Annotated in this window: 34 protein-coding genes and 1 pseudogene; 28 read left to right on the top strand and 7 right to left on the bottom strand. The window is 49.8% G+C overall.

Features of this window, described 5'->3' with window-relative positions; translation table 11 throughout:
* The first annotated feature begins 112 nt into the window (after positions 1–112).
* The 11 genes and pseudogenes from ettA (at position 113) to HY879_14185 (ending at position 16,250) form a co-directional block, all read left to right on the top strand.
* Complete coding sequence (ettA, locus tag HY879_14235; protein ID MBI5604501.1) at positions 113–1,798, top strand: energy-dependent translational throttle protein EttA; 1,686 nt, start codon at positions 113–115, stop codon at positions 1,796–1,798.
* A gap of 74 nt (positions 1,799–1,872) precedes the next feature.
* Complete coding sequence (locus tag HY879_14230) at positions 1,873–3,561, top strand: PAS domain S-box protein (protein ID MBI5604500.1); 1,689 nt, start codon at positions 1,873–1,875, stop codon at positions 3,559–3,561.
* Between the two features lie 218 nt (positions 3,562–3,779).
* Complete coding sequence (locus tag HY879_14225; protein MBI5604499.1) at positions 3,780–5,363, top strand: GAF domain-containing protein; 1,584 nt, start codon at positions 3,780–3,782, stop codon at positions 5,361–5,363.
* A gap of 118 nt (positions 5,364–5,481) precedes the next feature.
* Positions 5,482–6,804, top strand: coding sequence for a sigma-54-dependent Fis family transcriptional regulator (locus tag HY879_14220; GenBank protein MBI5604498.1), 1,323 nt, complete (start codon positions 5,482–5,484; stop codon positions 6,802–6,804).
* A 338-nt stretch (positions 6,805–7,142) separates the two neighbouring features.
* Entirely contained in the window at positions 7,143–7,523 is a 381-nt protein-coding gene (locus HY879_14215; protein MBI5604497.1) for a response regulator, read from the top strand.
* A 79-nt stretch (positions 7,524–7,602) separates the two neighbouring features.
* A pseudogene (locus HY879_14210) lies at positions 7,603–7,695 on the top strand (response regulator).
* A 94-nt stretch (positions 7,696–7,789) separates the two neighbouring features.
* Positions 7,790–10,108 (top strand): PAS domain S-box protein, encoded by a 2,319-nt coding sequence (locus HY879_14205; GenBank protein MBI5604496.1) that lies wholly within the window; start codon positions 7,790–7,792, stop codon positions 10,106–10,108.
* On the top strand, positions 10,101–11,513 hold the full coding sequence (locus HY879_14200; GenBank protein MBI5604495.1) for a sigma-54-dependent Fis family transcriptional regulator: 1,413 nt from the start codon (positions 10,101–10,103) through the stop codon (positions 11,511–11,513). The genes HY879_14205 and HY879_14200 overlap by 8 nt, the downstream gene beginning before the upstream one ends.
* Before the next feature lie 355 nt (positions 11,514–11,868).
* Positions 11,869–13,512 carry an MCP four helix bundle domain-containing protein gene (locus tag HY879_14195; GenBank protein MBI5604494.1) on the top strand — a complete coding sequence of 548 codons (1,644 nt, stop codon included), beginning with the start codon at positions 11,869–11,871 and terminating at the stop codon, positions 13,510–13,512.
* Positions 13,513–13,708: 196 nt separating this feature from the next.
* A complete protein-coding gene (locus HY879_14190) occupies positions 13,709–14,881 on the top strand; it encodes a methionine adenosyltransferase (protein MBI5604493.1) in 1,173 nt (390 codons plus the stop codon).
* A 112-nt stretch (positions 14,882–14,993) separates the two neighbouring features.
* A complete protein-coding gene (locus HY879_14185; protein ID MBI5604492.1) occupies positions 14,994–16,250 on the top strand; it encodes an adenosylhomocysteinase in 1,257 nt (418 codons plus the stop codon).
* Positions 16,251–16,533: 283 nt separating this feature from the next.
* On the opposite strand, the gene HY879_14180 is transcribed toward HY879_14185, so the two are convergent.
* The 3 genes from HY879_14180 to HY879_14170 all read right to left on the bottom strand — a co-directional run bounded on the left by HY879_14180 (position 16,534) and on the right by HY879_14170 (position 21,814).
* Positions 16,534–19,335, bottom strand: coding sequence for a pyruvate, phosphate dikinase (locus HY879_14180; GenBank protein ID MBI5604491.1), 2,802 nt, complete (start codon positions 19,333–19,335; stop codon positions 16,534–16,536).
* Positions 19,336–19,485: 150 nt separating this feature from the next.
* The gene (locus tag HY879_14175) at positions 19,486–20,469 is read right to left on the bottom strand and encodes a ketoacyl-ACP synthase III (protein MBI5604490.1); all 984 of its coding nucleotides are present in this window, start codon (positions 20,467–20,469) and stop codon (positions 19,486–19,488) included.
* A 112-nt stretch (positions 20,470–20,581) separates the two neighbouring features.
* A complete protein-coding gene (locus tag HY879_14170; GenBank protein ID MBI5604489.1) occupies positions 20,582–21,814 on the bottom strand; it encodes a hypothetical protein in 1,233 nt (410 codons plus the stop codon).
* A 305-nt stretch (positions 21,815–22,119) separates the two neighbouring features.
* On the opposite strand from HY879_14170, the gene HY879_14165 reads away from it, so the two are divergent.
* The 9 genes from HY879_14165 to HY879_14125 all read left to right on the top strand — a co-directional run bounded on the left by HY879_14165 (position 22,120) and on the right by HY879_14125 (position 27,362).
* Entirely contained in the window at positions 22,120–22,359 is a 240-nt protein-coding gene (locus tag HY879_14165) for a CopG family transcriptional regulator (GenBank protein MBI5604488.1), read from the top strand.
* Positions 22,344–22,733 carry a PIN domain-containing protein gene (locus tag HY879_14160; GenBank protein MBI5604487.1) on the top strand — a complete coding sequence of 130 codons (390 nt, stop codon included), beginning with the start codon at positions 22,344–22,346 and terminating at the stop codon, positions 22,731–22,733. The genes HY879_14165 and HY879_14160 overlap by 16 nt, the downstream gene beginning before the upstream one ends.
* Entirely contained in the window at positions 22,708–23,343 is a 636-nt protein-coding gene (locus tag HY879_14155) for a prepilin-type N-terminal cleavage/methylation domain-containing protein (GenBank protein ID MBI5604486.1), read from the top strand. The genes HY879_14160 and HY879_14155 overlap by 26 nt, the downstream gene beginning before the upstream one ends.
* The gene (locus HY879_14150) at positions 23,334–23,753 is read left to right on the top strand and encodes a prepilin-type N-terminal cleavage/methylation domain-containing protein (GenBank protein ID MBI5604485.1); all 420 of its coding nucleotides are present in this window, start codon (positions 23,334–23,336) and stop codon (positions 23,751–23,753) included. Before HY879_14155 ends, HY879_14150 begins: the two co-directional genes overlap by 10 nt.
* A 47-nt stretch (positions 23,754–23,800) precedes the next feature.
* A complete protein-coding gene (locus HY879_14145) occupies positions 23,801–24,286 on the top strand; it encodes a hypothetical protein (protein MBI5604484.1) in 486 nt (161 codons plus the stop codon).
* Positions 24,283–25,284: a hypothetical protein gene (locus tag HY879_14140; GenBank protein ID MBI5604483.1), complete on the top strand. Its 1,002-nt coding sequence runs from the start codon at positions 24,283–24,285 to the stop codon at positions 25,282–25,284. Before HY879_14145 ends, HY879_14140 begins: the two co-directional genes overlap by 4 nt.
* A 239-nt stretch (positions 25,285–25,523) precedes the next feature.
* Positions 25,524–26,405: a peptidylprolyl isomerase gene (locus tag HY879_14135; GenBank protein MBI5604482.1), complete on the top strand. Its 882-nt coding sequence runs from the start codon at positions 25,524–25,526 to the stop codon at positions 26,403–26,405.
* An 85-nt stretch (positions 26,406–26,490) separates the two neighbouring features.
* Complete coding sequence (gene gspG, locus HY879_14130) at positions 26,491–26,922, top strand: type II secretion system major pseudopilin GspG (protein MBI5604481.1); 432 nt, start codon at positions 26,491–26,493, stop codon at positions 26,920–26,922.
* Positions 26,913–27,362: a hypothetical protein gene (locus tag HY879_14125; GenBank protein ID MBI5604480.1), complete on the top strand. Its 450-nt coding sequence runs from the start codon at positions 26,913–26,915 to the stop codon at positions 27,360–27,362. Before gspG ends, HY879_14125 begins: the two co-directional genes overlap by 10 nt.
* Positions 27,363–27,652: 290 nt before the next feature.
* Here the strand turns inward: HY879_14125 and HY879_14120 are convergent, their stop codons facing one another.
* Positions 27,653–28,951, bottom strand: a complete 1,299-nt coding sequence (locus HY879_14120; protein ID MBI5604479.1) for a CBS domain-containing protein — start codon at positions 28,949–28,951, stop codon at positions 27,653–27,655.
* Positions 28,952–29,340: 389 nt separating this feature from the next.
* On the opposite strand from HY879_14120, the gene HY879_14115 reads away from it, so the two are divergent.
* Both HY879_14115 and HY879_14110 read left to right on the top strand, forming a co-directional pair.
* On the top strand, positions 29,341–30,489 hold the full coding sequence (locus HY879_14115; GenBank protein MBI5604478.1) for a radical SAM protein: 1,149 nt from the start codon (positions 29,341–29,343) through the stop codon (positions 30,487–30,489).
* A gap of 271 nt (positions 30,490–30,760) precedes the next feature.
* On the top strand, positions 30,761–31,165 hold the full coding sequence (locus HY879_14110) for a C_GCAxxG_C_C family protein (protein MBI5604477.1): 405 nt from the start codon (positions 30,761–30,763) through the stop codon (positions 31,163–31,165).
* 294 nt (positions 31,166–31,459) lie between these two features.
* Here the strand turns inward: HY879_14110 and HY879_14105 are convergent, their stop codons facing one another.
* From HY879_14105 to HY879_14095, 3 genes are all read right to left on the bottom strand, one after another.
* Positions 31,460–33,229: an adenine deaminase gene (locus tag HY879_14105; GenBank protein MBI5604476.1), complete on the bottom strand. Its 1,770-nt coding sequence runs from the start codon at positions 33,227–33,229 to the stop codon at positions 31,460–31,462.
* A complete protein-coding gene (locus HY879_14100; protein ID MBI5604475.1) occupies positions 33,229–34,962 on the bottom strand; it encodes an FAD-dependent oxidoreductase in 1,734 nt (577 codons plus the stop codon). The genes HY879_14105 and HY879_14100 overlap by 1 nt, the downstream gene beginning before the upstream one ends.
* 109 nt (positions 34,963–35,071) lie before the next feature.
* Positions 35,072–36,373 carry an aminopeptidase P family protein gene (locus tag HY879_14095; GenBank protein ID MBI5604474.1) on the bottom strand — a complete coding sequence of 434 codons (1,302 nt, stop codon included), beginning with the start codon at positions 36,371–36,373 and terminating at the stop codon, positions 35,072–35,074.
* Between the two features lie 186 nt (positions 36,374–36,559).
* Between HY879_14095 and HY879_14090 the strand changes: the two genes are divergently transcribed.
* The 6 genes from HY879_14090 (at position 36,560) to frr (ending at position 41,498) form a co-directional block, all read left to right on the top strand.
* The gene (locus HY879_14090) at positions 36,560–37,504 is read left to right on the top strand and encodes a TIGR01212 family radical SAM protein (GenBank protein ID MBI5604473.1); all 945 of its coding nucleotides are present in this window, start codon (positions 36,560–36,562) and stop codon (positions 37,502–37,504) included.
* A 174-nt stretch (positions 37,505–37,678) separates the two neighbouring features.
* Positions 37,679–38,209 (top strand): methylated-DNA--[protein]-cysteine S-methyltransferase, encoded by a 531-nt coding sequence (locus tag HY879_14085; protein ID MBI5604472.1) that lies wholly within the window; start codon positions 37,679–37,681, stop codon positions 38,207–38,209.
* A 297-nt stretch (positions 38,210–38,506) separates the two neighbouring features.
* On the top strand, positions 38,507–39,364 hold the full coding sequence (rpsB, locus tag HY879_14080; protein ID MBI5604471.1) for a 30S ribosomal protein S2: 858 nt from the start codon (positions 38,507–38,509) through the stop codon (positions 39,362–39,364).
* Positions 39,361–39,957, top strand: a complete 597-nt coding sequence (gene tsf, locus HY879_14075; GenBank protein MBI5604470.1) for a translation elongation factor Ts — start codon at positions 39,361–39,363, stop codon at positions 39,955–39,957. The genes rpsB and tsf overlap by 4 nt, the downstream gene beginning before the upstream one ends.
* A gap of 257 nt (positions 39,958–40,214) precedes the next feature.
* A complete protein-coding gene (locus HY879_14070) occupies positions 40,215–40,937 on the top strand; it encodes a UMP kinase (protein ID MBI5604469.1) in 723 nt (240 codons plus the stop codon).
* A 3-nt stretch (positions 40,938–40,940) separates the two neighbouring features.
* Complete coding sequence (frr, locus tag HY879_14065) at positions 40,941–41,498, top strand: ribosome recycling factor (protein ID MBI5604468.1); 558 nt, start codon at positions 40,941–40,943, stop codon at positions 41,496–41,498.
* Positions 41,499–41,504 lie beyond the last annotated feature (6 nt).

The following is a 41,504-nucleotide window of genomic DNA, read 5'->3' as shown; positions in this document are numbered from 1 at the left end:
GCTGCAATTTTTTGCGTCCTTACGTCCTTGCGTCTTTGCGTGAGATGTTTTTAGAGTCCGCCCGAAGGGCGCTAAGTACAAATTTTTTTCCACAGAGAGGATATCAAACCCTATGGCTGTCGAACCGAATAAAGTCATCTATACGATGATTCAGGTCAGCAAATATTATGATAAGAAACCGGTGTTGAAGAACATATCCCTTTCGTATTTTTACGGGGCCAAAATCGGGGTCCTGGGGCTCAATGGTTCGGGCAAGAGTTCACTCCTTCGGATCCTGGCCGGCGTCGACCAGGAGTTTAACGGGCAGACCATTCTTTCCCCCGGCCATTCGGTAGGGTTTCTGGAACAGGAACCCGTGTTGGATGACAGCAAGACCGTAAAGGAAATGGTGGAGCAGGGGGTCCAGACCATAGTGGATTTGTTGAATGAATTTAACCGGATCAATGAACAGTTCGCCGAGCCCATGACCGACGCCGAAATGGATAAACTCATCGAACGACAGGGCCGGGTCCAGGAAAAACTGGATGCCCTGGATGCCTGGGACCTGGATTCCCGGCTGGAAATGGCCATGGAGGCCTTGCGTTGTCCTCCCGGTGATACATCGGTCAAAATATTATCCGGAGGCGAAAGAAGGCGGGTGGCCCTTTGTCGGCTCCTGCTTCAAAACCCGGACATCCTCCTTTTGGATGAGCCCACCAATCATTTGGACGCCGAAACCGTGGCCTGGCTGGAAAGGCATTTGCAGCGCTATGCCGGGACGGTCATCGCCGTAACCCATGACCGCTACTTCCTGGACAATGTGGCCGGTTGGATCCTGGAACTGGACAAGGGGGAAGGAATCCCCTGGAAGGGGAATTATTCTTCCTGGCTGGAACAAAAACAAAACCGGCTGCGTCTGGAAGAAAAGACGGAGAGCAAGCGTCAAAAGACCCTTCAGCATGAGCTGGAATGGATCCGCATGTCTCCGAAGGGCCGCCATGCCAAGGCCAAGGCCCGTATCCATTCCTATGAAGCCCTGGTCGACCAGGAGATGGAAAAAAGAGAGAAAGACCTGGAGATCTATATTCCTCCTGGTCCCCGTTTGGGGAATCTGGTGATTCAGGCGGAAAATCTGAGCAAGGCTTATGGCGACAACCTGCTGATGGACCAGGTTTCTTTTATGGTTCCTCCGGGCGGGATCGTAGGCGTCATCGGACCCAATGGGGCCGGCAAGACCACCCTTTTTCGTTTGATCACCGGCCAGGAGAAACCGGATGGCGGTGTTCTTAAAATCGGGGAAACGGTCAAGCTGGCCTATGTCGATCAGAGCCGTGATGTTCTTGATCCGGAGAAGACCATCTGGGAAATGATCACCGAGGGCCAGGATCCCATCAATTTGGGAAAGCGGGAGGTCAATTCCAGGGCCTATGTGGCCCGGTTCAATTTTTCCGGCAGCGATCAGCAGAAAAAGGTGGGGCTTCTTTCCGGGGGAGAACGCAACCGGGTCCATCTGGCCCGCATGTTGAAAGAAGAGGCCAATGTGCTTCTTTTGGATGAGCCGACCAATGACCTGGATGTCAATACCATGAGGGCCCTGGAGGAGGCCCTGGAAAATTTCGGGGGTTGTGCCATGGTCATCAGCCATGACCGCTGGTTCCTGGATCGGATCGTCACCCATATCCTGGCCTTTGAAGGGGAAAGCAAGGTCCAGTGGTTCGACGGCAATTATTCGGAATATGAGGCCGACCGAAAGGCCAGACTGGGTGCGGCCGCCGATCAGCCCCATCGTATCAAATACCGGCATTTGACCAGGGGGTAGGGGGTATTGACACCCTTGGTGGAAATTTTCTCTATTTTCTGCCTGTTGAGAGTACCGTATCCGGAGGTCGCGTTATGCAGATTGATTCAGAAGCTTCCGATAGGTCGAAGGCTGCTCTTCCCACTGTTTTGGCCGTAGATGATGACCCTTTTAATCTGGATGTCCTATCGAAACATTTAAAAGGGGCCGGGTTTCGCCTGATTGTGGCCCGAGATGGTGAGAGTGCCCTGGACAAGGCTCGATACGGTCGCCCCGACTTGATTCTCCTGGACCTGCTGATGCCTGCCATGGACGGGTTTGAAACCTGCCACAGATTGAAGGCCGATGAGGCCCTGCGGGATATTCCGATTATCTTTATGACGGCCTTGACCGATATAGAAGCTAAGGTGAAGGGGTTTCAGGCCGGTGGGGTGGATTACATCACCAAACCCTTTCAGTTTGAAGAAGTTTTGTCACGGATTAAAACCCACCTGTCCCTGCATAGGATGCAAAAACAACTGGAGGCGCAAAAAGCACAGTTACAACAGGAAGTCGTCGAGCGCCGGCTGGTGGAAGAATCCCTTAAGGCCTCAGAGGAAAAATACCGGACCCTGGTGGAGCATTCCACCGATGCCATCCTGATGCTGAATCCGGAGAGAAAGATCGTCTCTTTCAATCAGGCCTTTCTGACTCTATTTGGCTTTGAACGAAATGAAATCGAAGGGAAATCGGCGAGGATTATTCACCCCTCCGATGATAGTTTTAAGTCCTTTGGAGACGTAGCCTATCCCATTATTAAGCGGATTGGGTTTTTCAGAACCGAGTGGAATTTTATTCGCAGGGACGGTACGGCTGTTCCGGTTGAAACGGTCACCTCAGCCATTAAATCCCCTGAGGGGGCTTCAACAGGATTCGTGGCTGTCATCAGGGACATTACCGAACGCCGGCGGGTCGAAGAGGAATTAAGGAGGCACCGGGAACACCTTGAAGAGTTGGTTGCCGAGCGTACGGCCGAGCTTACCCAAGCCAACAATCAATTGCAAAAGGAGATTGCCGATCGTTTACTCATGGAGGAGGCTCTGCAAAGGAGTGCGGAAAAAATCAAGCTGTTTGCCTACTCGGTTTCCCATGATCTCAAGAGCCCGGCCATCGGTATCTTTGGATTAACCAAGCTGCTTTCCCGGCAGTATAGAGCTATCCTGGATGAAAGGGGACAAAGGTGCTGTGATCAAATACTGAAAACCGCCGAACAGATTACCTTGCTGGTCGAAAAGATCAATCTGTATATGTCCACCAAGCATGCCCCTTTAAAGGTCGAAAGGGTAAACCCCAAAGAGATCTTTCAGACCGTGAAGGAAGAATTTTCGAATCGACTTAAAAATTTTCAGATTCGCTGGTTGGAACCTGATTGTGTTCCGGAAATCAGTGCAGACCCATCCGGCATCTTGAGGATCCTGAGGAACCTTGTGGATAATGCCCTGAAATATGGCGGTGATCAACTGAGTGAGATCAGGATTGGGTACCAGGCCTCTGAGAGATTTCATATCCTATCCGTCACCAATGATGGAATCTGTATCAGAAGGGAGAGTTCCGAAAGGATCTTTGACCCCTTTCAGCGCGAGGAAACAACCGCCGATGTCGAAGGGACGGGTTTGGGACTGGCTATTGTAAAAGAATTAGCCGATCATCATGGGGGCAGGGTATGGGTGGAGTCCGGAGCCGGGAAAGGGACGACATTCTATGTGTCCATTTCTAAAAAATTAGCCTCTTCAATAGTTATCTGAAAGTGAAGGGGGACAGGGGATATTATTACCTTGCCAAAAATGCAGGGGGGATTATACTAAAAAATTAATTTTTAGTATAATCAATAAGTTATCTATGAAAAGCCAAGAACCATTCCTGTTGAAATGACCATCTTGGGTGGGTAACCCGATTCCCACCAGTGTTTGAAATGATCGATAGAAGGGTCCAGAACAAAAGATTGAATGGGACAGGAAAAGAGATGGGCCACCTGAAAGAGTTGATGCGGGAGAAGATCCTTCTTGAGCTTTACGAGAAAGCCTTCCAGCTAAGCGATAACGAACTCTATGACTATGCTCTGGAACAAGCGGTACTGCTTACCAGTAGCACCATCGGGTTTTTTCACCTGGTCTCGGATGATCAGAAGACTATTATTTTAACCACCTGGAATAGCGAGGCCCTGAAGAACTGCACGGTCGCCTATGAGAACCATTATCCGATTGATCAGGCCGGTATCTGGGTCGATTGTGTCCGATTCAAAAAGCCGGTAGTCTGCAATGACTATCAAACTGCTCCCAACAGGAAAGGGATCCCGGAAGGACATACTCCGATACAGCGATTCATCAGTATTCCTGTAATGGAAGAAGGGAAGGCCCGGATTATTTTTGGTGTGGGCAATAAGGCGGAGAACTATGATGAACAGGATGTCCTTCAGGTCCAATTGGTGGCCAATGAACTGTACAAGATTATCAGGCAGCGTCGTGCCAACGAAGCCTTGCGGGCCAGCGAGGAACGTTTCCGCCTGATATTGGATTTTACCTATGACTGGGAATTCTGGAAAGACGAAGATGGAACGATTTTATACTGTTCCCCTTCCTGTCAACGCATTACAGGTTATTCTGCGGCGGATTTTATAAATGATCCGGCGTTATTGTTGAAAATTGTCCATCCGGACGATCGGCACCTGATGGAAAAGCACCGGGATAGGGTCAACAACACCAGGGGGGTGGATTCATTAGAATACCGGGTCATCACCCGCACCGGAGAGCTCCGGTGGATCGGGCATGTCTGCCAGCCTGTTTCGATTTCCGGTGGGAAACCATACGGCAGAAGGGCCAGCAACCGGGATATTACCGAAAACAAACAAATGGAAGAACAATTGACCCATTCCCGAGAGATGAAACTCCTTGGCCAAATGGCCGCCGGGGTGGCCCACGAGGTGCGTAATCCCCTTAATGCCATTTTGGCCATCACGGAAGCCCTTTTCAAAGATATCGGGCCTAATAGCGCCTATCAGCCTTACCTGGAACATATCCGGAGTCAGGTTACCCGCCTTTCCAATTTAATGAAAGACCTGTTGGAGTTGGGAAAACCGATTCATTCTGAAAGTTTCGATGTTGAAGTGTTCAGGGAAATCTTATCCAATATCCATAACCTCTGGCAGGAAACGAAATTTGGCAAAACCCACAAATTATCCCTTATTGTACCATCCGAAGTAGAAAAAATACTTATTAAAACCGATTCGCTGAAACTCCAGCAAATTATCCTTAACCTATTGGAAAACGCCGCTCAAAATAGTCCTAATGGCAGTGCCATTGAATTTCGGGTTGAGGCGTTAAACCGGGAGTCGTGCCTAATAAAGATCGGCGATCAGGGAACCGGCATCCCTGAAGAGTGCCTGAATCGCGTTTTCGACCCTTTCTTTACAACACGGGCAGGAGGAACCGGTTTAGGATTAAGTCTGGTAAAAAATTTTGTCGAGTCTATAGGTGGGAAGGTGGCTATTTGGAACAATGATCCGCCTCCTGGATGTACGGTAAAGGTGACGCTGCCGATCGTGTCCTGATAGGCTCAAAGCGCAAAGCCGGAAGCTCAGAGTTTCGACATGAATGGCCTCTAAGGAAGATTTTGGAAAAGCAAGAATCTAAATTTGTGGACTCAAAAAATAGGTCAGGCATCCCTTTATGAAACCCCAAATCCTCTTAGTCGATGATGACCTCCCCACCCGTTTTGGTTTTAATAAGTACCTGACCAAGGTCGGCTATGAAGTGCGGGAAGCCTCCACGCTACACCAGGCTCAGGAAGCCGTCTCTTCTCAACGGTTTGACGCCCTTCTGCTGGACCTGTTAATGCCTGACGGCAACGGGCTGGATTGGGTCCCGGTGCTTCGCGCGAACTATCCGGACCTGCCCATCATTATTATAACCGGGGCGGGAGATCTGCCCATGGCCGTAGAAGCTATGCGCAAGGGGGCGGATAATTTCTTGACCAAACCGGTGGATATGGCCGGTTTGGAGGTCTTTCTGCAGAAAATACTGGAAGTGGGGACTATCCGTCGCCGGCACTATTCCGAACAACGGTTGTTTAAAAAGGAAGAGCTCTATTTCGGGCAAAGCCAGACGATTCAAAAGGTTCGAGAATTGGCCATTCTGGCGGCAGAAACCGATTCGGCCGTGCTGCTCCAGGGAGAATCGGGTGTCGGAAAAGGGATGTTGGCCCAATGGATTCACTATCACAGCCGGCGGAGTTCCAACCCTTTTGTGGAAATCAATTGTTCCGGCCTTAGAGGAGATCTTCTGTCCAGTGAATTGTTCGGTGCAGTACGCGGGGCCTTCACCTCAGCGGTCCAGGATCGGTCGGGTTTAATCGAGGTGGCCGACAGGGGTTCTCTTTTCCTGGATGAAGTGGGGGACATGGAACTGAACGTTCAGGCCCAATTTTTAAAGGTTATTGAGGAAAAAACGTTTCGCCGCCTCGGTGATGTGAAACCGCGAAGAAGTGATTTCCGTCTCATTTGCGCCACACACAAAGATCTCCAGGAGGAGATAGCCCATGACCGCTTTAGAAAAGAATTATATTTTCGTATCCACGTCTTTCCTATAATGCTGCCTCCTTTGAGGGAACGACCTGAGGATATTCCGGATCTGGTAAGCCATATCCTGGCAACCTTCGGGGCCTCCGGCACCAGGGTCTCCCCGGAAGTCTTGGGATTACTGATAACCTATCCCTGGCCGGGTAATATCCGGGAGTTGCGGAACGTCCTGGAAAGGGCCTGTCTCCTGGCTAAAGGAAAACCTCTCGAGCCGATCCATTTTCCCGGGTTGGAGATTCCAGCCTCCGGTCCGGAATCCCGGAAAAAAGATCAAAGCGCAAATCAATTGAGAATCTCCCAGATACGGTCTCTGCTGAAGGAATTCAGCGGGGATAAAAATAAGACGGCCCAGGCCCTGGGGGTTTCCCGGGCCACCTTGTATCGCAGGTTGAAGCAGTTCGACGAAGGGGCTTAAGACAGAAGGGTAACAGAGAAATTTCTGGCTTTTCCCATTTTATCATCTTTGCAACAACCGATCTCAATATGAGAAATTTGAGACCGGTCCCCTTACCTTTCCCTTCCGAATCACCGGCCAAATGACCTCCTTTCCGGTATAACTCGATTTGGCATCTTTTTTGATGTAGCAGATAGGAATTCAAGCAGGCGATGGGCTATAGGCTATAGGATTTTTGTATTACTTTAACCTTATCGTTTTTCAAGACCAATTAGATTTTTTTCATATTGTTTTTTTTAAAGAACGGTTCAGTACCTGGTCTTCTCTGAAGAATAAAGAAAATTTGAAAGGGATAGCCCATGGAAAATGGAATCCATCGATTGCTGATCGTCGATAATGAACCGACATTTTTACTGGCCTTAAAAAAACTGTTATCCGCACCTGGAATGGCCATCGATACGGCCGAGACGCTGGAAGAGGCCATGGCTTTGATCGAAGAGAAAAATTATCAAGTCATTATCGCCGATCTCAGATTGACCGGGGTATTGGGGGAGGAGGGGTTGAAAATTATACAATATGTCAAAAAAGAAAGGACTCAAACCAGGCTGATTTTGATTACCGGATACGGGAGCCCGGAAGTCAAGGAAAAAGTCCTGGCCGAGGGAGCGGATTTTTACTTTGAAAAACCGATTTCCTTTTCGACCCTTCAGGAAGCCTTGGTTGTATTAGGCGTGAGGTAGGAGGACATGATTCTAAACCGCTATATAAAAGCCCTGGAGTCCGGCGAGGATTTTAGGAGGAATGCGAATGACAACGATTGTGATGAAAAAGATACTGTTGGTCGAAGACAATCCCAATGATATAGAATTGACTCTTGAAGCCCTGGCGGAGTATAATATCGCCAATACCGTTTCATGAATTTATCGATAACGGCCAGGGAATTGGGATTATTTTGGGTGATGATCAACGAGCCGCCGCCCAGAACCTTGAGGGTATAGGAGAAGCGATGAAAGGAAAACTGCGCATCCTGAATCTTGAGGACAACCCGAATGATGCCGAACTGAACAGGAAAACGCTCGAAAGAGAAGGGGTTGGCTGTGAGATGGTCTGCGTTGAAACCCGGAGGGCTTTTCTGGAAGCCATTGAACAGGGAGGATTTGATATTATTCTGGCGGACTATTCCCTTCCGGCCTTTGACGGTTTTTCGGCCCTGGAACTGGCCCGGGAGCGTTGTCCCGAGGTACCTTTCCTGTTTGTCACCGGCACCCTGGGGGAAGAGATCGCCATTGAAGCCCTGAAAAGCGGGGCCACGGATTATGTGCTCAAAGACCACCTTTCGCGCCTGGGACCGGCCGTTTTACGGGCCATGAAAGAAAAGGAAGAAATCATAGAGCTCCGGAAGGCGGAAGAGGCGCTGCGCTTCAGTGAAGAAAAGTACCGGCGGTTTATCGATGATGCGCCTATCGGTATGTTTGCGGTCGATTTAAAGGGGGACTTTACCTATGGGAACCGGAAGGTGGATGCCATCACCGGGTACAGACTGGCTGAGCAGGTAGGCAAAAATTTCCAATCTATAGTCTATCCGGAAGATCTGCCTGTCATCCTGGACAGGATTCAGAAAAGGCTCTCCGGCCAGGCTATTTCAGATCCCTACGAAGTCAGAATGTTCCATGCTTCCGGCAAAATAATCTGGGTTCGAATCACACCTGAGTCCATTTATGAGAAGGATGGTGAAGGTCAAGAGCGATTGACTGGAATGCAGGCTTTTTTGGAAGATGTGACGGACAGGAAATCGGCCGAAGAGGCCTTGCGCCGGAGTGAGGAGAGGCAAAGTAAATTACTACAACAGACTTTCGACATTATCTATGAGACCGATGCCTTCGGATTTATTAAAAAGATTTCGCCTCAAACCGAAAAGGTCTTTGGCCTGAAGCCGGAAGCCTTGATGGGCCGCCATTTTCAGGTATTATTAAAAGAATCCGAGCGAGAGCGGATTGCAGGACAAATGCAAAAAGCGATCGAAGAGGAAGGATTCGGTACGGTTGAATTCACCGGTAAGAAAGTCGATGGGAGTGAGGTCTATTGTGAACTGCGGCATGTTATTGAAAAGACTGATGATAAAATGATCGGGACCTTCGGGGTTATCCGGGATATGACGGAATGGCACAAGATGCAGGCCCATCTGCAACAATCTCAAAAAATGGAGGCCATCGGGACCCTGGCCGGCGGGATTGCCCATGATTTTAACAACATTTTAGGGGCTATTATGGGCTTTACCCAGTTAGCCCTGTATGATCTTCCCCCGGAATCACCCACGCGATACAACCTGGATCAAGTGCTTAAGGCCAGCGACCGGGCCAGGGACCTGGTCAAACAAATCCTGGCCTTCAGCCGCCAGGGGGAGCAGGAAAAGGGACCTATCCATGTTCTGCCGGTGGTCAAAGAGGTCCTTAAATTGCTTCGGGCTTCCTTGCCGAAGAGTATAGAGATTCAACAAAAGCTGAGTGTCTCGGAAGACCTGATCCTGATGGATTCGACCCATTTACATCAGGTGATGATGAATTTGTGTACCAATGCCTCCCAAGCCATTCAAGACCGGAAAGGGGTTATAGAGGTCAGTCTGGATGAGGTCCATCTTGAGGATGGAGACAAGCCGTTTTTTCAAGAATTGAATCCAGGCCCTTTTTTGAGGATAAGCGTCAGGGATACAGGCGGGGGCATGGAGCCGGCCATATTGAGTAGGATCTTTGACCCCTTTTTTACCACCAAAAAACCCGGACAGGGCACCGGCATGGGGCTTTCGGTAGTCCATGGGATTGTCAGGAGTCATGGGGGGCAGATCACGGTTTATAGTGAACCGGATAAAGGGAGCACCTTTAAGGTCTACCTCCCCAAGATGGAGATGGCGACAGATCTAAGCGAGGCGGTCAAGGCCCCTTTACCCCTGGGCCATGAGCGGATCCTTTTTGTTGACGATGAAGCGGGATTGGTGGAAACCTGGGTTAAAATCCTGAAACGTTTGGGCTATCAAGTGTCCGGCCTGGTCAGCAGTATCGATGCCCTGCAGGTCTTTCGGACCCGAGCCGGGCAGTTCGATTTGCTTATTACCGACCAGACCATGCCGAAAATGAGCGGTACGGAATTGGCCCGGGAGATTTTATCCTTCCGTCCTGATTTCCCGATTATCCTTTGCAGCGGATTCAGTGAAACCGTTACGCCGGAAGAGGCCGATGCCATGGGGATTCGAAGCTTTTTAATGAAACCGGTTCTCCTGGGAGAAATCGCCGTGGCCATTCGAAGGGCCCTGGATGGGAGAGATGGCTAAGGTTCTGATTATTGACGATGATCAAATGATGTGCCAGGTATTGGCCGATATGGTCAGAAAAATAGGCCATGATGCGCACTGCGCCTTTTCCCTTACGGACGGGCTTAAGGCCGCCGCTTCTTCAGACTATGATATCATATTTCTCGATGTTTTTTTACCGGATGGCAACGGCCTTGAGGCCTTGCCGGCCTTGCGCTCCAGTAAATCTTTTCCCGAGGTGATTATTATCACCGGCTCGGGGGATGTCTCCGGGGCGGCCTTGGCCATTAAGAACGGGGCCTGGGATTATATTCAAAAACCATCGACCCTTGATGGAATGACTTTGACCTTTATTCGGGCACTGGAATACCGGGAGGCCAAGCAAGCCCCCAAACCCATCAGGGCTTTAAAGCGGCAAGGCATTATCGGTAATAGTCCGCCGATCTTGAATTGCCTGGATCAGGTGGCCCAGGTGGCCGGCAGTGACATTAATGTACTCATAACCGGGGAAACCGGTACCGGCAAAGAGCTCTTCGCCTGGGCAATCCATAATAACAGCCCCCGGGCAGCCAAGAATTTTGTGGTCGTCGACTGCGCCGCCATTCCGGAAAACCTGGTGGAAAGCACCCTTTTCGGTTATGAAAAAGGGGCCTTTACCGGGGCCGATAAAGCCTTCGATGGTTTGGTCAGACAGGCCGATGGCGGAACGCTCTTTCTGGATGAGGTCGGTGAATTACCCCTTTCCATGCAAAAGGTCTTTCTCCGGGTATTGCAGGATCACCGTTTTCGACCTTTACGCAGTGAAAAAGAAATCCAAAGCGATTTTCGATTGGTGGCGGCGACCAACCGGGATTTAACTAAGATGATCGAAAAGGATTTTTTCCGGAAGGATCTCCTTTTTCGCCTCCAGTCCTTTACCCTTGAACTGCCTCCCCTGAAGGACCGCTCTAAAGATATTCCGGAGCTGACCATGTATTATATCACCGATCTTTGCCGTCGATATGGGACGGAGATAAAGGGTTTTTCGGCTGATTTTTTTGAGTCTTTGGCCTTTCATGACTGGCCGGGAAATGTCCGGGAATTATTTCATGCCCTGGAAGGGGCTTTTACGGCCGCCCATCGTGATCCGATCCTTTATCCCAAGCACCTGCCGGATAGTTTTCGTATCCGGATCCTGCAATCGGCGGTGAAAGACAAGACAACATTAGAAGGAGAAATTCCTAAGGGAAAAAATTCTCATTCCACGATCCTGCCGCCACTCCAAACCGTTCGGGAGGAAGCCGTTAACCGGGCGGAAAAACAATACTTGCAGGAGCTGCTTTCTACCACCGGAGGGGATATCACCAAGGCCTGCCCGATCTGCGGTCTTTCCCGGGCCCGTTTATATGGCTTGGTTAAGAAATACGGCCTGTCTTTCAAGGCCTGACTTCTTTTGCCTTCACGCTCTCTGGCCGGAAGATACTTGATCCAGTATCCAGACATCACTTCAAAAGTCGTAGGGGAGGGTTTATCCCCTCCCGGTTATCGGGCGGGCATAAAGCCCGCCACTGCAATAGATACCTTCCCCTGTCTTGTCTCATAAGACTTTCTCACATCCCATAAGACTTTCTCTTGTTGAATTAGACGAATTCAGGACCTTACCCTGGGTTGTTGCGGGTCATAAATTAATATCCTGTTGAATTAACAGATAAAAAATAAACAATCGTTAATGGCATGTTTTTTGTAATCTTTCCCTAAAGAAAAGCAAAATCGACTGATGGAATATTTTTGGAGGGAAAACCATGAAGAACATGAAATTGAGCGTCAAATTAATCGGGAGTTTCTTAATCGTGGCTGCTATTGCCGCCGTCATTGGGGTAACGGGTTTCTGGGGAATGAGAGAGGCCCAGATTGCCCAAGACGAGGTATCCGTTGTTCGTCTGCCCAGTGTTTACGGTTTGGAGATCATGAATCAGGCCCGGACGGACATCCGTAGTATGGAGAGAATCCTGGTCTATGAAAAAGATCCTGGTATCATTAAACGTCAATTGACCCAGTTGGATGAGGCCTGGAAGAAGGCGGATAAAGGCTGGAAGATTTATGAGCCCCTTCCCCAGACCGAAGAAGAGGCCCGGATATGGAAGGACTTTGTCCCCAAATGGGAAACCTGGAAGAAGGTCCACCAGGAGGTTATTGAGTTGACTAAAAAAGGGGATGATGCTTCACGCAATAGCGCCTATATGGTGACCTACGGTAAAGCCCGGGAGGCCTTCAAAGAGGTAGAAAAAAGTCTGAATGAACTGATTGAATTGAACATGCGGGTGGCCAAGGAGGCCGATGCGGCCTTTGACAAATCGTCTACCAGAGCCAAAATCATCCTGATTGTCCTGATTCTCGGAGGGGTGGGAGCGGCTATAGCCTTTGGAACGTCCATCTCCTTATCCATCTCCAGGTCTTTGAAAAAGGTGGTGGATGGTCTCAGGGAAGGGGCCGATCAGGTGGCCTCGGCCTCATTTCAGGTATCCTCGGCCAGTCAATCTTTAGCCGAAGGGGCTTCGGAGCAGGCCGCCGGATTGGAAGAGACCTCTTCTTCCATAGAAGAGATGACCTCCATGACCAGGCAGAATGCCGAAAATGCCACCCAGGCCAATACCCTGATGCAGGATACCACCAGGGTGGTGGATGAGGCCAATCAGGCCATGAAAGAGTTGACCCAATCCATGCAGGATATTACTTCCGCCAGCGAGGAGACCGGCAAGATCATCAAGACCATCGATGAGATCGCTTTTCAAACCAACCTGCTGGCCCTCAATGCCGCTGTGGAGGCGGCCCGGGCCGGAGAGGCCGGGGCCGGATTCGCCGTGGTCGCCGATGAGGTTCGGAATCTGGCCATGCGGGCAGCCGAGGCAGCCAAGAACACCTCCAACTTGATTGAAGGGACGGTCAAGAAGATCAAAAATGGTTCGGATATTGTGAGCCGGACCAACGAGGCCTTTGTGAAGGTAGCCGGTGGCTCCAAAAAGGTGAGCGAACTGGTAGGAGAGATTGCCGCGGCCTCTAATGAGCAGGCCCAGGGGACCGAGCAGATCAATAAAGCGGTCGGTGAAATGGACCGGGTGGTACAGCAGAATGCGGCCAATGCCGAGGAGTCGGCCTCGGCTTCCGAAGAAATGAATGGCCAAGCGGAACAGATGAAAAAATTTGTGGAAGCGCTGGTAACGATTATTGGAGGACATACCAATGGGCATGACAGCATCTCCCTGGAGCAGAAAAGAGAAAAGATAATCGGGAGGGCCAATGCCCACCAGATAAGAACCGGGTTACAAAAGGCCCTACCGCGACCTGACCGGAAGGGGAATGGTAAAGGACTTCTATCAGGCAAAACCAGGGAAATAAATCCGGAACAAATAATCCCTCTGGAGGAAGGTGATTTTAAAGAGTTTTAATCAATAATAATTTCTCCGAATTGTCCCAGGTTTTAAAGAAGATGCGAAAAACGGCTTTCCCGTAGCGCAGTGGACAAATGAATTCACGTAAGGAACGGGCAGGAAAATTTATGGGTCCTAACTATTGGACATTATTCACTTGACAAAAATGTCTGGAGGTTTATGATAAAAAAATTTTCCAAAGGAGGGCCTGTATATGAGCAGCTCGAATTATTTTTTTACTTCGGAATCGGTAACGGAAGGTCATCCCGATAAGGTGGCTGATCAGGTTTCCGATGCCATCTTGGATGCCATCTTGAGGGATGATCCTAAAGGACGGGTAGCCTGTGAAACCCTGGTTACAACAGGCCTGGCCATGATCGCCGGAGAGATCACCACGACCTGTTATGTGGATATGCCCCAAATCGTCCGGCAAACCATTAAAGAAATCGGTTATAACGATTCTTCCATGGGTTTTGACTGGGAAACCTGTGCCGTCCTGACCACCATCGACAAACAATCCCCGGACATCGCCCAGGGGGTCAATGCCCTGGGAGAGAAAAAAGAACAAGGGGCCGGGGACCAGGGCATGATGTTCGGTTATGCCTGCAACGAGACCAAAGACCTTATGCCCATGCCCATCTGGTATGCCCACCGGTTGGCCAAACGGCTGGCCGAGGTTCGAAAGAAAAAGATTCTGAATTTCCTCCGGCCCGACGGCAAGACCCAGGTGACGGTGGAATATAAAGATGGGAAGCCGGTTTCCATACCTGCCGTGGTTATAGCCGCCCAACACAATCCGGATGTGAGCTATAAAAAATTACAGGAAGGTATTATTGAAACGGTCGTTAAAAAGGTCATCCCGGCCAAGTTTCTGACCAATAAGACCCAGTATTTTATCAACACGACCGGCCGCTTTGTGGTTGGCGGGCCTATGGGGGATTGCGGAATGACCGGCCGAAAGATCATCGCCGACACTTATGGGGGCCGCGGGAGCCATGGCGGCGGGGCCTTTTCAGGAAAAGATCCTTCTAAGGTGGACCGCAGTTCTTCCTATATGGCCCGACATGTAGCCAAGAATGTGGTGGCCTCCGGTCTGGCCGATGTCTGCCGGCTCCAGGTCTCCTATACTATCGGTAAGGCCGAGCCCCTTTCCATTTTCGTCGACACTCGAGGGACCGGAAAAATTCCGGACTTTCAGATTAACCAGATTATTCGGCAGACCTTCAGTTTCAAGCCGGCTGACGTAATCCAGTATTTGAATTTATTACGCCCTATCTACAAGAAGACCGCAGCTTACGGCCATTTCGGACGTAACGAAGAAAGTTTTACCTGGGAAAAAATTGACAAAGCCGAAATCCTCCGGGAGCGGGGGGGGCTGAAGAAATAAAGCGATCGGGGGTCGGGGTTCAGGGATCGGGGGGCGGATAAAGGATATTTTTATGCCGACCCCTGGCCCCTGATCCCCGACCCCTTTATTTTATCAGAGAAAGGACTGACCATTGAACTATGACATCAAAGACTTAAATCTGGCAGCTCAAGGGGCCTTGCGCATCGAATGGGCTCTGCAGAGCATGCCGGTTCTGGAAATTATCCGAAAACGTTTCTTAAAAGAAAAACCCCTGAAAGGGGTTCGTTTGGCTGCCTGTCTCCATGTAACCACCGAGACGGCCGGCCTGGTCCGGACCCTTCAAGCCGGCGGGGCCGAAGTGGCGGTCTGTGCCTCCAATCCCTTGAGTACCCAGGACGATGTGGCCGCCGCCCTGGTCCGTCAGGACCAGGTCCCGGTCTTCGCCATCAAAGGGGAAGACAGCAAGACCTATTACCAGCATATCTATCAGGCCCTGGAATTCAAGCCCCATTTAACCATGGACGATGGGGCTGACCTGGTGTCCACCATTCATTCCGAAAAAAGGGCCCTTCTGAAGGGCATCCTGGGGGGCACGGAGGAAACCACCACCGGCGTGATCCGCTTACGGAGCATGGCCGAAAAAAAGGTCCTGGCCTATCCGATTGTGGCCGTTAATGATGCCAAGACCAAACATTTTTTCGATAACCGGTATGGCACCGGCCAGAGTACTATTGACGGTATTATTCGGGCTACCAACCGCCTGCTGGCCGGAAGCACCTTTGTGATTTGCGGTTACGGCTGGTGTGGAAGGGGCGTAGCGATGCGGGCCAAGGGGATGGGGGCCAATGTGGTTATCGTGGAAGTGGATCCATTGAAGGCCCTGGAAGCGGTGATGGACGGCTTTGGGGTAATGCCTATGGCCGAAGCGGCCAGGGTAGGGGATTTCTTCTGTACCCTGACCGGTGACATCAATGTGGTTCGGAAAGAACATTTTTTACAGATGAAAAGCGGGGCCATCGTGGCCAACTCCGGGCACTTTAATGTCGAGCTGGATCTGAAAGGTCTGGAGCAGATCAGCAAAAAGCGCCGGGTCATTCGGGAGTTTGTGGAAGAGTTTACCTTGACCAGCGGGAAAAAGATCAATGTTCTGGGGGAAGGTCGATTGATTAATCTGGCGGCGGCTGAAGGCCATCCTTCCAGTGTCATGGATATGAGTTTTGCCAATCAGGCCTTATGTGCCGAATATATGGTACAGAAAGCCAAATCCTTAAAGAAGACCGTCTATGGGGTCCCCCAGGAAATCGATGATGAAATCGCCCGGCTGAAGCTGGCCTCCATGGGGATCAAAATAGACAGCCTGACGGCCGAACAGAAGAAGTATCTGGCTTCCTGGGAGATGGGGACGTAAAAAAGATAGTGACGGGTGACGCGTGACGCGTGACGCGTTTTTAGTTCGAAAATAGAAAAATTCAAACTATGGGCACGAGGCTATAGGTAAATAAGAACCCATAAACCCGTTTAACCATGCCCATCGTCTATTGCCCATAGCCCCTAAAAAATATTTTCATGCCTCGCGGTGACCCTATGGGTCATGAAGATTTAGTCCATTAATGTGATCAGTTATTGAAAAACCCCGGTTACCAATGAGGTACCGGGGTTTGCCGCTTTTTCCCGTCACCCGTCACTTCTTTTCATTTTTTCTTCCTCTTCTCCAGCCTCTCTTTAATAGTCGCATGGGCCGCTGCCAGTCGGGCGATCGGCACCCGAAAGGGGGAACAACTGACATAATCCAATTTCATCTGGTTGCAGAACTCGATCGATTTGGGCTCCCCCCCTTGTTCCCCGCAGATGCCTATTTTTAAATTCTTCTTTACCTTCCGGCCCTTTTCCACGGCCAGTTGCATAAAAGCCCCAACCCCTTTGATGTCAATCGTGGTGAAGGGGTCGGCATTGAGGATGTTATGTTCTTCATAAAAAGGCAGGAACTGGACCGAGTCGTCTCTCGAAAGCCCATAGACGGTTTGGGTTAAATCGTTGGTGCCGAAGGAATAGAAGTCGGCCTGGGTGGCAATCTCATCGGAGGTAATACAGGCCCGGGGAAGTTCGATCATGGTGCCTACCGTGTAATCCACCTTGACCCCATTTTTTTTCTGGACCCCCTCGGCGGTCCGGATGGTCAGATTACGCATCAGTTCCAATTCGTTGACGTGTCCGACTAAAGGAATCATAATTTCGGGGATTACCCTGACCATTTGTTTGGTGAGATCACAGGCCGCTTCCATAATGGCCTGGACCTGCATTTCATAGATTTCCGGATAGGTGATGCCCAGCCGGCACCCCCGATGTCCCAACATGGGATTGAATTCATGAAGGGATTTGTTTTTAGCCTTCAATTGGTCAAAAGGTACTCCCATGTCTAAGGCCAGCTCTTCCAGTTCCAAATCGGTTTTGGGCAGGAATTCGTGCAAGGGCGGGTCTAAGAGGCGAATGGTTACCGGCAGCCCCACCATAGCCTTAAAGATGGCCTTAAAATCTCCCCGTTGCATAGGCAGTAACTTATCCAGGGCTTTTTTCCGGCCTTCCAGGGTTTCGGACAGGATCATTTCCCGAACCATTCGGATCCGTTCGGCCTCAAAGAACATGTGTTCCGTTCGACATAATCCGATGCCTTCGGCCCCGAAGCCCCTGGCGATTTCCGCATCCCGGGGTCGATCGGCATTGGTCCGTATTTTTAATTTCCGATGTTGATCGGCCCATTGCATCAATTCCGCATACCAATAATTGTTGGCCGGTTCGGCCGGTAATAATTTCAACCGTCCTTCAAAGACCCGGCCACGTGAGCCGTCCATGGTGATCCAGTCCCCTTCCCGCAGAACTTTGGAATCAATCGTAACCTTTTTGTTATGGACATCGATGTCCAAAGCATTGGCCCCGACAATACAGCATTTCCCCCAGCCCCGGGCAACCAGGGCCGCATGGCTGGTCATCCCCCCCTTGGCGGTCAGAATGGCCTGGGCAGCATGCATGCCATGGACATCTTCCGGAGAGGTTTCATTTCGGACCAGGATGACCTTTTCTCCCCGTTTGGCCCAGGCTTCGGCATCATCGGCTGTAAAAACAATACGTCCTCTGGCTCCTCCCGGACCGGCTGGCAGTCCTTTAACCAGGGCATGGGCCTTTTTTTCCGCTTCCGGATCAACACTGGGATGCAGCAGTTCATCTAATTGTTCGGGGTTTACCCGGAGCAAGGCTGTTTCTTTGCTGATTATTTTAGAACTGACCATATCCACGGCCATCCGGATGGCCGCCTGACCGTTTCGTTTACCGGTACGGGTCTGGAGCATCCAGAGTTTTCCATCTTCAATGGTGAACTCGATATCCTGCATATCGGTATAATGTTTTTCCAGTTTCTTCTGGATCTCATACAATTCCCGGTATAACTCAGGCATCACCTCTTCCAATGACATGAGATGCCTCGTATCGGCGGTTTTCCCGGCCTTATTCACCGGATTGGGGGTGCGGATACCGGCCACCACATCTTCCCCCTGGGCATTGGACATCCACTCCCCGAAAAATTTATCCTCCCCCGTAGCCGGGTTACGGGTAAAGGCCACACCGGTTGCGGAGTTTTCTCCGGTGTTGCCGAAGACCATGGCCTGGACATTCACCGCCGTACCCCAATCTTCCGGGATACCTTCAATTTTTCGGTAGGAGACAGCCCTCTTGCCCATCCAGGATTGGAAGACGGCCCCGATTCCACCCCAGAGCTGTTCGTAAGGATCATCGGGAAATTCTTTTCCTATGGTAACTTTGATGGTTTTCTTAAATTCTTCACACAACACTTTGAGATCATCGGTTTTCAGATCCGTATCATTAAGGAATCCTTTCTCTGACTTCATTTGTTCCATGATATGGTCAAGTCTCTGACGGATCCCTTCTCCTTCCAGAGGCTCAATGCCAGCAGCCTTTTCCATAACCACATCGGAATACATAACCAGAAGACGGCGATAGGCATCATAGACAAATCGTTCGTTTTGGGTCTTTTTGATCAGGCCTGGGATGGTCCTGGTGGTCAATCCGCAATTCAACACGGTTTCCATCATTCCCGGCATGGATTTCCTGGCTCCGGAACGGACGGAAACCAAAAGGGGATTGTTCGGATCTCCGAATTTCCGGCCTATGATTTTTTCAACCCGGGCCAAGGCGGTCTCTGTCTGTTTTTTTAATTCTTTCGGGTAATGATGATTGCTTTGATAATAACAGGTGCAGACCTCGGTGGTGATGGTAAATCCGGGTGGAACCGGTATCCCCAGGTTGGTCATTTCCGCCAGATTGGCACCCTTGCCCCCCAGAAGATTGTTCATATCGGCAGTCCCGTCGGCCTGACCTTTCCCGAAGAAATAGACGTATTTCTTTGCGCCGGCCGTTTTGGATGATGGGGAGCGTTTTGCCGGCCTGGTTGTGGTGGACTTGCTTTTTTCTTTAACGACCATTTTTTTCATGATGCTGTCTCCTGCTTTTCATTATAAAATACTGAACAGGAGAAACGGAGACGGGGGGATAAAATGCCTCATTTCCCGATTCTCCGATTCCCATTTTTTTTCTCGTCACTCGCCACTCGTCATAGGATTCCATAATCGAAATCACCACCGGATCAAGGCACTGCCCCAGGTCAGACCTCCACCGAAGGCCGTCAATAAGACCAGTTGCCCCTTTTGGATGGCACCGGTACGAACAGCTTCATCCAGAGCGATGGATATGGATGCTGAGGAGATGTTTCCATATTTATGGACGGTCATATAGAATTTTTCAAAAGGTACGTTCAGACGTTTGGCTACGGCCTGAATCATCCGTAAGTTGGCCTGATGAGGTATAAACCAGTCGACGTCCTCCAGGGAGACGCCGTTGGCCTCCACGGCTTCGATGCAGGAGTCGGCAAAATGCTTGACCGCCACACGCACCGAGGCGCTGGCCTCGATCATCTTCAGGGTATGGAGGTCTTTGTCCACACTCTCATGGGAGATGGGAGTGGTTTTGGAACCGCCGCCTGGCATGAGCAGATTAGCGCCGCCTGCCCCGTCGGTATGGATATGGGTGGAAAGGATCTCAGCCCCCTGGCCTTCCTGTGAAACCAAAGCGGCCCCGGCCCCGTCTCCCCAGAGTATGGCCGTGGCCCGGTCTTTCCAGTTTAAGGTCCGGGTCATGATCTCCGAGGCTGTAACCAGGACGTTGGCAACGGTCCCGGCCTTCAGATACTGTTCGGCCACATTCAAGGCAAAGAGAAAACCCGAGCAGGCGGCAGTGATGTCGAAGGTCACGGCATGATCAGCTCCAAGCTTGGCCTGAAGCCAATTGGCACCGGCCGGACAATGGGTATCGGGAGTAATGGTGGCCATGATAATCAAAGGAATATCTTCTATCTTAAATCCAGCCATTTCTATGGCCGCTCTGGAAGCTTCCAGAGCCAGGTCTGAAGCAGCGACGTCAGGATCGGCCACCCGTCTTTCACGGACTCCGGTCCGCTGGGCAATCCATTCGTCGGAGGTATCAAGGATTTTTTCAAGGTCCCGGTTGTGTAGGACTTTTGGTGGAACATAACTTCCTGTTCCCCGGATATAAATAGGCATTCGTATTGCTCCTCAATGCTATCAGGAAATTTTGAAATGTTAAAGATTACAAAATCATGGGATATCTGTCAACACCCTTATCACTAAAACGCAAATTTAAGGGATTTTAAGGCTACCAGCGGGCCTTAAAGCCTCGGGTATCCACATGGATAAAAGGGCAATATTTTCCGTTTTGAGATAGGTCATATATCCCCAGACCGCCCACTAATCCGGTCTCTGCCTCGATTTCTTCAATAATCCTGACCAGGACCAGCAGGTCTTCCCGGTCAATGCGACCGTCTCGATTCAAGTCCATCATAAAACCTTCTTGGAGCGGACCCATAAGGGTGATATCGGCTGCATCGCCGTAAATATGGCGACTCCACAAGGCCCCGGAAACCGTTTGATTGTACCAGGGGGTTCGAAACCCGCTGAGGATGGTCAGTCGGGCCTCCGGAAAGCCAAGTTGTTGGAGTTTTAAGGTCAATAATTCCAATTTCAACAGCAAGGCCGAGGAGAGGGCCATATAGTGAGGAAAGGGCGTTTTATAATGACAAGAGAAATCTTGAAGCCGTAAGGTTTTGGAAACCAGTACCCCTTGGTTTTCGGGAGTCACTTCTATAAATCCTTTAGGTGGAAGGTAATGGGGAAGGGCCGTTTTCGGAATGGACCGGATCGGAGCCTCTTCCGGGTTCGGATAAAATCCCATTGGGAATTGATCGATAAATCCATCGTCTATTCTCGAAAATGGATACAGGACAATAACTAATAAATTTTGCCTGGTTTGTTCTTCCCATTCTCCTACCCTGGAATCTGAAGAAGCCGCCGGCCGGTATCCTCGTTGCCGGCATTCCAACCCCAGGGTATAAAGGCCCGGTTCTTTAGGGGCCTTTCCTGAAAAGAGGTTATCCCCCTGGCGGGGCAGGCTGCGGCCATTCAGCACCAACGACCAGGATTCGGTCTTCAGACACCGGCGGGCCTGGCCCCCGGACCCCCTGGGATCATCATACCCGACTGGTTGATAGGCCGGGGTTGACAGAGAAATATTTTCCAAATGGAAAGGGGACTCCGGGCAGGACAAGACCGAGGCTGAAACCCATCGGGTACGGACCTGAATGGCTTCTTCCGGCAGGAGGAAAAGGGTGGGGACCAAAGGAGAAATTTTTTGTCCATTGACTTCTATCTGCATCACCGGTTCCCTGGCCAGGGGTTCATCGGGAACTTTTTCCGGAAAGGGCTTCATGATCCATTGAGGTTTGGTACAACCCGATAAGGCCAGAAGGAAGAAAATCAGAAGAAACAAGAAGGGGGTGTTCTGCTTTTGGTTCAACTTTATAATATAACCGATGGGTTTTCCTTGACTCATGGCTTTTTGTTCTATATTTGCCTGAATTAGAATAAGGTGTCAAGGAGAGATTTGGAAGAAAATTTTGTTTGACAACCCGAACAGATGATATATATTATATGATATCATATTAGGCTTGATGCGTTCGTGAAAAGTCCAAAAGCGCCGATTTACGTCATTCCCGTGAAAACGGGAATCCAGTGTTTTTAATTAGTTACATATAGCCTGGATTCCCGCCTTCGCGGGAATGACGAGTTTTTACGAGACCATTAAGGCTTGGTTTTTTCCCGGACAACCGCTATTCAAAAGGAGTCAAGTCAACTGCCATGGCCACAACGAGAACGATTGTAACGATACCGGAAAAAGAAAAACGCTGGTTAAAAGCCTTCAGCAAGACCCATGGGATGTCTATGGGCGAGGCCATCAGGCAGGGATTAGCCTGCCTTAAGGCTGCTGATGGAAAGGATTCATACAAGCAGTTAGTTCAGGAAACACGCGGTATTTGGAATCAGGGGGATGGACTTGCTTATCAGAAAAGAATACGAGCCGAATGGGAAACCCGATAATGCTGGAAAGGCTTTTGGATTCGGTCATCCTGATCGATCATCTCAATGCTATTGAACCGGCAACGCAGTTTATTGCAGGGTTGGATCCTCGGGCTACAGCGATTTCGGTGATCAGCCTGGCTGAAATTCTTGTTGGTTTGGAGGGTTCGTATCGGGAAAAGGGAAAGATATTTCTGGATCAGTATGAACTGCTGACTATTGATGGTTCTATCGCCGAAAAGGCGGCCGACCTGAAACGAAAACATGGCTGGAAACTTCCGGATGCCTTTCAGGCCGCCTTGGCCATTCAGCACAAAGTCCGTTTATGTACCAGGAATACCAAGGATTTTAATCCGGAGAAACATCCTTTTGTCGAAATTCCTTATCGGGTTTAAACCAATCAACATCAGGTTTTTTATGAATCTCATGGGGTTCAATCTTAATTTTTCTTTCCGATTTTCGAGTTGTAAAGGCTTTACCTTTATCGAATTGATTATCGTCATCCTCCTTCTCGGGATTATAACGGTATCTATGAGTGTCAAAGAGCCGGGGTTAGGGGCGAAGATTGCGGCCCAATCCGGACAGGTCGCACAGGATATCCGTTACGTCCAATCCCTGGCCATGTCCAGCCGCCAAAGGGTCTGGATTTTTTTCAGTACCGCGAACAACACCTACCGGATCACCACCGGCGCCTGTGGGTCCGGAGGTGGAGGGACTACGGTACCCAACCCAACCACCGGAACCACCAATCCGCAACTGGCTGCCGGTATCAGCTTTAATACCTCTTTAACCAATGGTTGCCTTTCTTTCGACAGCCAGGGGAGACCATCCGAAGGTACTTCTACGAATCCTTATAATGGAGACGAGACGGTCCGGCTATGCCCACCCGGCGGATGCGGGGGAGGTGGGGGATGCGCCGGAGGGGGATGCGGTGGGGGACCTACCACGGGATGCACCATTACCATTACGGAAAATACCGGCTATGCCCTGACAACATGTCCATAAAAAGTTTAGTTAGAAAAAATTATTTTAAGGCAATCAACGACAAAGGGTTTACCCTGATTGAAACGATTATATCCCTGGTTATTCTTTCCATTGCCGTGACCGGTGTTTTGCAGGTTTTTTTTACCGGACTGGCCCCGAGAAATGCCCCTTTGTCCATAGAAATTACTACCGGGACCCAACTGGTCCAGGAGGGATTGGAAAGGGTCAAAGCAGACCGTAGTAATCCCGCCCGTGGGTTTGCATATATTGTTTCCGCTAATTATCTACCAATAACCATCAATGGTTATGTCAGAACGACAACGATTGCACCAGGCTGGGGGGGAGATGTTAATTATACCCAGGTTACGGTTTCTGTAACCCATAACAGTCGTACCGTAGCCAGTGCGACGACTTTAGTGGCCAATTTTTGATGAATCCCTTACGTTCCAACAAAGGCTTTACTTTGATCGAAATAATAATGACCATCATTATTGTGGGAATTATCTCGATTATCGTTGGGCCGATTTTGATCCAAGGGTTTAATTCCTTTTTTGCCAGTGCCGGGGTGACCGACATGGATGCCCAGGGAAAACTGGCTATGGAGCGCATGGCCAGGGATATACGGGGGATATCTTCCCCGAACAATATTGCTACCATGGCGTCTACTAATTTCTCCTATTGGGCATCTTTTTCAAATCGTTTTAGTTACTATCAAACTGGAACTCAATTGTTTCGTGATTCACCTTATTTAACATTTCTTACCCACGCAAATCTCTTAACCACAAATGTTTCCGTTGTTTCTCCTTTAACCTTTACCTACCTCCAAAAGGATTTGGTCACACCGGCGACCGGACCAGCCAATGTTTGGGTCGTTCAATTCCAGTTTACCCTTAACTATGCCGGGGGCGGATTTGTCGCCAACAAAACCTTTCGTACCTCGGTTTTTCTTCGAAACGCCCAATGACCGGAATAATCAAAAAACCAAAGGATCAGAAAAAAGAGGCCGGTTTTATCCTGATTGCGGCAATCATCATTATGACGCTCTTAGGGTTCTTAGGAGTTACTGCTTCTTATCTTTTCACCTCCGGCACCACCACAACCAAAGATTATCTGTTATCTACCCGGGCCTTTTTTATTGCCGAAGGAGGGGTTGAATATGTAGGAAAATATCTGCGAGACCAGGGCAGTCCCAATTGGAGTACAATCACACCTCCTTCGGGATCCATTTCTCTGGGGGATGGGAGTTTTTCGGTGGTTTTTACCAATCAGGCTGTCAATAATCTGGACGCTGTAGTTACCGGGGTAGTTCCCGGATCTCCCGTGAATGCCCAGAGGCAGGTTACGGCTACTTTCCAAAAGGATCTGGCCGTCAGAAGCCGGGGGGGGATAAGCATGGGGAATAATGCCTATGTAGACTGTGATCCGACCAATCCTTCGAATCCGTTATGCTATAGCTCATCCTGTGCTTGTACTAACACGAATGTTTCTGCCGCCAATATGCCGATCATTCCGGTGCCCTCTCCAACACCCCCTGCACCTTCCATAGGCTGCTCTTATCCTCATCATTCTACCGGGACCATAACACCAGGGGTTTATTATTGTTCTTCCATGACTTTTGATAATAGCGCAGTGGTTTCCCTTTCCGGGCCGGTAACCATCTATACCCAATCCTTAACCATAGATAACGGAGCTACTTTCAATAATTCAGGAAACCCTCGCGATTTATTAATTATTGTCCAAGGAACTGTTCCGAGTTCATTAGTGGCTCTAATAGATAACAATGCCATACTTAAAGGGGCAATTTATGCCCCCGGATATGATATTAGATTGGATAATAATGCAGAAGTCTGGGGAACCTTATCCGGGGGTGCCAGCGGGGATGCCTCAACTATCAGACTTAATAATAATGCCAAGGTTTATTATAGGCCTACCCAAGTAACCCTTACTAATTGGGTTGAGTAAAGAATTTAAGCAACGGAGCTGGTTCTGAAAAAGTTCAGAAAAAACGGAAGGCCTGACCAATCCTACCTTAAAAATACCGTCTTTCAAAAAGCAATATAAGGTCCATACACTATTCCTATACCCGGGGGCTTGTGTAAAATAGAAGCCAATGCAGACTTTCTATGTCCATGTATTGGCATTAAGCGCTTAATAATTTCAGAGAAGTCATTATGGCTCAATTGCAGGAGGGATAAGAGAATATGGGCAAGAGGACTATTACTAAAAGTGGCATTATTTTAATCGGGTTGCTGTTTTTCGGGATGACCACGGTCCAGGCCGAAGAAAAGGATGTTGTGGCTAAAGTGGGCAACAGGGTGATCACCAAGACCGAATTTGAAGCGTTGCTTAAAAAAAGGGGGGGGATGCCGCCTAAAGATAAGCAAATGGAAATCGGTTTGCTACAGAATATGGTCCAAACCATCGCCCTGGGAGAGGCAGCCAGGAAGAAGGGGCTGGATAAACGAAAGGAGATACAAGAGACCCTTGCTTTGACCATTGATAGTGTCCTGGCTAATGAATTGATCAAAGAAGAAGTCATCAATAAAGTTCATGTCACCGAAGCTCAGGCCAAAAGTTATTATGATAAGAATCTGGCCCGTTTCAAAACCCCTGAACAGGTCAAGATCCGGCATATCCTGATCAAGGTGGATCAATCGGCCTCCGGGGACGACAGGAAAAAGGCCAGAGAGCGGGCCGGGGAGGCGCTTAAGAAGATTAAATCCGGGGAGGATTTTGCCAAACTGGCCGGAGAGCTTTCCGATGACCCTGTTTCAAAGGCCAAGGGAGGGGATCTGGGATTTTTTGAAAAAGGGAGGATGGTTAAACCCTTTGATGAGGCAGCCTTTGCCTTGAATCCGGGAGAAGTCAGTAATATCGTTGAAACCCCTTTCGGCTATCACATTATCAAAATGGATGATAGAAAGAAGGAAGAAATCCAGCCCTTCGAGAAGCTGAAGGATAAGGTTATGGCCATGGCTGTCGAAGAAATAAAAAGAGAAAAAATCAAAGAGTTTGTACAACAGGTCCTGAAAAACGCCGACAGCAAAATATTTACAGATCGTTTTGGGGAAGAAAAGAAATAACAAAATTTTAGTTGACTATCGCCTTAATATTCTTTAAAATTTTTAATGCTGAAAATTTCGGGGAGCCGAACTCAGTAGGACAAAGATGGGTATCAAGAGCAGAAAAACCATATCAGGTCATCGGGGTTTCACCTTAATCGAGCTGCTGGTGGTGATGGTTATCATCGGCTTATTGGCCGCTCTGGTTGCCCCCCGGCTTTTCCCTAAATTAGGCAAAGGGAAACAATCGGCGGGTAAGGCCCAAATTGAATTGTTGGGTCAGGCCCTGGACCAGTATAGGTTGGATGCCGGCATCTATCCCACAACGCAAGAGGGGTTAAATGCTTTGATGACCAATCCCGGTGTTGAAAAATGGGATGGCCCTTACCTTAAAAAAAATGTCCCCCTGGATCCCTGGGGAAAGCCTTATTTTTATCAAAGCCCTGGAACCAACGGGGAATATGATCTCTATTCCCTGGGCCGCGACAATAAACCGGGCGGGGAAGGCGAGGACAAGGATATCACCAGTTGGGAATAGGTTTTACCTCTCATAGAATCCTTTTCTTTTTTTTGTCGCTGTTGGCATTGTTGGCCTTATGGGGCTGCAATGTTTCGGATGTCAACAAAAAAGACAGCGTTAGCAGTGGAACGACAACCGGATCGGGAAGTTCCAGCGGCACAGCGGCCATGGTCACCGTGACTGTGGGAAATAACCCGATCGCCTCCGGTGCAACAACGAGCCTGACCGTCATCGTCACCGATTCTCAAGGAAGACGGACCGAGGCCACCATTATCCTGACTTCTTCCAGAGGAGGAACTTTCAACGGGACAGACACTACCTTAAGCGGAAGTACTTTCGGAGGAGCCTTGATCGCCACCTATACAGCCCCCTCTGTCAGTACCCAAACCGATATTGAACTTGCCGCTGTTGTTCCCGGAACCACGGTCAGAGGGACTACCATACTCACCGTTCAATAAAGGTTGAACAGACCTTCCCCATTCGTTTTTTCGTGTTAAACCCTCATGCATAATTCGAAATTCGATATTACTACAGCGACACTTTTTCCGTCATTCCCGAATGTCTTTATCGGGAATCCAGGTTTTTCCAGAAAATGAGAAAACCAAAGTCCCTGGATTCCGGCTTAAAGCATGCCGGAATGACGGTTAAGGGGGCGCATCAGCAAAAAAACATGCTGTGGTAATATTCACATTAACTGATTTCTCCGAACTCCGAACTCCGAACCTTGAACCGTATTACAGACCCTCCCTCATTCCGGCAGCATGTCGTAGTAATATCGCATGATATCGGAACGGGTGATAATGCCGATCAGCTTGCCCTCTTTCAAAACAGGCAGCCGGCCGATATTATGTTTGACCATTAAGCGGGTGGCCTCGGTGACGCTGGTTTCAGTGCCGATGTGAATGATCCTCCTGGACATAAAGGCCTTTACCGGAGAATTCAGATCGCTGGTTTTTTTGGCCCTTTTAAAATCCCGTCTCGAAATGATCCCCGTCAGGGTTTCCCCGTCACTGACCGGAAAGGCGGTACAGCCCTTTTCCCTCAAAAGAAGGGCGACCTCATGCATCAGGGTATCCTGGTCAACGGTAATGACTGGGAAGGACATGAGGTCGCTGAGTTGGATTGACGGATTTTCCCTTTTGACAATAAGGTCGGCAATGCGTTCTTCCAGACCATCGGTGTCGGCTGATTTCAGTAAGGCCGAACCGGCATTTGGATGACCGCCGCCCCCCAATTCTTTTAATAAAAGCCCGACATTCAAGGTGTCGGCATTGCTTCGGCCAATGATCATACACTGATTTTTTTGAGGCTCGGCGAAGAAGGCAAAGGTGGCATCGGTGTCGGCGAATTCATGATAGCGGTCCACAACCGGTGAAAGTCCAGGGGTATGCCCTTCAATGGCGACTTTTATAAAGCTCACCTGAAAGCCGTTCACTTTGACTCTTTTTTCATTTTTAAGCATCTCGACGAGGATTTCTTTTTGCTTCAAGCCGTAAACCGGCCGAATGAATTTTCTGACCACATTGAGGTCGGCCCCCTGTTCGAGAAGAAAGGCGGCAGTCCGGACATCCCTGGGAGTAGTGCTGGGGAAAGTCAGATTTCCAGTATCTTCATAAATTCCGGCTAAAAAGAGGGTGGATTCTATGGGAGAAATCTTTTTACCTTCCTTTTCGATCTTTCTTACCAGTAGGGTCGTTGCCGCGCCGATAGACCGTACCCAGCGTTCAGTTCCACGAATATTACCGGAATTGCTGTGGTGGTCCCAGATATGGATCTCAAGGTCAGGATTGGCCGGGATAGGGGCCGGCAGCTCGATCCTGGACCAGGAGTTGGCATCAACAACGATGAGCCGGGTGACCAGGGAAGGATCCAGGTCGATTTCTTCGATAAAAGGGAAAATGTCTTTATGGAGACTATAAAAAGACCGGACGTTGGCGTTTAATGTTTTCGGAAGAAGCGGCGTCGCCTCAGGATAAAGGATGGCGGCGGCCAGAAGACAGGCAAAGCCATCAAAGTCAGTGTTTTTATGGGTGGCAATGATATGCATCTTGAGCGCTTGAGATGTTTCTCCGACCGTATTCTCTTATCGGCAGGAAGTTTGAAAAACTTAAATGAAAAAGGTTGCCTGTTTCAAGATACAAGTTGCAAGTATGAAAAACGGGGTCAGGGGTCGGGGGTCAGGGTCCGGTAAAAGTCATTTCCATGAAATTGTAATTCGAAAAAGGGGGATTGTCAAAAGACTTTGGAATGGTTAATATACGATAGCGATTTAAAAAGTTTCAAGTTTCAAGAGCAAGCTGCAAGGATAAATAATCTTAAATTGGCTATGGGCAATAGGCAATAGGCTATGGGTGAAGAGAAGACCTTAATATCGTTTACCCATTGCTTCTGGCACATAGTAGCCCTGAGGGTTAAATTTGTATCTGGAGTAATTTGATGGAGAAATTGGATTTTGAGCAGGGCCCCATCCGACCACCGAGCGAGGCCCGGAGTTTATTGATACGGATAACAAGGAATTGTTCCTGGAATCAATGCCTTTTTTGTCCGGTTTACAAGGGGACCCGGTTTTCCCGGCGTAGTGTTGAAGAAATCAAGGAAGATATCCGAACCATCACCAGAATCATGGAGGAGTTAAAGGCCCTTTCCTTCCGGTTGGGTGGCAACGGAAAGGTTGATGACAGCGTTATCACCCAGGTGTTTCATCAACCGAATTATTCCCATGCCTATCGAAATGTGGCGGCCTGGATGTATTACCAGGAATTTACGGTTTTTCTCCAGGACGCCAATAATCTGGTCCTGCCGGCCGAAGAATTGATCGAGGTCCTGACCTTTTTACGGAAGGAGATCCCCCAGATCTCCAGGATCACTTCTTATGCCCGGGCCAGGACCGTCAGCCGGAAAACGGTCGAAGAGTTGACCGGGATAAGAAAGGCCGGTCTGGACCGCATCCATATCGGGTTGGAAAGCGGCTCGGATGCTATTTTGCAATGGATGAAAAAAGGGGTTACAGCGGCTGAACAGATCGAGGCCGGAAAAAAATGCAAAGAAGCGGGTATTTCTCTTTCTGAATACTGGATGCCCGGTCTGGGAGGGAAGGCCCTCAGTGAGGAACATGCTCTGGAAACGGCCAGGGTCTTGAATGCCATTAATCCCGATTATATCCGGATACGTTCCTTAAGGGTTCCCGAAAGAATCCCCCTTTATCAATTAGTAGCTGAAGGAACCTTTCAACCCTTGACCGATGATGAAATGGTTGAGGAGATCAGACTGATGATCGACCATTTGGAGGGGATAACCAGCACCATCACATCCGATCACATTATGAACCTGCTGGAAGATATTTCGGGCACCCTTCCGCAGGACAAAGGGAGGATGCTGGCAGGATTGGATGCCTATTTGCATCTTTCGGCAGAAGAACGTTTGATCTATCGTTTCGGGCGCCGCGGCGGGGCCTACCGGTCGGTCCGGGACATGAAAGACCTGGTTTTGAAACGGAAGATCGAAAAGGCCATTGAGGAAGTGCTAACCACCCATCCCGAAGGCATTGAACCTTTTTTGGAAGAACTGGTTAATCAGTATATTTAGTTCGAAAATAGGATTCCAAGATTCCAGGATTCGAGGGTTCAAGGGCTTTAATTCCAAGCCTTTCACTTGAACCCTTGGCCCCTGGACCCCTTGAATCCTTTTTCATGCTTCGTGGTGACCCAATGGGTCATGAAGGCTTAATACGAATATCGAACATCGAATTATTAGGAGATTATTTATGGTGACCCCTGAAAGCATGTCTGAAAAGGCCATGGTTTTGTTTGCCAATGAATTATATTGAGCCCAGGCCGTCCTGGCCGTGGGCCTGGATATGATTGGAGAAGAAGAAAGGGATGTGGCGATGCGGGCCATGGCCGGGTTGACCGGAGGCTGTTACCGGGGTGATTTTTGTGGGGCCCTGGCCGGGGCCGTGCAGGTCATCGGTTGTCTCTTTGCCGCTGCAAACAAGGATGAAATGGAAGATGCCCGGTTGACCCCGACCATAAAAATGCTTTATGACCGGTTAAAAAAAATAGCCGAGGAAACTTATGGGGATACCAGTTGCCGGACTATTTCCCGATGCGACTGGTATGATCCGGAGGATGTTAAAGCCCGCAGAATAGACGGACGGCGGGATGAATGTACCCGATTTGTCGGGAAAACAGCCAAGGTCTTGGGCGAGGTGCTTCTGGAAGTGGTGGGGGAGGAGGAGCTGAAGATATTGCAGGGGGAATAAGTTAACACGAAAAAGCGAATATCGAATTTCGAACATCGAATCATGAAGTATTCTTTAGTACTACAGCGTATTTTTTTGCTAATGCGCCCCTTAACCGTCATTCCGGCATGCTTTAAGCTTGTCCCCGAATGGCTTAATCGGGGAGCGGAATCCAGGGACTTTGGTTTTCTCATTTTCTGGAAAAACCTGGATTCCCGATAATGACATTCGGGAATGACGTAAAGAATGTCGCTTTAGTAATAAAAGATGTTGAATAAATGAGTGGTGCATTCAATTTACTTCCAGCATCCAGCATTAAGCATCTTCCAAAAACATTTCCACCAACTTCTTCTTCCGTATATCCGCCAGGCCCTTGTCCGTCAAACGAATAAAGGGCAAACCGGTAAAACAAAAGGTCTGCAAGAGGAGAAAGGGGTTTTCCAGGGTCGAGCCCAGGGATCGGACGGCCTGATCTATTTCTTCTATCTGCCGGGTCAATACCGGCAGGGGCTCTTCGGAGATCAGACCCATGACGGGCATGGGCATTTCGGCCAGGATACGTTCGCCCCGGCAGACCACCAAGCCTCCTTTTAATTCCAGAAGACGATTAACCGCCAGGGCCATCTCCTGATCAGTAACCCCGATGACCAGGATGTTGTTGGTATCCCAATTCAGGCTGGTAGCGAGGGCCCCTTTTTTCAGTCCTATTCCCTGACAAAAACCCAGGGATGGGCGGGGAATCGTATCTCTTCGTTGAAAGACGGCTGCTTTCAAAACATCCTGATCGGGATCGGCTTGCAATGCCCCTTTATTCATCTTGAGCCGGACCGTTCCTTCTTTGGTAATGGTATGGTTGACGGCTTTGATTGTTCGAACCGTGGCTTCAGCCTCGGAAGAAGGAATATGAAAAATTTCCGGCTCAACCCTGGAGATTGAAAAGGAATCATAGGCCTCAGGAGGATAAGAAAAAGGAGGGGAACCCTTTAAATAATTCCCCTGATCCCAGACCAGTTGCCCATCGGTCCAGACCTTCAGGCAGTTAAAATCTTTTAAATTGTCCACCAGGACCAGGTCGGCTATCTTCCCCGGGGCAATTCCGCCCAGATCTTTCAGCCCGAAATAATCGGCCACATTCCGGGTTACGGTTTGAACGGCGGTTACCGGATCGAAACCAAAGGCAACGGCCTGGGCCAGTAAATCATTCATCCCCTTTTTTTTAAGGAGCTGGGCCGGATGGAACAGGTCGGAGACCAGCATAAGCCGGCTCAGGTCAAGGCCCATCCGGGCTATGGGGGCAACCGCTTTAAGTTCGGATCGCACGAAGCCCTCACGAACCATGACCGACATGCCCAGCCGGAGCCGCTCAACCGCCTCTTCGGCATCAGTCGATTCATGGCAGGAGGTGGCCCCGGCGGCAACATAGGCCACCAAATTTTTCCCCCTGGCCCCGGCGGCATGGCCTTCCCGTGTCTTGTTCAAATGATGGGCCTGGGAATAACCGGACAAGGTACGGGAATCCAGGCCCAAGACCCTCGGCCAATAGGCCTCTCCGATTCCCAGGACCTCCGGTTTGTTCAGAAGCCCGGCAAATTCCCTGGGGGTCATGCCCAGGCTGGTTTCCAATTCAGGAAAGGGCGGTGTCAGGGACGGGGCCGTAAAAAAGATCTTTAAAGAGAGGCCTGCGGCTTCCTGCATAAAGAGATCGACCCCTTTTCTTCCGAAAACATTACCGACCATGGCCATTTCGGTAACGATTGTGGTATTGCCGGTCATTAAGGCATAGGGGGCAAAGGAGCGGCAGGTGAAGATATTGTCCAGATGGGTATGGCCGTCTATGAATCCGGGCAACAGATAGCCCCCCTGACCGCTGATGACCTGGGTTTGAGGGCCAATCAACTCTTGCGGTTCCGGGCCGATATAAGCAATCCGGTCCTGAAATAATGCGAGGGACAGGTCTTTTTGAATTTCCCGGGAATAAACATTGACCAGGGAAAAATCCTTTATGACGGTTGTGGCTTTTTTTTCACCCCGGGCCACCTGGATCAAGGTTTTAATTCTTGAAGGCTTTAAATTGGAGACGGACATTATTTTTCTTCCTCTTCTTCAAGGGGATTGAGTCCGGCCCATTTGATGGCCGCCAGACCTCCGGCCAGATTCCGGGTGTTTTTGATCCCTTCCTGGTCCAGGAGGATCTGGGCTTCATAGGAGCGCACCCCCGAGTTGCAAATCAGCACCAGATTTTCGGCCTTGGGTATTTCATGAAGGCGCCGGGAGAGGGTTTCCTGCGGGATATTAATCCAATGGGGGCCAAGCTTTTCAATATATGGCCGGGCATTTCGCGGTCCCCGCACATCCAGAAACAGGACATCCTTTTCTTGTCGTCCTGCCAGGAGATCCGGAAAATTTTCCACCGGTAAAGGGCGGTTTTTCCCTTCCAGGGTGTTCTTAAGGGTATTGGCTACGGCATTCAGGATATCCATAGCAGCGGCAAAAGGCGGGGAATAGGGTATCTCCAGGTTGGCCAGGTCTTCGATGGTCATTTGATAAGGCAAGGCCCCGGCTACGGCATTGAGACGGGCCATCAGGGCGTCCCCGTTCCGCCCCACCCCGGACAAACCCAGGACCCTCCGGCTTTTCCGATCGGCAACCAGCTTCAGGGCCATCAATTCCTGGCCCGGATAAAAATGGGCCCGGTCGGCCTGGATGACCAGGGCCTCTTCGGCATCAAATCCCGCCTGCCTGGCGGCTGCAGTCGTCAGACCGCACCTGCCGGCCGAGAAGTCGAATACTTTGACGGCAAAACTCCCGATAACCCCGGGGAAGGTTTCCCGCCCACCGGCTATATTGGTCCCGATGACCCGCCCCTGCCGATTGGCCAGGGAGCCGGAGGGATAGAAGCAGGGCTGCCGGGTTATCAGGTGGGGGACCTCGATACAATCCCCGCCGGCATAAATCTGATGATCCGAAGTCTGGAGGAATTCATTAACGGCGATTCCCCCCGAAGGGCCAATGAGCAGGCCGGCCTGATGAGCCAGGGCCGTATTGGGCCGGACCCCCACGGCCAGGATTACCAGGTCGGCCGGAAGTTCCCGGTTTTGGGTAATCACCTTTTTAACCTCCCCTTGATCATCTCCCTCCAGGCGAACCACCTTTTCTCCCAGCAGAAGGTTAACCCCATGATCCTCAAGGTCCTTCGAGACCATCCGGGCCAAATCAAGGTCCAGGAGACCGGGAAGAATTTGATCCTTTATCTCCAGGACAGTAGTTTCCACTCCCCAGAGGTCGGATACGGCCTGGGCCATCTCCAGTCCAATGGGGCCGGCCCCGATAATAACGCAATGGCCGACCTTCCCCCGACTGAGGGATTCCTTAACCACTAAAGCTTCAGCGGGATTAGAGATGGTTGTAACCCCTTGCAGGGTTATTCCCGGTATGTCCGGCCTGTTCGGAATGGCCCCTGTAGCCAGGACCAGGTTATCGTAGGGGATATCTTCTTCAATACCAGTCAGGCGATTTTGAATCCGGACCGATTGCTGCAAAGGGTTGATCGATAAGGCCCGGGTTTGGCTGCGGACCTCGACCCCTTTGGCGTCCCTGAAGAATTGTTCATCACGAACCATGTGAAAAGAGGTGGACATGAGGGCCTGGATGTCGCTGATGTCTCCTGAAATAAAAAAGGGGATGCCGCAGCCCCCGTAAGAAAGATACTGGTTTTGTTCTATGAGTATCACCCGGGCTGTGGGATCCATCCGATGGGCCCGGCAGGCTACCTTTGGCCCCAAAGCCACGGCACCGATAATAACAATTTGTTTAGCCATGATTGAACCTCCGACGATAATGAATTAAGGCGCAGGGCGCAGGGCATAGGGCAAAGGGGTTTAAGGATTTTACCTTGAGCCTTGAGCCTTGCACCTTGCACCGTGGACCTTATAGTATCTGGAATTCGTCCGGGGCGGTAGTGATGGGCTTGAGGCCTGTCTCGGTCATGTAAAAGGTGTTTTCGATCCCCACCAACCCATATCCGGGCAGGAGTATCTTGGGTTCCAGGGCAATAACCATTCCGGCTTCCAATAACCAATCGAATTTTTTCCCAACTATCGGGAGCTCATCCAATTCAAGCCCCAGGCCGTGTCCGATATAAGACAACTGGTCAAGACCCGCACCCATGAATTCGGACTTATATCCCAAACGGTTGGCTTCATCAAAAGCCCGATAATAGACCTGATCGCAAGGCATCCCTGGCTGGGCCATTAATTTTATGGATTCCTGAATCCGGATAACGGCCTGAAAGGCCTCTTCGACCGGCGCCGGCGGTTTGCCTATGGAAAGCATACGGGTTTGGTCAACCAGATAGCCGTTATAACAACCCACATAATCAATACTGATGGGTTGCCGTTCCCGGATGGGCTTCAACCCCGCCCCTTGAGCAAAGGCCGGACCAAGGCCCAATCCCCCGGAAGGAGAATCGATATAAGAAGGTTTGGCCCCTTCCGGACCTGAAAGGAGGTGACCATAAAAGATCTCCTGGTTAAATCCCCGGCTTCTTATAAAGCCCTGGTGACCTTCTTTACGCAGGAAGGCCTCCAGCAACCCGGCCAGCTCTATTTCCAACATCCCCGGCCTTAAGATCCCGGGGACTTCCCGGATCATCCTGTCCATCATTTGGGCTGCCTGATGCATATTGTCTATTTCCCAGGGGGATTTAATCATCCGGCATTTGCGAATCAGGATAGAGGCATCCAGGATACGGGATTTTTTAAAAATATTCTTAAATTGAAAATATCCATTGGCCGGCAGGACATCCATTTCCAGGCCCAGTACCTGAGGAAGCGGAAGGCCCCTTTCGGCCAAAGAAGAAGGGATTTCCTTGGGAGAGGATAGGGCGACGATGTTATTCAGAGCAGATTCTTCCATGGCCCGTTCCAGGTTCTTTTTGACCAGGAAGACCGGTTCTTCCTCGTTGGGAATGTAGAGAAAACCCGGTTGCATGGTGCCGGAGTAGTAAAAAAGGTCCACGTTTTGACAAATCAAGATCCCATCCAGCCCTTCCTGGACCATCTGGTCCTGGATACAGCGAATCCGGGTCTCTATTTCCGTGGAAGGTACAAATAAAAGAGAAGGGGCATCATTCGGGTTCATCGGGTTTCCCTTCTTTGATCTGAGTTTTTCACGACCATCTTTTTTTTTAATGGACAGGCTATAGGCTATGGGCAATGGGCTATAGGTCAACTTATTACTCCCACGTTATTGCCCTTTCAGTCTTGAGCTTTGAGCTATTTTTGAATTAAACCCTCAAGTCCCGCTTGGGGCGGGACACCACAACGCATGAAAATGGTTTTCTCCAAACTCCAAACTCCAAATTTTTTTCATGCTAAAGTGTACCACAAACCCCAATCTTATGCTACTATTTCTCAAATGAATAATCAACCCTATAACCGTTATGCCGCCTATCTGACCCAGACCTTCGGCTGTCGGGTTCAGAAGATTTCCTTAGACGCCGGTTTGACCTGCCCGAACCGCGACGGGTCCAAAGGGACCGGCGGATGTCTGTATTGTAATGCCCAGGGTTCCGGGACAGGGGTCTATTCAGAGACGCCTTCAATTGAGCAGCAGCTCAGGCAGGGGAAAAGTTTTTTAAGCAGCCGTTATGGGGCCAAAAAATTTATCGCCTATTTTCAGTCTTTCACCAACACCTACGGCCCGTTGAAAATCTTAGAATCATTATATCGGGAGGCTTTATCCGTGGAAGACGTGGTCGGCTTGTCGGTGGGGACCCGGCCGGACTGCATCAGCCCTGAGATCCTCGATCTTTTAGCGGGTTTTCAGTCCTCCCATCTGGTTTGGATCGAATACGGCCTTCAATCTTTTCATCCCCAAACTTTACAATTGATCAACCGGGGTCACACGATTGAGGATTTCATTCTGGCCGTGGAAGAAACCCGGAAACGGAATATCAACATTTGCGCTCACGTCATCCTGGGTCTGCCGGGAGAAGGATTGAAAGAATGCCTTTATACGGCCGACCGGTTGGCCGAACTGGATATACAGGGATTGAAAATCCATTCACTGTTTATCAATCAGGGGACCTTATTAGAAAAATGGTGGCGACAAGGGAGATATCATCCTCTTCAGCAGGATCAATATGTAGATTGGGCCTGCCGGTTTTTAGAACACTGCCCACCCCATTGGATTATCCAGCGTTTAACGGGCGACCCCCATCCCAAGCAGTTGGCCGCCCCGCTTTGGGCCTTGGAAAAACAAAAGACTTTAAAGATGATCCAGGATTGGTTTCAGAGAACCGGCAGCTTCCAGGGGGCTGAATGGCTGAAGGGCGCTTCGCTTGAGGACCGCTGCGCTTGAGGACCACTGCGTTTGAGGAGCGCTATCGCTAAAGGAGCGCTTCGCTTGAGGATCACTTCGTTAGAGGAGCACTGCGTTTGAGGCTGAAGGCAACTGCCTCTTCACTCAAGGCCTCCGCCATGGCGGGGGACGCTCCTTAAGCAAAGCGGTCAAATTTATTAGGGAGGTTATCAGATGGGCAGGACGACGGTATTTTATGACAGCAAGGCGTTTCCCCTCCTGGGGCGCGTCTATGTAGCTGCTACGGAGAAAGGTCTATGCGCCCTTTCCTTGCCGGGCCACCCGGTTGAATCCTTTTTTCAAAAGATCCTGTCCCATTTTCAGCCCCATTTTTTTACCCAGCTCCCAGACCCCTTTCAGGATCTCTATCATCAGTTGGATCAATATCTGGTCGGCAGGAAGATGGTTTTCGAAATTCCCCTGGACCTGGAAGGAACTCCCTTTCAACGGCAAGTCTGGGAGGCCTTAACAGCCATCCCTTATGGGGAAACCCGCAGTTATGGGGAAATAGCCCGGGCCATCGGTCGTCCCAAGGCCGGCCGGGCCGTCGGCCAGGCCAATCATAATAACCCGATTCCTATCGTGGTCCCTTGTCATCGGGTGATCGGTTCCCGGGGGGACCTGGTGGGCTATGGCAGCGGACTGCCGCTTAAGGAGAAACTACTGGCGTTAGAAAGGGAAGCTGTCGGGATGCTGGATACTTGATACTGGATACTTGATTTAAAGCTATATCAAATAGGACAACCTTATCCAAAGACGTCATTCCCGCGAAGAGCCTGTCCTCGAATGCCTTAATCGGGGACGGGAATCCAGTCTAGGCTTAACCCATTAATCCCGCCATGATTGAAGTTTGAATAGTTTTTCCTTGCTTGAAAAGTTATTTTTTAGTATGATTATCAAATTTACTAAATTCTCACGCTTTTTCGGTCTCTTGGGTGCATCTTAAATAAATGCTGACAACTCATTGAAAAAGCGGCGGAAAAACCCAAAGGGAGGATAATTATGTCGTATGTTTCCATGAAACAGTTGTTGGAGGCCGGGGTCCATTTCGGTCACCAGACCAAACGATGGAATCCCAAAATGAAGCCTTATATTTATGGGGCCAGAAATGGGATTTACATTATTGATCTGCAGAAAACCGTTAATCTTTTTAAAACCGCTTATGATTTTGTGGTGGATACCGTAGCCCAGGGAGGGTCGGTTCTCTTTGTGGGGACCAAGAAACAAGCCCAGGAATCCATAAAAGAAGAAACCGAGCGTTGCGGAATGTTTTTTGTCAACCACCGCTGGTTGGGGGGGACATTGACCAATTTTGTAACCATTCGCCTGGGAATAGAACGCCTGAAATACCTCGAAAGGATCAAGGCCGATGGAACGATTCAGCGATTTCCCAAGAAAGAAATCATCAATATGGATCGGGAGTATGTTAAGCTGCTCCGTAACCTGGGCGGAATCAAAGAACTGGAGAGCCTCCCCAAAGCCATTTTTGTTATAGATCCCCGAAAGGAAAGGATCGCCATCCTGGAGGCCAAGAAATTGGGGATCCCGCTGGTTTCGGTTGTCGATACCAATTGTGATCCCGATGAAATCGATTATATCATCCCTGGTAATGATGACGCCATTCGGGCTATTCGATTGATCACTTCAAAAATAGCCGATGCCTGTTTGGAAGGTAAGACCAAAAGGGAAGAGGCGCAACAGGCCGAGATAGACAAAGAGGTCTTTGTTGAGGAGTCCCCCGCTGAAACCGGGGCGCCGGGAATGAAAAAGGGCGAAAGTCCTCAAGGTCCGGCCGGTCCGGAAGTGATAATCATCCGAAAATTGGAAGAAATACCAGCCCAGGGAGGAGCGGAAAGTTGAATATAACATCAGAATTAGTCAAGGCCCTTCGTGAAAAGACTATGGCCGGAATGATGGATTGCAAAGAGGCCTTAAAAGCGGCCGAGGGCGATATGGAAAAAGCAGTTGAATATTTGCGTAAAAAAGGCCTGGCCACTGCTCAAAAAAGGGCCGGCCGGACTACTTCTCAAGGACAGGTTGGTTCCTATATCCATGGTGGAGGGAAGATCGGGGTCATGGTGGAGGTCAATTGTGAAACCGATTTTGTCGGTCGAACCGATCAGTTTGGAGAACTGGTCCATAACCTGGCCATGCATATAGCCGCTGCTAATCCGGTTTGTGTTCGCCGGGAAGATATGCCGGCCGAACTCCTGGAAAAGGAGAAGGAGATCTACCGGGCCCAGGCCAAGGAGACCGGAAAGCCGGAAAAGGTCATTGAGAAGATCGTGGAAGGTAAAGTGGAAAAATATTTTAAAGAGGCCTGCTTGATGGAGCAGCCTTATGTTAAAAATCCGGACGTTTCCATCACCGACCTGTTGAATGAAAAGGTCTCTCAAATCGGGGAAAGTATCACCATACGGCGTTTTGCCCGATATCAGTTAGGGGAAGAGTAAAGGTACACCTGACAGGATTGACGGACTTGTAAAAAGTTCGTAAGCGCTCATTTTCGTCATTCCCGTGGAAACGGGTCTAGATAGTTACTAATGGTCTGGATTCCCGCCTGCGCCCTCGGGGGTGTAGTACCCTACGGGTACGGAATCGGAATGACGGAATTTTACGAGCTCACCAATTGACTTTTCTTCCGGAAAGGCAAATTAAACCGGTAATCCGGTAAATCCTGTCAAAAAGGTTTTTTGGGGGAATACCGAATATGGCCTTAAGCAAAACCAAATATAAAAAAATTCTATTGAAACTGAGCGGTGAGGCCCTGGCCGGCGACAAAGGTTTTGGTATCGATGTCAAGGTGTTGGCCAAGACCGCCAAGGAAATTAAAGAGGTCGTTACCCTGGGCGCCCAAATCGGGATCGTCGTCGGTGGAGGAAATATCTTCCGCGGGGTGGCCGCCAGTGCCCGCGGTATGGACCGGATTCAGGCGGACTATCTGGGGATGTTGGCCACCCTGTTTAATGCCGTGGCCATTAAAGAGTCTTTGAAAAATGAAAAAATACAGGCCCAGGTCTTGTCGGCCCTGCCGGTTCAGGGGTTGACCGAAGCCTATATTCCCCAATCGGCTAAGGTTCTGCTGGAAAAGGGGACGGTCCTGTTACTGGCGGCCGGGACCGGTAATCCCTTTTTTACCACCGACACCGCGGCGGCCTTAAGGGCCTCCGAACTGGGTGCGGAAGTCATCTTGAAAGCTACCCAGGTGGATGGGGTCTATGATCAGGATCCTAAATTGAACCCAGAGGCCAAAATTTATTCTGAAATAAGTTATTCCCAATTCTTGCAGAGTCACCTTCAGGTTATGGATGCTACAGCCGTTTCTTTAGCCAGGGAAAACAATATCCCTATCGTCGTCTTTAATGGCCTGATAAAAGGGAACTTAAAAAAGATCATCCTGGGATCCCGGATTGGGACCTTGATAAAGGGGTAAACCATGGCGGAGAAGGTATACAAAGAGACCAGTGAAAAAATGGAGAAGGCCATTGAGGCCTTAAAAAAAGACTTGAGCCGTATTCGCACCGGGAGGGCGTCGGTTTCCCTGTTGGACGGGCTTCGGGTCCAATATTACGGGAGCCAGGTCCCTTTAAACCAGGTGGCCTCCATAGCCGTTCCGGAAAGCCGGTTGATTACGATTCAACCTTGGGATATCAAAGCCATCGGCGATATTGAAAAAGCTATTCTTAAATCCGAACTGGGACTCAACCCTATCAACGATGGAAAAATTATTCGCATCAATATCCCCCAGTTGACCGAAGAAAGACGCCGCGATCTGGTGAAGGTAATCAAAAAAATAGCCGAGGAATCCAGGGTAGCCTTAAGAAATATACGCCGGGAATCCAACGAATCCTTCAAAGAACTTAAAAAAGACAAGACCATTTCCGAAGATGGATTTTTTAAAGGCCAGGAAGAGATCCAGAAGATTACCAATGATTTTATTGAAAGAGTGGACCGGATCAGCGAAGAGAAGGAAAAAGAGATTTTGTCCTTTTAAGGACTT

The sequence above is a fragment of the Deltaproteobacteria bacterium genome (assembly GCA_016219225.1).
Classification (GTDB): Bacteria; Desulfobacterota; RBG-13-43-22; order RBG-13-43-22; family RBG-13-43-22; genus RBG-13-43-22.
Note: the sequence above shows the minus strand (reverse complement) of the source record. Positions and strands in the feature narration are given on the sequence as shown.

What these genes read in the sequence shown, in the direction of transcription:
- ettA (MBI5604501.1), top strand. Translation starts at nt 113, where the DNA reads ATGGCTGTCGAACCGAATAAAGTCATCTATACGATGATTCAGGTCAGC.
- HY879_14230 (MBI5604500.1), top strand. Translation starts at nt 1,873, where the DNA reads ATGCAGATTGATTCAGAAGCTTCCGATAGGTCGAAGGCTGCTCTTCCC.
- HY879_14225 (MBI5604499.1), top strand. Translation starts at nt 3,780, where the DNA reads ATGGGCCACCTGAAAGAGTTGATGCGGGAGAAGATCCTTCTTGAGCTT.
- HY879_14220 (MBI5604498.1), top strand. Translation starts at nt 5,482, where the DNA reads ATGAAACCCCAAATCCTCTTAGTCGATGATGACCTCCCCACCCGTTTT.
- HY879_14215 (MBI5604497.1), top strand. Translation starts at nt 7,143, where the DNA reads ATGGAAAATGGAATCCATCGATTGCTGATCGTCGATAATGAACCGACA.
- HY879_14205 (MBI5604496.1), top strand. Translation starts at nt 7,790, where the DNA reads ATGAAAGGAAAACTGCGCATCCTGAATCTTGAGGACAACCCGAATGAT.
- HY879_14200 (MBI5604495.1), top strand. Translation starts at nt 10,101, where the DNA reads ATGGCTAAGGTTCTGATTATTGACGATGATCAAATGATGTGCCAGGTA.
- HY879_14195 (MBI5604494.1), top strand. Translation starts at nt 11,869, where the DNA reads ATGAAGAACATGAAATTGAGCGTCAAATTAATCGGGAGTTTCTTAATC.
- HY879_14190 (MBI5604493.1), top strand. Translation starts at nt 13,709, where the DNA reads ATGAGCAGCTCGAATTATTTTTTTACTTCGGAATCGGTAACGGAAGGT.
- HY879_14180 (MBI5604491.1), bottom strand. Translation starts at nt 19,335, where the DNA reads ATGGTCGTTAAAGAAAAAAGCAAGTCCACCACAACCAGGCCGGCAAAA.
- HY879_14175 (MBI5604490.1), bottom strand. Translation starts at nt 20,469, where the DNA reads ATGCCTATTTATATCCGGGGAACAGGAAGTTATGTTCCACCAAAAGTC.
- HY879_14170 (MBI5604489.1), bottom strand. Translation starts at nt 21,814, where the DNA reads ATGAGTCAAGGAAAACCCATCGGTTATATTATAAAGTTGAACCAAAAG.
- HY879_14165 (MBI5604488.1), top strand. Translation starts at nt 22,120, where the DNA reads ATGGCCACAACGAGAACGATTGTAACGATACCGGAAAAAGAAAAACGC.
- HY879_14160 (MBI5604487.1), top strand. Translation starts at nt 22,344, where the DNA reads ATGGGAAACCCGATAATGCTGGAAAGGCTTTTGGATTCGGTCATCCTG.
- HY879_14150 (MBI5604485.1), top strand. Translation starts at nt 23,334, where the DNA reads ATGTCCATAAAAAGTTTAGTTAGAAAAAATTATTTTAAGGCAATCAAC.
- HY879_14145 (MBI5604484.1), top strand. Translation starts at nt 23,801, where the DNA reads ATGACCATCATTATTGTGGGAATTATCTCGATTATCGTTGGGCCGATT.
- HY879_14140 (MBI5604483.1), top strand. Translation starts at nt 24,283, where the DNA reads ATGACCGGAATAATCAAAAAACCAAAGGATCAGAAAAAAGAGGCCGGT.
- HY879_14135 (MBI5604482.1), top strand. Translation starts at nt 25,524, where the DNA reads ATGGGCAAGAGGACTATTACTAAAAGTGGCATTATTTTAATCGGGTTG.
- gspG (MBI5604481.1), top strand. Translation starts at nt 26,491, where the DNA reads ATGGGTATCAAGAGCAGAAAAACCATATCAGGTCATCGGGGTTTCACC.
- HY879_14120 (MBI5604479.1), bottom strand. Translation starts at nt 28,951, where the DNA reads ATGCATATCATTGCCACCCATAAAAACACTGACTTTGATGGCTTTGCC.
- HY879_14115 (MBI5604478.1), top strand. Translation starts at nt 29,341, where the DNA reads ATGGAGAAATTGGATTTTGAGCAGGGCCCCATCCGACCACCGAGCGAG.
- HY879_14110 (MBI5604477.1), top strand. Translation starts at nt 30,761, where the DNA reads ATGATTGGAGAAGAAGAAAGGGATGTGGCGATGCGGGCCATGGCCGGG.
- HY879_14105 (MBI5604476.1), bottom strand. Translation starts at nt 33,229, where the DNA reads ATGTCCGTCTCCAATTTAAAGCCTTCAAGAATTAAAACCTTGATCCAG.
- HY879_14100 (MBI5604475.1), bottom strand. Translation starts at nt 34,962, where the DNA reads ATGGCTAAACAAATTGTTATTATCGGTGCCGTGGCTTTGGGGCCAAAG.
- HY879_14090 (MBI5604473.1), top strand. Translation starts at nt 36,560, where the DNA reads ATGAATAATCAACCCTATAACCGTTATGCCGCCTATCTGACCCAGACC.
- HY879_14085 (MBI5604472.1), top strand. Translation starts at nt 37,679, where the DNA reads ATGGGCAGGACGACGGTATTTTATGACAGCAAGGCGTTTCCCCTCCTG.
- rpsB (MBI5604471.1), top strand. Translation starts at nt 38,507, where the DNA reads ATGTCGTATGTTTCCATGAAACAGTTGTTGGAGGCCGGGGTCCATTTC.
- HY879_14070 (MBI5604469.1), top strand. Translation starts at nt 40,215, where the DNA reads ATGGCCTTAAGCAAAACCAAATATAAAAAAATTCTATTGAAACTGAGC.
- frr (MBI5604468.1), top strand. Translation starts at nt 40,941, where the DNA reads ATGGCGGAGAAGGTATACAAAGAGACCAGTGAAAAAATGGAGAAGGCC.